The following is a 57,671-nucleotide window of genomic DNA, read 5'->3' as shown; positions in this document are numbered from 1 at the left end:
GTGCCGTACGTCCGTGCTCGACGCGGCCAGGCGCAGCTCCAGCTCGCCCGGTTCCACGATCCGGGTGCCCGTGCGGTCCGGGAAGGAGGAGAGGTCGGTGTGGAAGCGGAAGGTGAGGCGGCGGGCCTCGCCGGGGGCCAGCTCCACCCGCCGGTAGCCGATCAGGCGGACGTCCGGCCGGGTCACCGAGGCCACCGGGTCGTGCAGATACAGCTGGACCACCTCGGCGCCCGCGCGCTCGCCCGTGTTGCGGACGGTGAGCGAGAGGTCGTACCCGCCGTCCGTCGGGATCTCCGCCCCGCCCCCCTCGGCGTCCTCCCAGGCGAACGTGGTGTACGAGCCGCCGTGTCCGAACGGGTACAGCGGGGTCGGGTCCAGGCTGCTGACCTCGCCGGCCAGGCCGAGCGGGGGCTGGAGGTAGGTCCAGGGCTGGCCGCCGGGCCGCCGCGGCACGCTCACCGGCAGCCGCCCGCAGGGGTTCACCCGGCCGGACAGCACCCCGGCGAGCGCCGGACCGCCCTCCTCGCCCGGGAAGAACGCCTGGACGACCGCGGCGAGCCGGCCCCGCCAGCGGCCCAGCGCGTAGGGGCGGCCGGTCAGCAGCACCAGCACCACCGGGACGCCGGTCGCGACCAGCGCGTCCAGCAGCCCGGCCTGGGCGCCCGGCAGCCGCAGGTCCTCCGCGTCGCAGCCCTCGCCCGAGGTGCCGCGCCCGAACAGCCCGGCCCGGTCGCCGAGGACGGCCACGCACACCTCGGACGCGGCCGCCCGCGCCACCGCCTCGGCGAAACCGGAGGTGTCCGGGTCGCGGACCCCGCAACCGCGCGCGAACGCGACCTCGGCGCCCGGGAGTTCGGACCGCAGGGCGTCGAGGACGGTCGGGATGTCGATGCCCGGCGGCACCCCGGGGTGGTGGGTGAGCACATGGGACGGGAAGGAGTAGCAGCCCAGCATCGCCAGCGCGTCCGCCGCGCGCGGCCCGACGACCGCGATCCGCGCGTCCGGGGCCAGCGGCAGCGCCCCGCCCGAATTCTCCAGCAGCACCACGGACTTCTCGGCGAGCCGCCGGGCCAGCGCCCGGTTGCCGGCCGAGTCCAGGTCGATCTCCTCGCCGGTCTCCGGCGTCCAGCCGGGGTCCAGCAGGCCCAGCTCGCACTTCTGGAGCAGCACCCGGCGCGCGGCCCGGTCCACCAGCGCCTCGGGAATCCGCCCGTCGCGTACGGCCTCCACCAGCGGCTTTCCGTAGCAGCTCAGGGTGGGCAGCTCGACGTCGACGCCCGCCTCCAGCGCGGCGTGCGCGGCCCCGGCGGGGTCCGCGGCCACCCGGTGCAGCGACTGGAGGAAGCCGATGCCGAAGTAGTCGGCGACGACCGTGCCGGTGAACCCCCACTCCTCGCGCAGCACTCCGGTCAGCAGCCGGGGGTCGGCGGTGGCCGGGACGCCGTCCGTCTCGGTGTAGGCCGCCATCACCGAGCGGGCGCCGCCCTCGCGCAGTGCCATCTCGAACGGCGGCAGCGTCACCTCCGCCAGCTCCCGGCCGCCCGCGCGCACCGGGGCCAGATTGCGGGCCCCGGCCGAGGACGCGTACCCGGCGAAGTGCTTGAGCGTGGCGATGATCCCGGCCGACTCCAGACCCCGCACGTACGCCGTGCCGATGGTGCCGACGAGGTACGGGTCCTCGCCGATGGTCTCCTCCACCCGGCCCCAGCGCAGGTCCCGCACCACGTCCAGGACGGGCGCGAGGCCCTGGTGGACGCCGGCCGCGCGCAGATCGCGGCCGATGCGCCCGCCCAGCTCCTCGACGAGCGCCGGGTCGAAGGTCGCGCCCCAGGCCAGCGGCACCGGGTACGCGGTCGCCTGCCACGCGGTGAAGCCCGCCAGGCACTCCTCGTGGGCGACGGCCGGGATGCCGAAGCGGCCGGCCCCGGCGATCCGGCGCTGGGCGCGGGCCAGTGCCCGCGCGCCCAGCGCCGGGTCCACGGGGGCGGTGCCGAAGGAGCGGGTCAGCTGGCCGAGGCCGAGGGTGATCAGCTCGTCCCAGTCGTGGGCCGCGGTCATCTCGCGCTGGAGCGGGGCGACCCCGTCGCCGTCCGTGGCCGCGCCCACCCAGACGCCGTACAGCTGGGCGGTCTTCTCCTCCAGGGTCATCCGGGCCAGGAGGTCGCCGACGCGGACGGCGGCGGGCAGGGCGGGGTCGCGCCAGGGGGCGGCGGCGGGCGCGGTGCCGGCCGCGGTGCCGGGGGTGGTGCTCATGAAACTCCTGTCGGGAAGGGGGCGCGGGTGGCGGTCACTTGCCGCCCACGCCCATCAGGCCGCCCACCAGGGCGCGACGGGCCACCAGATACACGGCGAAGACCGGGATGCCGGAGAGGACGACCGAGGCGAGCAGGGCAGGGATGTCCACGCCGAACTGGCTCACGTAGGTGAAGAGTCCGAGGGTGAGCACGCGCGGCCCCTCGGACTGGGTGAAGATCAGCGGGAAGAGGAAGCCGTTCCACGCCTGGAGCGCCGAGTAGATCCCGACGGTGCTGATGCCGCCCTTGGCCATCGGGATGACCAGCTGGAACAGCATCCGCAGCGGTGAGGCGCCGTCCAGCGCCATCGCCTCGTACACCTCCTCGGAGATGTCCCTGAGCGAGCCGGTGAGCACCAGGATGGCCACCGGCATGGCGAACGCGGCCGTCGGCAGCACGATCGCGAGCAGGCTGTCGTAGAGGTTCAGCTTGGCGATCATCAGGTACAGCGGTACGACGACGGCCTGCGCCGGGATCGCCACGCCCAGCAGGAACAGCCGGAAGGCCGCCCCGGACCAGAAGCCCCGGGTGCGCACGGCCACATAGGCGAGCGGTACGCACAGCACCAGCACGAGTGCCACGACGGCCACCGCCGCCAGCACGGTGTTCCCCAGGTAGTGGAAGAACCCGCTGTGCAGGACGGTGCTGTAGTTGGCCAGCGTCGGATGGGCGGGCGGCTTCAGGGCGTTGTGGCCCAGCGCCTCGTCCCGCGGGGTGAGCGAGGCCGTGATCATCGCGTAGACGGGCACGAGGACGACGACCAGCCAGACGGCCGAGCCGAGGCCGGCCAGCGGGTTCGGCCGCCGGGTCCAGTGGCGGCGGCGCCCGTCCGGCCGGGCCGCGGGCGCGGCGCCGGTCTGCACGGAGTGGGGCAGCGTGTCGGGTGCCACCGCGTCACATTCCTTCCCGGGTACCGCGCATCGCGCCGAAGCCGGACAGCCGCACCAGCAGCAGCGACAGCGCGGTCGCGGCCACCACCAGGAAGGAGGCGACGGCGCTGGCGTAGCCGAAGTCGTAGCTCTTGAAGCCGGCCTCGTACATCAGGTACGGCAGGATCGCCGTGTCGGTGCCGGGGCCGCCCTGGGTGAGGATCAGGACGGTCTCGAAGTAGGTGAGCGAGCCGACGACCATCAGCACACCGGAGGTGGTCGCCGTGTTGCGCAGCTGGGGCAGGGTGATGGAGAAGAACCGGCGGTAGCGGCCCGCGCCGTCGATGGCGGCCGCCTGGTGGAGGACGTCGGGGATCTGCCGGGCCCCGCCCTGGTAGATCAGGGTGTGGAAGGGGATGAACTGCCAGCCGCCGACGAACACGATCGCGAGGAAGGCCCCGTCGGTGGAGCCGAGGGTGTCGCCGCGCACGATCCCGAAGTTGGGGTCGAGCAGGGCGTGGAACAGCAGTGAGATCGCCGTCGAGGACAGCAGGAACGGCACGAAGAAGATCGCCGACAGGATCGCGCGGTTGCGCCGGCGGCCCGCCGCCCACACGCCGAGCAGCAGCGAGACGACCGTCTGGAAGGCCCAGCTGACCGCGGTGAGCAGCACGGTGACCGTGAGGGACTGGGTGAGTTGGCCGTCGTCGAACAGCTTGCGCCAGTTGGCGAGTCCGGCGGGACGCGGGTCGCCGAGGCCGTTCCACTCGGTGAAGGACAGGCAGAAGGCCAGCACCATCGGGAGGGCGGCGAAGAACAGGAAGAACAGGACGCCGGGCAGCGCGAGGACGGCGTGCGGGCGGCCCGCGTCCGCCCCGGTGCCCCGGCGGGGGCGGTCCGCACCGGGGCGCGAGCCGCCCCTGGCCGTGCCGACGCTCACTTCAGCCCCTGGAGCGCCGAGACGAACCGGCTCGGCGAGGACTTGCCGACGAACAGCTTGTCGACCTCGGTGAGCATCGGCGTCGACACGTCCGGGTCCACGGCCTGGTCCCAGCTCAGCGTGAACGCCGGGGCGTCCCGCACCATCGTGTACTGGAACGTGGCGAACGCCGGGTTCGGCGAGGCGTCGAGCAGGCTCTCGGCGTTGGTCGTGGCCGGGACGTCGCCGCCTGCGATCAGCGCCTTGGCGTACGTCTCGGAGGCGCAGTCGCGCAGGAAGGCGAGCGCCGCGTCCCGGTCGGACGTACGGGCGTTGACCGACCAGTAGTTGGTGGGGTTGCCGACGACGTCGCGGATGTCGCCTGCGCCGCCCTCGACGGCCGGGAACGCGGTCCAGCCGAGGCTCTTGCGGGCGAAGTCCGGGAACTTGCCGAGCTGGGTGGAGTACTCCCACGAGCCCATCAGGTGCATCGCGGCCCTGCCCCTGGCGAACACGGCCGGGGCGCCGCCGTTGGTGTAGGCGACCGAGCTGAAGCCCTTGCCGAAGGCGCCGTCGTCGACGAGCTGCCTGACCGTCTGGGCGGCCTTGAGGACGGCGGGGTCGCCCCAGCCGGAGGCGTCGCCGTTCTTGATCCGGTCGAAGACCTGGGGGCCGCCGATCCGGTCGACCAGGTACTCCAGCCACATCAGCTCGGGCCAGATGTCCGCGCCGCCGAGCGCGAACGGGGTGATCCCGGCCTTCTTCAGCTTGGCGTTGATGTCCAGCAACTGGTCCCAGGTGGTGGGCGGCCGGAGCTTGTGCTCGGCGAAGAGGGACGTGTTGTAGAAGAGGATCACGGGCTGCATGCCGCGCATGGGGATGCCGTAATTGTGCCCGCCGATGCCGCCGGCCGTGATCACCGAGGGCAGGAAGCCGCTCTTGAGGACCGGGTCGGACGTGATGGTGTCGGTGAGGTCCACCAGCTGCCCGGCGTCGCGGTACGCCTTGATCGAGCCGCCGCCCCAGTTGAAGAAGATGTCGGGCGCGTTCGGGGAGCCCATCGCGGTGCGCAGCTTCGCCGGGTACGCGGAGCCGGGCACCTTCTCCAGCTTGATCCTGCCCTTGGCCTTCTTCGCGGCGGCCGAGGAGTTGAACCGGTCGATCGCCGCGACCTGGACCTCGGCCGCGTCGTCGCCGTACACGAACGCGGTGAGGGTGCCCCCGCCACCCGGCCCCCCGGAGGAGCCGCAGGCCGTGAGTCCGGCGGTGCCGGCGGCGGCGAGTGTGGTGGCACCGGCGCCGAGCACCCAGCGTCTGCTGAACGCGCGCCCGCCGTTGGACGTGGTGGACTCCATGACCCTGGCCCTCGCAATGTTTCGAGTGAGGTTCCGAATGTTCCGGGAAGGTATGGCGGAACAGGGGCGTCGTCAAGGGGTCGCGCAGGGATTACGATCGCGGCATGAAGCCTGGTAAGTCCGTGGAAACGCAGAGCGCGACGCTCGCGGAGATCGCCCGTGAGGCCGGGGTGTCCGCTCCGACTGTTTCGAAGGTCCTCAACGGCAGAGCCGATGTCGCGCCCTCGACGCGCACCCGCGTCGAGGAGCTGCTGCGCGCCCACGGCTACCGGCGCAGGCGCGCCGAGGCATCCCGCTCCCCGCTGATCGACCTGGTCTTCCACGAGCTGGACAGCGCCTGGGCGATGGAGGTCATCCGGGGCGTGGAGAACGTGGCGCAGTCGGCGGGGCTCAGCGTGGTGCTCTCCGAGTCCGCCGGGCGGCTCACCCCCGGCCGCTCCTGGGCCGACCAGGTGGCCGCCCGCCGCCCGCACGGCGTGGTCCTCGTCCTGTCCGAGCTGGACGGCGCCCAGCAGGCGCTGCTGACCAGCAGGTCCATCCCGTTCGTGGTGGTCGACCCGGCCGGCGACCCGGGCCCGGACGTGCCGTCCATCGGCGCCACCAACTGGCAGGGCGGGCTCGCGGCCACCCGGCACCTGGTCGAGCTGGGCCACACCAGGATCGGCGCGATCAGCGGCCCGTCCCGGATGATGTGCAGCCGCGCCCGCATCGACGGCTACCGCGCCGCCCTGGAGACGGCCGCCCTGCCCGTCGACCCCTCGCTGATCGTGGCCGGGGACTTCCACCACGACGCCGGCTACCGCCTGGGCATGGAGCTGCTGCGCCGCCCCGACCGGCCGACCGCCGTCTTCGCGGGCAACGACCTCCAGGCGGTGGGCCTGTACGAGGCCGCGCGCGAGCTGGGGCTGCGCATCCCGGAGGACCTCAGCGTGGTCGGCTTCGACGATCTCCCGGTGGCCCGCTGGGTGGGGCCGCCGCTGACGACCGTACGGCAGCCGCTGACCGAGATGGCCGAGGCCGCGGCCCGGCTGGTGCTCGAACTGGGCGGGGCGCACGAGGAGCGCGCGGCCACCCGGCTGGAGCTGGCGACCAGTCTGGTGGTGCGTTCCAGCACGGCGGAGCCGCCTCGGCCGTCCGAGTGATCGAAACTTTCGGAGAGGCCGGCCGCCCGCGGCCGATGAGAATCTCCGAAGAAAACCCCTCGGTGCGGCTTCCGCTAACAGTCCCCTAATAATTCGGACTTACGTTCCTGCCGTGACGCGACACGAGGAGCACGGCCGGCGTTCGAGAGTGCTGCGGATCGCCGGACTCACCCTGGCGGCGGCCCTGGTGCTGGGGGCGGCCACGGCTGGCTACGCCTACTGGCGGCTGGACCACAACATCAAGGGCGTCGACATCGACAGCGCGCTCGGCGACGACCGCCCCGCGCACGCGATGCTCGCGCCCTCCCCGAGCGCCTCCACGGCCGCGGCCGCCCCGCTGCCGGCCGGTTCGCTCAACATCCTGGTGCTGGGCTCGGACTCGCGCAGCGGCACGGCGGACAAGGAGCTGGGCGGCGGCGACAGTTCGGGCGCCCGCTCGGACACCGCGATGGTGGTGCACCTCGACGCGGGCCGCACCCGCGCCACCGTGGTCAGCATCCCGCGCGACACCCTCGTCACCCGCCCCTCCTGCCCGCTGCCCGGCGGGGGTTCGACGGCGGTGGCGTACGGTTCCATGTTCAACAGCGCCTTCTCGGTGGGCGGTCCGGTGTGCGCGGTCAAGACCGCCGAGTCGATCACCGGGGTGCGCATGGACCACTTCGTCGAGATCGACTTCTCCGGCTTCGCCCGGCTGGTCGACGCGCTCGGCGGGGTCGACGTCACCACGGCCCAGGACATCGACGACGACAAGAGCCACCTCCACCTGGCGGCCGGGCCCCATCACCTCGACGGCAAGCAGGCGCTGGCCCTGGCCCGCACCCGGCACGGCATCGGCGACGGCAGCGACCTCGGCCGCATAGGTCTGCAACAGCTGCTGGTCAAGGCCCTGTTGGAGCGGATGTCCGGCACGCACCTGCTCACCGACCCGGCCAGGCTGTACACGGTCGCCGACGCGGCCACCAAGAGCCTCACCACCGACACCGGGCTCGACTCCCTGACCGAGCTGACCGAACTGGGCAAGAGCCTGCGGGGGCTGGACGCGGACCGGGTGCGGACCGTGATGATGCCCGTCGTCACGGCGCCCTCGGACCCCAACCGGGTGATCGCGAAGGAGCCGGACGCCGGGAACCTGTGGGCGGCCCTGCGCTGACCGCTCAGGGGCCCTCGGGCGGCCGGGCGGGCCCGCCGACCAGCATCGTCGGCGCCCCCGCGACCCGGGTGAGGAAGACGGTCGCCGCGTTCGGACCCTGCGGCTTGACCTTGCGCCGCAACTCCTCCGGCTCGACCGCCGAACCGCGCTTCTTCACGGTCAGCGTCCCGACCTCCCGCTCGCGCAGCAGGGCCTTCAACTTCTTCAGATTGAAGGGGAGTTGGTCGGTGATCTCGTAGGGGGTGGCGTACGGGGTCGGGTGCAGCCCGTCGGCGGTGACGTACGCGATGGTCGCGTCGACGAGCCCGCCGCCGACCTCCTCGGCCACCTCGGCGACCAGGTGCGCGCGGATCACGGCACCGTCCGGCTCGTACAAGTACCGCCCCACCGGCCGCACGTCGGGATCCGGCAGGCCCCGTCCGAGCAGGGTGCGCGGGCCGGGCAGCAGGGTGGCCCGCACCGCGCCCGGCGCCCCGGTCCCGAACCAGAGCACCGCCTCCTTCACATCGCCGCCGTCCGAGATCCACTCCGCCTCGGCCTCCGGCGGCACCGCCTCGTGCGGGACGCCGGGCGCGATCTTCAGCGCGGCGTGCGGCGCCCGGCGGGCGGCCTCCACGGCCCAGGACAGCGGCGGCGAGTACGCCTCCGGGTCGAAGACGCGGCCCCGGCCTCCCCTGCGCGCGGGATCCACGAACACGGCGTCGTACCCGGCGGTGTCCACCTCCGTGACATCCGCCTCCCGCACCTCCATCAGGTCGGTGAGCCCCAGCGCCTGGGCGTTCGCCCGCGCCACGGCCGCCGTCAGCGGGTCCCGGTCCACCGCGAGCACCCGGATACCGGCCCGCGCCAGCGCGATGGCGTCGCCGCCGATCCCGCAGCACAGGTCCGCCACCGAGGTCACCCCGAGATCGGTCAGCCGCCGCGCCCGGTAGGCCGCCACGCTCGCCCGCGTCGACTGCTCGACCCCGTTCGGCGTGAAGAACATCCGCTCCGCGTCCGCCGCCGCGAACTTGGCCGCCGCGCGCTGCCGCAGCCGGGCCTGGCCGAGCGCGGCCGACACCAGGTCGGCGGGGTGGTCGCGGCGCAGCCGGGTGGCGACGGCGAGTTCATCGGCCGGGGCGGTGCCGCGGACCTCTTCGAGGAGGGCCCGGCCTTCGGGGGTGAGGAGAGGAGCGAGGTCGTTCACCGGGTCATTGTGGGCCAGTCGGTGGATGGTGCGCGTCCGGGCGGCGCTGTCGCCCGGGGAGCGGGGGCGGGGCCTGCGAAGATCCAGCACCATGCGACTAGTAGTACAAAATGACAAAAGTCGGGCACGCGTCGCCCTCGGCTGTGCCGCCGCCGTCCTCGCCTCGACCGCCCTCGTCACCGGCTGCTCCGGTTCCGGCTCCGGACCGGGCACCGCCCGCCCGGCGGCGGGGCAGGGCGCGACCGGGCACGCCGCCCCCGACCCCCGTGCCGTCCAGGCCGCGGAACGCGCCCGCATGGCCGCCGCCGCGAAACGCTGGGGCCTGGACGAGGTCCCGATCGCGCCCCCGCCGCCGCCCAGGGTGAAGCCGCACATCACCGCGCGGGCCGGCTTCGAGGTGGACCACCAGGAGGACTGGGCCCTGCCGCCGGTCTTCACCACGGTCCCGACCCGGAACAAGGTCGTCTTCCTCACCATCGACGACGGCTCGGAGAAGGACCCGCGGTTCCTCCAGATGATGCGGGACCTGAAGGTGCCGTACACCGCCTTCCTCAGCAACTACCTGGTCAAGGACGACTACGGCTACTTCCGCACGGCGCAGTCCTACGGCAACACCCTCAACAACCACACGCTCACCCACCCCTACCTGCCGGGGCTGTCCTACGAGCAGCAGAAGCACGAGATCTGCGACATGCAGGACATCATGCAGAAGCAGTTCGGCAAGCGCCCGACCGTGCTGCGCCCGCCCTACGGCAACTACAACCAGGACACCCTGGTCGCCGCCAAGTCCTGCGGCATCAAGTACGCCCCGATCTGGAACGAGGAGGTGTACGTCGACCACTGGGAGTTCCGCGAGGACGACCAGCAGCTGCGCCGGGGCGACATCGTCCTCACCCACTTCCGCGGCCGCAGCGACTGGGACGGCACCATGGTCGACGACATGCGGCGCTTCCTGAACAAGGTGACGCGCGAGGGGTACGCGGTGGCCCGGCTGGAGGACTACCTGTGAGTCGGCCGCACGGTCCGCGCCGGCCGCGCAGGGCGCGGTGAGGTGTCCGGCGGGGCGCGGGTGAGGGGCCCCGGCGGCGGGGCGCCGGGGCGGTGGTGTGCGCGGGGCACGGGCCTGCCGTCCGTCGCCGCCGGGGTCCTCGCCGCGGCACTGCTGCTCGCCGGGTGCGCCCAGCCCGTCGTCCCCATCGAACGGCTCGGCAGGAAGGCGGCGGAAGGGGTGCGGCCGCACGGCCGGCCGCTCGCGGCGCCGCCGTCCGGCCGGCCGCTGCCCCCGGTCGTGGACCACGTCCCCACCCGCGACCGGGTCGTCTTCCTCACCTACGACGCCACCGGCCGCGACCCCCGCGGCGCCGCCGCGCCCCGCGGACTCCGTGTCCCGGTGACCCGGTTCACCCCCGCACCGCGGCCCCTGGCGGGAACGCCGTACGCCACCCAGCGCGCCGCGCTCTGCGCCCGCCGCACCCGGCTCCTGCGCCCGCCCCGGGGCGCGTACGACGCCACGACCCTGCGCGCCGCCGCCGACTGCGGCATCACCGCCGTCGTCCTGTGGCGCGCCACCCTCACCCCGGCGGGCCTCGTCTACCCCCGGGGCCCGCGCCGCCTCCGCCAAGGTGACATCGTCCGCCTCCTGACGGGCGTCCCCACGGCCCGCCTCCTGGACGCCATGCGCAGACGAAACCTGACGGCGGCCCGGCTGGAGGACTACCTCCACTGATCAGCGCCGGGCCGGCACACCCGGCGCCGGCCGAGCGCCGATATGCGCTCCCGCACCCGCGATTTCGGCCGACGCGCCGCACGGCATTGGCACTCCGCTTGACCGAGTGCTAATCCCGGTCATAGTCTCGGCTCTGGCACTCCCCACTGGAGAGTGCCAACAACGCGACGGGCAGGTCCGGCACCCGCGACGACGGATCGACCTGGTCGCCACCTCAGACAGTTAACCCCGTGAGATCTCCGAAGGGGGAGGTCGGATCGTGACGACCGCCAGCACCAAGGTTGCCATCAAGCCGCTCGAGGACCGCATCGTGGTCCAGCCGCTCGACGCCGAGCAGACCACGGCCTCTGGCCTGGTCATCCCGGACACCGCGAAGGAGAAGCCCCAGGAGGGCGCCGTCCTCGCCGTCGGTCCGGGTCGCTTCGAGAACGGCGAGCGCCTGCCGCTCGACGTCAAGGTCGGCGACGTCGTCCTGTACAGCAAGTACGGCGGCACCGAGGTGAAGTACAACGGCGAGGAGTTCCTCGTCCTCTCGGCTCGCGACGTGCTCGCGATCATCGAGAAGTAATTCACCCCGAGCAAACCTTTGCTCTGAGCTGCGCCCCTGGCCCCCGCGACCGATAACGAAGCCGGGCGTCCGGGGCGCAGTTCGTCTTTTACCCACAAGATTTCGAGAGGGCTCCCGCTGTCATGGCGAAGATCCTGAAGTTCGACGAGGACGCCCGTCGCGCCCTCGAGCGCGGCGTCAACAAGCTGGCCGACACGGTGAAGGTGACGATCGGCCCCCGGGGTCGCAACGTCGTCATCGACAAGAAGTTCGGCGCCCCCACCATCACCAACGACGGTGTCACGATCGCCCGCGAGGTCGAGATCGAGGACCCGTACGAGAACCTCGGCGCGCAGCTGGTGAAGGAGGTGGCGACCAAGACCAACGACATCGCGGGTGACGGCACCACCACCGCCACCGTGCTCGCCCAGGCGCTGGTGCGCGAGGGCCTGAAGAACGTCGCCGCCGGCGCCTCCCCGGCCGCCCTGAAGAAGGGCATCGACGCCGCCGTCAAGGCCGTCTCCGAGGACCTGCTCGCCACGGCCCGCCCGATCGACGAGAAGTCCGACATCGCCGCCGTGGCCGCGCTGTCCGCCCAGGACCAGCAGGTCGGCGAGCTGATCGCCGAGGCCATGGACAAGGTCGGCAAGGACGGTGTCATCACCGTCGAGGAGTCCAACACCTTCGGTCTGGAGCTGGACTTCACCGAGGGCATGGCCTTCGACAAGGGCTACCTGTCCCCGTACTTCGTGACCGACCAGGAGCGTATGGAGGCCGTCCTCGACGACCCGTACATCCTGATCCACCAGGGCAAGATCTCCGCCATCGCGGACCTGCTGCCGCTCCTGGAGAAGGTCATCCAGTCCGGCTCCAAGCCGCTGCTGATCATCGCCGAGGACGTCGACGGCGAGGCCCTGTCGACCCTGGTCGTCAACAAGATCCGCGGCACCTTCAACGCCGTCGCGGTGAAGGCCCCCGGCTTCGGCGACCGCCGCAAGGCGATGCTCCAGGACATGGCCGTCCTCACCGGCGCCACCGTCATCTCCGAAGAGGTCGGCCTCAAGGTCGACCAGGTCGGCATCGACGTGCTCGGCTCCGCCCGCCGCGTCACCGTCACCAAGGACGACACCACGATCGTCGAGGGTGCGGGCAAGTCGGAGGACCTGAACGGCCGCGTCGCGCAGATCAAGGCCGAGATCGAGAACACCGACTCCGACTGGGACCGCGAGAAGCTCCAGGAGCGCCTCGCGAAGCTGGCCGGCGGCGTGTGCGTGATCAAGGTCGGCGCCGCCACCGAGGTGGAGCTGAAGGAGAAGAAGCACCGTCTGGAGGACGCCATCTCCGCGACCCGCGCCGCGGTCGAGGAGGGCATCGTCTCCGGTGGTGGCTCCGCCCTGGTGCACGCCTCCAAGGTCCTCGAGGGCAACCTCGACAAGACCGGCGACGAGGCCACCGGTGTCGCCGTGGTCCGCAACGCGGTCGTCGAGCCGCTGCGCTGGATCGGCGAGAACGCCGGCCAGGAGGGCTACGTCATCGTCTCCAAGGTCAAGGACCTGGAGAAGGGGCAGGGCTACAACGCCGCCACCGGTGAGTACGGCGACCTGGTCAAGGCCGGCGTCATCGACCCGGTCAAGGTGACCCGCTCCGCCCTGGAGAACGCCGCCTCCATCGCCTCCCTGCTGCTCACGACCGAGACCCTGGTCGTCGAGAAGAAGGAAGAGGAGCCGGAGGCCGCGGGTGGCCACGGCCACAGCCACGGCCACGCCCACTGAGCCCCACCGCTCCGTACGAAGGCCCGGTACCCCCTCGCGGGGTGCCGGGCCTTCGCGCTGCCGTACGCCGTCGGGGTTGTCGCATCAGGCCCAGGTGGTCGCGCTGCCACCAGGTCTCGGTGATCTCGCCGTCGGGGGCGGGTGCGCGGCGTCCGAGCGGTCCCGGCCGACCAGGGTGCGCGTCGCCGTCCCCCTGATCCGGCACCCGCCCGCGTCCGCGCCTACTGGGGCCCGTACTTGCGCCCGGTGCGGGAGGTGACCCCGCCGAGGAGGCCGCGCGGGGTGACCTTCACCAGGCCCATCAGCGCCTTGTAACGGGGGTCCGGGACCGACAGCGACTTGCCGCGCGCCAGGTCGGCGAGGGCCGCCGCGACCACCTTGTCGGCGTCCAGCCACATCCAGCCGGGGATGTTGTCCGTGCCCATCCCGGCCCGCTGGTGGAACTCGGTGCGCACGAATCCGGGGCACAGCACCATCAGCCGCACCCCGGTGCCGGCCAGGTCCCGCGCCGCGCCCTGGGTGAACTGCACGACCCACGCCTTGGACGCGCCGTAGGTGCCCCGGGGCACGAAGGCCGCCACCGAGGCGACATTGACCACCCCGCCCCGGCCGCGCTCGCGCATCGCCTCGGCCGCCGCCGAGGTCAGCCGCAGCACCGCCTCGCAGTGCACCTTGAGCATGGTCAGCTCGTCCGCCATGGAGACTTCCAGATAGCGGCCCTTGTTGCCGAAACCGGCGTTGTTGATCAGCAGGTCGACGGGGTTCTTGCGGTCGCCGAGCCGGTCGGCGACGGTCTCGACGCCCTTGTCCTCGGAGAGGTCGGCGGGCAGCACCTCCGCCTCGATGCCGTGCCGGTCGTGCAACTCGGTCGCCTGTTCGCGCAGCCGCTTGGCGTCCCGGGCCACCAGGACGAGGTCATGCCCGTCAGCCGCCAGCCGCCGCGCGAAGGCGGCGCCGATCCCCGCGGTCGATCCCGTAATCAGAGCCGTTGTCATGACCCAAGGTTAGTGAGCGCGGGCGATCCGGACACGCGGTGTCCGCCATGCGGTGACGGGCCCTCAGCGGGCCTGTCCGGCGACGTACTTGCGGGCCGCGGCCAGCGCCTCCGGGTGCAGGTCCTCGGCCGCGGCGAGCAGCCGGGGCAGCAGCTCCCGCTCGGTGGTTGTCGCGCGGAACTCCATCGCCGCCGTCACCCCGTGGCCGGGGCGGTGCAGGATCTCGACCGGATCGCCCGCGCGTATCTCACCGGGCTCGATCACCCGGAGGTAGGCACCCGTCGCCGCCTTCCGGGTGAACCTGCGGATCAATCCCGGCTCGCCCAGATGGCCCTGGAAGGTGCGGCACGGGACACGGCCCGAGGTCACCTGGAGCACCACCGCCGGACCGATCCGCCAGCACTCGCCGATCAGCGCCCCGGAGACGTCGAGCCCGCCGGTCGTGAGGTTCTCCCCGAAGCAGCCGTTGGCCAGGGTGCGGCCCAGCTCGCGCTCCCAGTCGTCCAGGTCCTCGCGGGCGAACGCGTACACCGCCTGGTCGTCGCCGCCGTGATGCCTCAGGTCGCACACCGCGTCCCCGGCCAGCCCGCTGCCCGCGGTCCCCTTCGGACCCGGCGCGGACACCCTCACGGGCCCCTCGACCGGCCTCTTGTCGATGCCCGTCAGGCCGTCCGCCTGGCTGGTGTACGGCACCGGGCCGGCCTGCCCGACATTGACGGAGAGAAGCTTCATGCCCGCACCGTACGGGATCGTTACTCAAAGCGTCGAGCGAATTTTGGACGCCGTCTCCAAGCTGGCCTTATGCTTGCGGGGTGATCGAGGCCCGTCATCTCCGTGTCCTGCGTGCCGTCGCCGCCACCGGCTCCTTCTCGGCTGCGGGGCGTGAACTGGGCTGCACCCAGCCCGCCGTCAGCCAGCAGATGAAGGCCCTGGAGACCTCCGTCGGCACCCCGCTGCTGATCCGCGCGGGCCGCGAGATGCGGCTGACCCAGGCGGGCGAGGCCCTGGTCCGGCACGCCTCCGGCATCCTCGCCGGGCTCACCGCCGCCGAGGAGGAGGTCGCCGCCATCGCGGGCCTGCGGGCCGGCCGGGTCCGCCTGGTCTCCTTCCCCAGCGGCAGCTCCACCCTGGTCCCCACCGCCCTGGCCGCCCTGCGCGCCGCCCATCCCGGCACCCGTGTCTCCCTGGAGGAGGCCGAACCGCCGCGCTCCGTCGAGCTGCTGCGCGAGGGCGACTGCGATCTCGCCCTGGCCTTCCGCTACGAGGGCGCGGCCGTCACCGAGGACTGGGACGACCTGGTCGTCCGCCCGCTGCTGAGCGACCGCCTGGTGGCCCTGGTGCCGGAGCGGCACCGGCTCGCGCGCGCCGAGAGCGTCGCCATCGGGGAGCTGGCCGAGGAGCCCTGGATCGCGGGCTGCCCGCGCTGCCGGGGCCAGCTGGTGGAGGTCTGCCAGGGCGCCGGGTTCGCGCCGCGCATCGACTTCGCCACCGACGACTATCCGGCGGTCGCCGGCCTGGTCGGCGCGGGTCTGGGCGTGGCCGTGCTGCCGCAGCTCGCGGTGGAGTCGGTCCGGCCGCGCGGGGTGCGCACGGTGCGTCTGGAGCCGGCGGTGCGACGGGAGATCGTCGCGCTCACCCTGCCCGATCTGGCCCAGGTGCCGGCGGTCGCGGCGACCCTGGAGCAGCTGGCGCGGGCGGCCGGCCGCGCGGTGTGACACCGCGCCGCGCAGAAGACCGGTGAGCGCGCGGGAGAACCGGTGAGACGCGCGCAAGCCGCTCGGCGCGCGGATCCGGTGAGCCGCGCAGCGGACCGGTGAAGGACTCCGGGCGGCGCCAAGGCGTGAAACCGCGCAGAGTCGCGGGCACGCGCGCGGCGTGCCCGAGGTGGGGGGATATCGGCCGCACCCGACGGGCCCTGGGTGCAGAAACGTTCCTTCAGTGACTATGGGCGGTGTCGCCGCTGGTGGTGGAGGCCGCCACCAGGCGGTTGCGTGCCCGCCCCATCAGCTCCTCGCGCTCGTCCTCGGTCAGGCCGCCCCAGACGCCGTACGGTTCGCGCACGGCAAGCGCGTGCGCCGCGCACTCCGCACGGACCGGGCACCTCATGCAGACCTCCTTGGCCGAGTTCTCGCGAGCGCTCCGAGCCGCCCCGCGCTCGCCCTCCGGGTGGAAGAAGAGCGAGCTGTCCACCCCGCGGCAAGCAGCCAGCAGCTGCCAGTCCCACAGGTCCGCGTTCGGTCCGGGAAGGCGGGAGAAATCTGCCATTACGTGACCCCTTGTAGCCGTTCTGGGCGGATACGGTGCCAACGACCGTACATCTCCGGTCTAAGGAGATGTAAATATGACTCATTGCGAATCTAGCCCCGAACACTACGAAACGGGAAGAAAAGCAGCTGAATGGGGCATAGGTTGTGATGAAAAGTTGAGGGTCCGTTGGGCATGTCTGCACCGTGTCGGTGCCCTCACGTAGAGTGCCGATGACGGTGTGCAGCCCCGTAACTCTTTCGAGTGACCGTCGTTGAGAGTGCGGAGGCGGTTGAAAACACAAGCGCTCGGGCAGGCGTCCGAGACGGTCGACCGCACAGGTGAGATTCCGTACCAGCCTGGAGGCTCAAGGTGACGCGCATCAGCTGCGGAGGGCGGTCATGACATCCGTCCTCGTCTGCGACGACTCCCCGCTTGCCCGAGAAGCGCTCCGCCGCGCGGTCGCGACCGTGCCCGGTGTCGAGCGTGTGACGACGGCGGCCAACGGCGAGGAAGTCCTCCGCCGCTGGGGCGCCGACCGCTCCGACCTCATCCTGATGGATGTCCGCATGCCCGGCCTGGGCGGCGTGGAGACGGTGCGCCGATTGCTGTCCGCCGATCCCGGCGCACGCATCATCATGCTGACCGTCGCCGAGGACCTGGACGGCGTGGCCCTCGCGGTCGCCGCCGGCGCCCGGGGCTATCTGCACAAGGACGCCTCGCGCGCCGAACTGCGGGCCACGGTGACACAGGCCCTCGCCGACCCGACCTGGCGGCTGGCCCCGCGCCGGCTGCGCTCGGCCGAGATGGGCGCCGCGCCCACGCTCACCGCGCGGGAGATCCAGGTCCTGGAGGGCATGAGCCACGGCCGCTCGAACGCCGAGATCGGCCGTGAGCTGTTCCTCTCCGAGGACACCGTCAAGACCCACGCCCGGCGCCTGTTCAAGAAGCTCGGCGCCTCGGACCGTGCCCACGCGGTGGCCCTCGGCTTCCGCTGGGGCCTGGTCAGGTAGCACCCGGCGGGCCCCGCGCGCCCGTCGCGCGGGGCCGGGCGGACCCCCGGCTCCCGGGGGCCGTCGTGACGCCGCCGCTGGTGCCCGGGCTCCCCGCCGTTGCGGCGAGCGGATTCCCGGCAGGCTCCCGAGCGGCGCCGCGCGCCCCGCTCCCGGCGGCGCCGTCCATGTCGTACGCCCCGGGCGGATTCCGCGCCCCGGCGTGTTCGTGCGCGCCGGCGTCCGCCGCGGCCGGCCGGAAGATACCGCATACGCTCCGCCAGGACGTGCCGTACGGCGGCATGCAAGGCGGCCCACCGGACGGGCGCTGCTCGTTTCGGCGCGGATGCCGCATCCTTGAGGGTGTGGAGTCTCTCGGGGACGAGTCGGTCGAGCGGAAGGGGAGGGCGCAGGGGATGAGTGCCGGCGCACCTGCTCATAACGCTTCGGTGCACAACCATCAGCACGATGCGACGGACCGGACGGCCGCAGGGCACCATGGACCGATGCGCGACGACGAGGCGGGCACGGCCCAGGGGCCGATCGGTGCTCTCGTGCTTCGTGCCGTCGACGGGGACGAACAGGCCACGCACGACCTGCTCGCCCATGTCCACCCGCTGGCGCTGCGCTACTGCCGCACCCGGCTGTCGCGGCTGCCCGGCGACGCGCGCCACTTCGTGGAGGACCTCGCCCAGGAGGTCTGTGTCGCCGTCCTGCTCGCGCTGCCCCGCTACCGGGACACCGGGCGCCCCTTCGAGGCATTCGTCTTCGCCATCGCCTCGCACAAGGTCGCCGACCTCCAGCGCGCCGCGATGCGCCACCCGGGTTCGACCGCCGTGCCCTCCGACGAGATGCCCGAGCGGCCCGACGACTCCCTCGGCCCCGAGGAGCGCGCCCTGCTCAGCAGCGACGCCGAGTGGGCCAAGAAGCTGCTGGCCAACCTCCCCGAGAACCAGCGCGAACTGCTGCTGCTGCGCATCGCGGTGGGCCTCACGGCGGAGGAAACCGGACAGATGTTGGGAATGTCACCCGGAGCGGTCCGAGTCGCCCAGCACCGGGCCCTGAGCCGGCTGCGGGCGCTCGCCGAGCAGTGACGGCCTCGGCCCCGGCGGCTTCGTGAACACCGTATGAACAACCGTATGAACATACGAAGCCGAAGGTGATCTTCCGCCGTGGAATTTGCTGGCCATGCCTGCCGTTAGCATGGACATCCGCACCGAGCAAGGCCATTTGGGGAAGGTGTCATGACTGCCAACGTCGACGGAGTGCCCGGAAAATTCGCGACACTCGGGCTGACCTACGACGACGTGCTGCTGCTGCCGGGCGCCTCCGAGGTGCTCCCGAACGCGGTCGACACCTCGTCCCGCATCTCCCGCAACGTCCGGGTGAACATCCCGATGCTCTCGGCCGCGATGGACAAGGTGACCGAGTCGCGCATGGCCATCGCCATGGCCCGCCTCGGCGGCGTCGGCGTCCTGCACCGCAACCTCTCCGTCGAGGACCAGGTCAACCAGGTCGACCTGGTGAAGCGGTCCGAGTCCGGCATGGTCACCGACCCGATCACGGTGCACCCGGAGGCCACGCTCGCCGAGGCCGACGCGCTGTGCGCCAAGTTCCGCATCAGCGGTGTCCCGGTCACCGACCCGGCCGGCAAGCTGCTCGGCATCGTCACCAACCGTGACATGGCCTTCGAGAGCGACCGCAGCCGCCGGGTGCACGAGGTCATGACCCCGATGCCGCTGGTCACCGGCAAGGTCGGCACCTCCGGCCCGGAGGCCATGGAGCTGCTGCGCAAGCACAAGATCGAGAAGCTGCCGCTGGTCGACGAGGCGGGCGTCCTCAAGGGCCTCATCACGGTCAAGGACTTCGTCAAGGCCGAGCAGTACCCGAACGCCGCCAAGGACGCGGAGGGCCGTCTGCTCGTCGGTGCCGCCGTCGGCGCGAGCCCCGAGGCGCTGGAGCGCGCCCAGGCGCTCGCCGAGGCCGGCGCGGACTTCCTGGTCGTCGACACCTCGCACGGCCACAACAGCAACGCCCTGAGCTGGATGGCGAAGATCAAGTCCAGCGTCGGCGTGGACGTGATCGGCGGCAATGTCGCCACCCGCGACGGCGCCCAGGCGCTCATCGACGCCGGTGTCGACGGCATCAAGGTGGGCGTCGGACCGGGCTCGATCTGCACCACCCGGGTGGTCGCCGGTATCGGCGTCCCGCAGGTCACGGCCATCTACGAGGCGTCCCGCGCCGCCCGCCAGGCGGGCATCCCGCTGATCGGCGACGGCGGCCTGCAGTACTCCGGCGACATCGGCAAGGCCCTCGCGGCCGGCGCCGACACCGTGATGCTGGGCAGCCTCCTGGCCGGCTGCGAGGAGTCGCCGGGCGAGCTGCTGTTCATCAACGGCAAGCAGTTCAAGTCGTACCGCGGCATGGGCTCGCTGGGTGCCATGCAGTCCCGCGGCCAGGCTCGGTCGTACTCCAAGGACCGCTACTTCCAGGCCGAGGTGGCCTCCGACGACAAGCTCGTGCCGGAGGGCGTCGAGGGCCAGGTGCCCTACCGCGGCCCGCTCGCCAACGTGCTGCACCAGCTGGTCGGCGGTCTGCGCCAGACCATGGGCTACGTGGGCGCGGCCACCATCGAGGAGATGGAGTCCAAGGGCCGCTTCGTGCGGATCACCTCGGCGGGCCTCAAGGAGAGCCACCCGCACGACATCCAGATGACGGTCGAGGCGCCGAACTACAGCGCCAAGTAGTCCCACAGCGCGCCGAGGGCGGCCCCGGGAGCATCCGGGGCCGCCTTTGCCGTGCCCGTCGGCGATACTGGAAGGCGCTGAAACGCAACAGGAAAGGCCACAGACGTGACTGAGATCGAGATCGGGCGCGGCAAGCGCGGCCGCCGGGCGTACGCCTTCGACGACATCGCCGTCGTCCCCAGCCGCCGTACGCGGGACCCGAAGGAGGTCTCGATCGCCTGGCAGATCGACGCCTACCGCTTCGAGCTGCCCTTCCTGGCGGCTCCCATGGACTCCGTGGTCTCCCCGGCCACCGCGATCCGCATCGGCGAGCTGGGCGGCCTCGGCGTGCTCAACCTCGAGGGCCTGTGGACGCGGCACGAGGACCCGCAGCCGCTGCTGGACGAGATCACCGAGCTGCCGGCCGAGCGCGCCACCCGCCGCCTCCAGGAGATCTACGCGGCGCCCATCAAGGAAGAGCTGATCGGCGCGCGCATCAAGGAGGTGCGCGACTCCGGTGTGGTCACGGCGGCCGCGCTCTCCCCGCAGCGCACCGCCCAGTTCTCCAAGGCGGTCGTGGACGCGGGCGTGGACATCTTCGTCATCCGCGGTACGACGGTCTCCGCCGAGCACGTGTCCTCCTCGCACGAGCCGCTGAACCTGAAGCAGTTCATCTACGAGCTGGACGTCCCGGTGATCGTCGGCGGCTGCGCCACCTACACCGCCGCCCTGCACCTGATGCGCACCGGCGCGGCCGGCGTCCTGGTCGGCTTCGGCGGCGGCGCCGCGCACACCACGCGCAATGTGCTGGGCATCCAGGTCCCGATGGCCACCGCCGTCGCCGACGTGGCCGCGGCCCGCCGCGACTACATGGACGAGTCCGGCGGCCGCTATGTGCACGTGATCGCGGACGGCGGCGTCGGCTGGTCCGGCGACCTGCCCAAGGCGATCGCCTGCGGCGCCGACGCGGTGATGATGGGCTCCCCGCTGGCCCGGGCCACGGACGCGCCCGGCAAGGGCCACCACTGGGGCATGGAGGCGGTCAACGAGGAGCTGCCGCGCGGCAAGAAGGTCGACCTCGGCACCGTCGGCACCCTCGAGGAGGTCCTCACCGGCCCGTCCCACACCCCGGACGGCTCGATGAACCTCTTCGGCGCCCTGCGCCGCGCCATGTCCACCACCGGCTACAGCGAGCTCAAGGAGTTCCAGCGGGTCGAGGTGACGGTCGCGGACAGCCAGCACAAGCGCTGACCCGGGACGTCGTACGACGCGCAGGGGCCCGGCCGCCGACACGGTGGCCGGGCCCCTGCGCTTCCGGCACGCGCCCTCGGCCGAGTGATCCCGCGGGGGCCCGCACCGGTTCACAGCCGGTGCGCGGCCCCCGTCGGGGTCGCGCCGCGGGTGTCCAGGAGGAGCTGGGCCTTCACCGACAGGCCCTGGAGGTCGTAGGTGCGGTGCTGCTGGAGCAGGATCGTCAGGTCGGCGGCCGCGGCGGCCTCGTAGAGGGAGTCGACGCGCGGGACCGGCCGGTCCAGGACGCTCCAGGCGGGCACGTAGGGGTCGTGGTAGCTCACGGACGCGCCCAGCTCCATCAGACGGCCGGCGATCTCCCGGGCCGGGGCGCCCTGCTGGTCGGGGAGGTCCGCCTTGTAGGTCACGCCGAGCAGCAGCACGCGCGCGCCCCGGGCGGACTTGCCGTGCTCGTTGAGCAGGGCCGCGGCGCGCTGGACGACGTACCCGGGCATCCGGTTGTTGACCTGCTGGGCCAGTTCCACCATGCGCAGGGAGCGGTTCGCGTGTCCGGTGAGGTCCTGCGGGAGGGCGTGGCCGCCGACGCCGGGGCCCGGCCGGAACGCCTGGAAGCCGAACGGCTTGGTCTCGGCGCAGCGGATGACGTCCCACAGGTCCACGCCGAGTTCGTGGCAGAGCACGGCCATCTCGTTGACCAGCGCGATGTTGACGTGCCGGAAGTTGGTCTCCAGGAGCTGCACCGCCTCCGCCTCGCGCAGCCCGCGCGCCCGGACCACCTTGTCGGTGAGCCGCCCGTAGAAGGCGGCGGCCGACTCGGTGCAGGCGGGGGTGAGACCGCCGATGACCTTGGGGGTGCCGGCCGGGACGTGCGCGCGGTTGCCGGGGTCCACCCGGCTGGGGGAGTAGGCGAGGTGGAAGTCGCGGCCCGCGCGCAGTCCGGAGCCCTCCTCCAGGAGGGGACACAGGAATTCCTCGGTCGTGCCCGGCAGGACCGGCGACTCCAGGATGACCGTGGTGTTCGGGCGCAGCCGCCCGGCCAGGGTGCGGGCGGCGGTCTCGATCTGGCCGAGGTCCAGGCCGCCGTCGGCGCCGCGCGGGGTGGGCGCGCAGATCACCGCGGTGCGCACCCGGCCCAGCTGGAGGGGGTCGGTGGCGCGCCGGAAGCCGGCCGCGTGCATCCGGCGCAGCTCGGCGGGGCTCAGCGGCCCCTCCTCGGGGCCGGTGGCATAGCCGAGCGTGGGGATGCCGGCGGCCACCGCGGCCTGGGCGAGCGGCAAACCGTAGGGGCCGAGTCCGATGACGGCGAGGTCTGCGGGCATTGGCGTGGGCCGTCCTTCCCAGTAACCGAAGTGGAACGGATGCGCAACCGCTGTGGACAGGATGAACGAGCGCACTGTCACACTAGGAGTAAATATGACCGTTATGTGGGATTCTGTTCGTGTGTCTCCCGGGGGATGTGCGCTGGTTGTCCACAGGCCGCGGGCGCGTGGTGGCTGAAGTCGGCCATGCCGGTCAGAATTTGGGCATGAGGTGGTGGTGAACCGGGCCTCGCCCTCCGGGTGCGGCCGACGCGAGCGAGTCAGCGACAGCGGGAGGCAGCGGTGAGGACAGCGACCCTGGGACCGGTGCAGCGAGCCGAGGCACTGGCGGCGATGGCCGAGCACGAGCTGGACGTACTGGTGATCGGCGGCGGGGTGGTCGGCGCGGGCACCGCGCTGGACGCCGTCACCCGCGGACTGTCCACCGGCCTGGTCGAGGCCCGGGACTGGGCCTCCGGCACCTCCAGCCGCTCCAGCAAGCTCATCCACGGCGGACTGCGCTATCTGGAGATGCTCGACTTCGCGCTGGTCCGCGAGGCGTTGAAGGAGCGCGGCCTGCTCCTGGAGCGGCTCGCCCCGCACCTGGTCAAACCGGTGCCGTTCCTCTACCCCTTGCAGCACCGCGGCTGGGAGCGGCTGTACGCGGGTTCGGGCGTGGCGCTCTACGACGCGATGTCCATGGCCCGCGGCCACGGCCGGGGCCTGCCGGTGCACCGCCACCTGAGCCGCGGTCAGGCCCTGCGCGTGGCCCCCTGCCTGCGCAAGGACGCCCTGGTCGGCGCCCTCCAGTACTACGACGCCCAGGTGGACGACGCCCGCCTCGTGGCCACCCTGGTGCGCACCGCGGCGTCGTACGGCGCGCGGGTCGCCAACCGGGCGCGCGTCACCGGGTTCCTACGCGAGGGCGAGCGGGTCGTCGGCGCCCGGGTGCAGGACGTCGAGGGCGGCGGGGAGTACGAGGTGCGCGCCCAGCAGGTCGTCAACGCCACCGGGGTGTGGACCGACGACACCCAGGCCATGGTGGGCGAGCGCGGCCAGTTCCACGTCCGCGCCTCCAAGGGCATCCACCTCGTCGTGCCCAAGGACCGCATCCACTCCACCAGCGGGCTGATCCTGCGCACCGAGAAGTCCGTCCTCTTCGTCATCCCCTGGGGCCGGCACTGGATCGTCGGCACCACCGACACCGGCTGGGACCTCGACAAGGCCCATCCGGCCGCCTCCAGCGCCGACATCGACTACCTGCTGGAACACGTCAACTCGGTGCTGGCGGTGCCGCTGCGCCGCGACGACGTGCAGGGGGTGTACGCGGGGCTGCGGCCGCTGCTGGCCGGCGAGTCCGACGCCACCAGCAAGCTCTCCCGCGAGCACACGGTCGCCCATCCCGCGCCGGGCCTGGTGGTCGTGGCGGGCGGCAAGTACACCACCTACCGGGTGATGGCGAAGGACGCCGTCGACGAGGCGGTGCACGGCCTGGACCGGCGCGTCGCGGACTGCGTCACCGAGGAGACCCCGCTGCTCGGCGCGGAGGGCTACCAGGCGCTGTGGAACGCGCGGGCCCGCATAGCCGCCCGCACCGGACTGCACACGGTCCGGGTGGAACACCTGCTGAACCGGTACGGCTCGATGGCCGAGGAGATCTTCGACCTCATCGAGGCGGACCCCGCGCTCGGCGAACCGCTGCGCGCCGCCGACGACTATCTGCGCGCCGAGGTCGTCTACGCCGCCTCGCACGAGGGCGCCCGCCACCTGGACGACGTCCTCACCCGGCGCACCCGCATCTCCATCGAGACCTTCGACCGCGGCACCCGCAGCGCCCGCGAGGCCGCCGAGCTGATGGCACCGGTCCTCGGCTGGGACAAGGACCAGATCGAACGCGAGGTCGCCCACTACGAGAAGCGGGTCGAGGCCGAACGCGAGTCCCAGCTACAGCCCGACGACCTGACGGCGGACGCGGCACGGCTGGGCGCGCCCGACATCGTGCCGCTCGGCTGAGGGGCGCCGCAGGGGCTCGGCGCAGGGGGTTTGACCGGGTGTGACCGAAGGGTCGGCACCGCGGGTCGCCGGGGTCTCACGGGCCGTCATGCCGTCACGGCGAAGGGGGCCTTCGGGGAGCTTCGCGGCGGGCCGGGGAGGGGCCCCAGGGCGTGGAGCACTTGCCGGGTGAGAGACAATGGAGGCTCTGTCAGGGCGGGTTGCATGAGGGGACGCATGTCGGACGCGGAGCGGGCGGGGACATCTCGTCAGGAGACTCGGCAGGGCAAGAGCGGACGGCGTCTCCTCGCCGGGCGGTACCGGCTGGGAGACGTGCTGGGCCGCGGCGGCATGGGCACGGTCTGGCGCGCCGAGGACGAGACCCTCGGCCGTACCGTCGCCGTCAAGGAGCTGCGGTTCCCGACGAACATCGACGAGGAGGAGAAGCGGCGCCTGATCACGCGCACCCTGCGTGAGGCCAAGGCGATCGCGCGCATCCGCAACAACAGCGCGGTGACGGTCTTCGACGTGGTCGACGAGGACGACCGGCCCTGGATCGTCATGGAGCTGGTGGAGGGCAAGTCCCTCGCCGAGGTCATCCGCGAGGACGGCGTGCTGGAGCCCAGGCGCGCCGCCGAGGTGGGCCTCGACGTCCTCGACGTGCTGCGCTCCGCCCACCGCGAGGGCATCCTGCACCGGGACGTCAAGCCGTCCAACGTGCTCATCGCCGACGACGGCCGGGTCGTCCTCACCGACTTCGGCATCGCACAGGTCGAGGGCGACCCGTCCATCACCTCGACCGGCATGCTGGTCGGCGCCCCCTCCTACATCTCCCCGGAGCGCGCCCGCGGCCACAAGCCGGGGCCCGCGGCCGACCTGTGGTCGCTCGGCGGGCTGCTGTACGCGGCGGTCGAGGGCGTGCCGCCGTACGACAAGGGCTCGGCGATCGCCACGCTCACCGCGGTGATGACCGAGCAGCTGGACGAGCCCAAGAACGCGGGCCCGCTGCGGGACGTCATCTACGGCCTGCTCACCAAGGACCCGGACGAGCGGCTCGACGACGCCGGGGCGCGCGCCCTGCTGAACAAGGTCATCCACGCGCGCGAGCCGGAACCGCTGGACGCCACCCGGGTCGTACCGCTGCCGGCGCAGCCCGGCGGCGAGGGCAAGCGCGGCGAGGAGGCCGCGGAGAAGCTGCGCGGCGCGCTGCGTTCGGTGCGCAAGGCGGCGGCGGGGGCCGCGGCCGGTGCCGCGGCGGACGCGGCCCGGACGAAGAACGGCGATTCCGCGCCGGCTCCCGGTGGTGCCGGGGGCTCCGGCAAGGGCCCGGGGGCGGCCGCCGCGTCGGACTCCGCCAGGAACCCGGCCGGGAACCGGACGGGCAACGCCGCGTCGGCGAAGCCCAGTTCCGGCTGGCCCGTGATGCCGCCGCCGGACCTGGACCGGCCGGCCAGGCCCGCGCCGCGGGCCTCGCTCACGGACGTGGTGCCCAGGCGCACGCTGGTGATCGTGGCCGTGGTGGTGGCCCTCGCGGTGATCGGCACCGTGCTGGCCGTCGCCCTCAGCGGCGGTGACGACAAGGACGACAAGGGCGCCGCCCGGACCACGCCCGGCACCAGCGCGTCCGCCGGGGCGGGGCGGAGCAAGGGCCCGGCGGCCGGCACCCGTACGGACGGCGGGAGTTCGGCGCCCACCGCCACGGGGTCCGGCACCGGCAAGGACGCCGGCGCGAGCGCGTCCGCCGCCGGGAGCGCGCCCGCCGTCTCCACCCGCGAGGGCGACCAGGGCTACTCGATCGGGCTGCCCAAGGGATGGTCGTACCAGTCGCACGGATCGGCCGGCGACCGCTACACCGGCCCCGACGGGCAGAAGCTGCTCGTGGCCTGGACCGGCACGCCCAAGGGCGACCCGGTGGCGGACTGGAAGAGCCAGGAGCACTACATGGTGCGCTCCCAGTACCACCGGATCCGGATCGAGAAGGCGGACTACCGGAACTGGAACACGGCCGACTGGGAGTTCACCTACTCCGACGGCGGCACCGGCTACCGCACCATCGACCGCGGCTTCGTGGTGAACGACCACCTCGGGTACGCGCTGATGTACACCGCGAAGGCCGGCGACTGGGACGGCGACCTGCGCAAGGACACCTGGAAGACGCTGACCGCGTCCTTCAAGCCCAAGTCCTAGGATCCCCGGGGCGGTTCGTGGCGCCGGAATCGGGCAACCGCGCGGTGCGGGTTGCCTCCGGCACGTATCGTGAATGGTTGAGGACCGTACGGAGCCGGATGCGGGTGCGAAACGGGCCACGAGACGAACGGATGTGACCAAACCGGGCGGCCCGGGGAGGGGGAGGCGCGATGGACGACTACGCGGGCCGGGTGCTGGCCGACCGCTACCGCCTGCCGCTGCCGCCGTCCGACGCCTACGAACCGGCCGTCACCCGCGCCTTCGACACCTACAGCGGCCAGGAGGTGCTGGTCCGTCAGGTGCCGCTGCCCGAGGTCGTCGAGGCCGAGGTGCTCGACGCGGACGGGCTGCCCGACGGGTTCACCGCGCGCGGGCGCGGGGAGCGTTCCGAACCGGCCGCACGGGCGGCGACCCGCCGGCCCGCCGAGCCCGCGGTGCGGCGCGCCGTGGAGGCCGCGCAGGCCGCGGCCCGCATCCCCGACCACCCGCGCCTCGACCAGGTCTTCGACGTCTTCGCCGAGGGCGGGTCGCTGTGGATCGTCAGCGAGTGGGTCGCCGCCCGCCCGCTGTCCGCGCTCCTCGCCGAGCGCCCGCTCACGCCCTACCGCGCCGCCGAGGTCGCCTCCGACGTCCTCATGGCCCTGCGCGTCCTGCACGCCCACGGCTGGGTCCACCGCAATGTCACCGCCCGCACGGTCCTCGTCTGCGACGACGGCCGCGTCCTGCTGACCGGCCTGGCCGCCGGTGCCGCGGAGGAGGCGCTGTGCGGGTACGACCCGGTGCCGGGGGCGGAGGAGGACGGCGGCGAGGTCCAGCCGGGTGCCGCGCGGCCCGATGACATCGTTGTGCCGGACGCCGTGGACCCCGAGGCCGCGCGGCGCGCCGCCATCCAGGCACGGGCGGCCGGCGCACCCGGAGTGCCGGGGGTTCCAGGAGTGTCCGGTGCGCCCGGCGGGCCCGAGCTGCCCGGCGGTCCCCAGGCAGCCGGTACGGCGGGGCAGCGGGCGCTGGAGAGCGGCGCCGACATCCGTGCCGCGCGGGCCGGTGCCATCGCCGCGTACCGGGCGGGCGCCCGCGCCGCGGCCCGGGTGCAGGAGGCCCAGCAGGACGAACGCGCCGCACTGCCCGGCGCCCGGCGGCCCGCCGAGGACGACACGGCCGCCGGCCGGGCCGCCGGGAGCGGGAACGAGGGTACGGCCCGGCCGGCGCCGTACCCGCACGGGGCGCCGCATCCCCAGCGGCCCCTGGGGGTGCCGCACCCCGAGGTGCCGCCGTACCCCGCCGCGCCGGCGTCCCGTCGCCCCCCGGCGGACTCGCCGTACCCCGCCGTACCCGCCCCCCGCCCCGATGTCCCCCCGCCCGCGCGGACCGCCGGCCCCTACGGGGCGCCGGATTCCGGGGCGCGCGGTCTCGAACCCGCGCGGCACGACACCCCGGCCGCCGCCGTACCGCCGCGCGGGCAGGCCCGTTGGGACGAGGCGGCGCCCGCCACCGGCGCGCGGCAGCCCGCCGGGGCGCTCGCGGCCGAGCGGGCGCGGCAGGCGCGGATGGCCGTGGTGGGGCCGGTGACCGAGCGGTGGGCGCCGGAGCAGGCCGGGCCCGTGCACGAGAACTGGCAGCTGGCGGCCCCGGTCGGGCCCGCCACCGATCTGTGGGCGCTGGGCGCGCTGTTGTTCCGCGCGGTGCAGGGGCACGCCCCCTACCCCGAGGAATCCACCGCCGAACTGGTGCAGTTGGTGTGCGCGGAGCCGCCCGCGTACGCCGAGGAGTGCGGACCGCTGCGGCCGGTGGTGGAGTCCCTGCTGCGTCAGGACCCCACCGAGCGGCCCGGCTTCGAGGAACTCGGCGGCTGGCTGCGCTCGCTGGTGCGGTCCGCGCCCGAGCCGGAGGCCGGTACCCGGGTGGTGCCGGTGCCGCCCGACCCCCGGCGGCTGCCGATCGTCCGGCGCCGGGGCGAACTGGTGCGGCGGCGCCGCGCCGGGCTGCCCGACGCGCACGCCCGGCACAGGCGGGACCGCGAGGAGGGGAGCACACCGAGCCGGCTCGGCCGGACGCTGCTCGTGCTGATCCTCCTGCTGCTGGCCGGCGCGGTCGCGTACGCGATGCTGTTCATGCCGAAACAGCACGCGGGGCACGGGCCGAGCGGGACCGGCACCACCCCCTCGGCCGGCCGGTCGGCCCCCGCGTCCTCCGGCTCCCCGCAGGACCCCTCCGCCTCCGACACCACGGCGGGCGGCACCTCCTCCGTGCCGGCCGGTTTCACCCTGCGCAAGGACCCCGAGGGCTTCGACATCGCCGTCGCCAAGGGCTGGACGCGCACCCCGAAGAACGGCAGCGGCGAAGTCGTCTACGCACACGGCGACTTCGAGCTGATGGTCGTACCCGGACGGGACGGCTCCGCGGCGTACGGCAGCGATCCGATGGCCTATCAGCGGGACAAGGAGCGCGAGCTCCAGCCCTACCGGGACTCCAGCTGGGCCACCGCCACCGGGCTGCGCACCATCGAGGTGGGCGGACGGACCATGGCCGAGGGGCAGTTCACCTGGACCGACGGGCAGGGCCGCGATCTTTACGTACGCAACATGGCGATCCTGCTGAACGGTCGGTACCACATCCTCCAGGTCCGCGGCCCGGACGCCGACCGGGACGAGGTGAGCAGACTGTACGAGGAAGCTACCGCGACGTACCGCTACACCGGTTGAGCGTGGCGTACGCAACGGCCCCGGCCCGGCGCGCCGGTTCCCGTTCCCACGCGGAAATGACCATCGTCACAGTGAGGTTTCCTTGGGACCCCGCTTGTTCCCTGCGAACGGGCCGGTCCTTAGTCTGACCCCTGACAAGAGCATTGCGGGGCAACGTGAATCAGATGCAGGGCCTGCTCATAGCGGGCCGCTACCGGCTTGCCGAATCCATCGGCAGCGGCGGCATGGGCCGGGTGTGGCGCGCGCACGACGAAGTGCTGCACCGCACTGTCGCCGTCAAGGAGTTGACCGCCGCGCTCTACGTCTCCGACGGCGACCGGGTCGTCCTGCTGGCCCGTACCCGGGCCGAGGCGCGGGCCGCGGCGCGCATCAACCACTCCGCGGTCGTCACCGTGCACGACGTCCTCGACCACGACGGCCGCCCCTGGATCGTGATGGAGCTGGTCGAGGGCAACTCGCTGGCGGACGCGGTCAAGGAGCAGGGGAGCATCGAGCCCCGGGAGGCCGCGCGGATCGGACTGTGGGTGCTGCGGGCGCTGCGCGCCGCGCACTCCGCCGGGGTGCTGCACCGCGATGTGAAGCCTGGCAACGTTCTCCTCGGCAGCGACGGGCGGGTGCTGCTCACCGACTTCGGCATCGCCCAGATCGAGGGCGACTCCACCATCACCCGTACCGGAGAGGTCGTCGGCTCGGTCGACTACCTCGCGCCGGAGCGGGTGCGCGGCCACGACCCCGGCCCCTCCTCCGACCTGTGGGCGCTGGGCGCGACGCTGTACACGGCGGTGGAGGGGCGTTCGCCGTTCCGCCGCACCTCGCCGCTGGGCACCATGCAGGCGGTCGTCGAGGAGGAGGCCGCACAGCCGGTCAACGCCGGGGCGCTCGGTCCGGTCATCTCCGCGCTGCTGCGCAAGGAGCCGGAGCGGCGGCCGGGCGCGGAGGAGGCCGAGCAGATGCTCGCCGAGGCCGCGGAGGGCCGGCGGCCGAACGCCGCGCAGGCGTACGTGCCGACCCAGACCTCCAGCGTGCGCGGCCCGGGGGACACCGGCGGCTACGGCACCCTGGGCGCGGCGGACCGGTCCGCGACCGGCGCGGCCGCGGCGGCTCCGGCGGGACCCGGCACGGTTCCGGGTCCTCCGGCCACCGGGCCCACCGCCGTGGGTCCGGTGGCGGGCGGTCCCGGCGGCGGGCGGGCGGGCAGGCCCCGGCGCAAGCTGCGCACGCTCGCGCTGGTCGTCGCCGCCGCGGCGGTGCTCGGCGGCGGTGCCGCGGTGGGCTTCCAGCAGTGGAACGACGCGCGGCACGACACCGCGGCGCACGACGGCACGAAGCCCGGCCCCGCCTCCTCGGCGAGCCCCGGCGGCGACCAGGACACGGACACCGGCACGGTCCCGGACAGCTGGGAGACCCACCACGACCCGCTGGGCTTCAGCATCTCCCTGCCCAAGGGCTGGACGCGGCAGATCTACGGCATCAACGGCCCCCTGAAGCAGATCGACTACACCCCCGACGGCGGCAAGCACCTCGTCCGGATATCCATCGACACCTCGCCGGACTTCGCCGACGCCTACGCACACCAGAAGGACCTGGAGCAGCAGCTCCAACGGCTGGTCGACTACCGGCGGGTGACTCTCAAGCCGAACGTCTACCGCGACCGGACGGGCTCGCTGTGGGAGTACACCTGGACCGCGCTGGCCAAGGACCCGCCGTACGTGGCCGGACCGCGGCACGCCGTCGAGGAGACGTACTTCTCGCGCGACGGCGTCGAGTACGCCGTCTACATGTCCGGGCCCGCCGCCGACTGGCCGAAGACCGGCAAGCAGTTCAAGTGGCTGCTCCAGAGCTGGCAGCAGCCGGGTCGGACGAGATGACCGGCGCAGAGCCGAACGGGTGCTCTTTGCGACTGAAACGGCTGAAAACGAGTCACTGAACGGTGCGGCTTGGCCGATCGGAGCCCCGGAGCGGATGGGTCCGTTGCGGCATGATGGGCCCATGGGGACCGAGGGCGCCGACTTCCGGGTGATCGCCGGCCGTTACCGCCTCCAGGCGCGTATCGGGCGCGGCGGCATGGGCGTCGTCTGGCGGGCGAGCGACGAGCTGCTGGGCCGGCTCGTCGCGGTCAAGGAGATCCTCGCGGACGACGCGCTCCCGGAGGACGACGCGCGCCGCCGCCGCGACCGTACGTTCCGGGAGGCGCGCGCGGTCGCGCAGCTGCGGCACCCGCACATCATCGTCGTGCACGACGTGGTCGAGCAGGACGAACGGCCCTACCTGGTCATGGAGCTGATCGACGGCTGCTCGCTGGCCGACCGGATCGCCCGGCACGGCCCGGTGACCCCGGCCGAGGCCGCGCGGATCGGCGTCGCCCTGCTCAGCGCGCTGGACACCGCGCACGGGGCCGGGGTGCTGCACCGGGACATCAAGCCCGCGAACGTCCTGATCGAGTCCGGCACCGAACGGGTCGTGCTCACCGACTTCGGCATCGCGCAGGTCGCCGGCGCCACCACGCTCACCGAGACCGGGTCCTTCGTCGGCTCGCCCGAGTACACCGCGCCCGAGCGGATGTCGGGGGTGCGCACCGGACCGGAGTCCGACCTGTGGTCGCTGGGCGCGCTGCTGTGCACGGCGCTCAGCGGCGAGTCGCCGTTCCGGCGCGACTCGCTCGGCGGCATCCTGCACGCCGTGGTCACGGCCGAGATCCGCCCGCCCGTCGAGGCCGAGCCGCTGGGGCCCGTCGTACGGGGGCTGCTGGAGCGCGACCCGGACCGGCGGCTCGACGCGGCACAGGCCGAGCGGATGCTGCGCGTCTATCTGCGGACCGGGCGCACCCCCGAGACGCCGGACGCGCCGGGCACCTCGCGCGGGCACCGGCTCGGGGTGGGGCGCCCGCCGCGGACCGTACTGCTGCCGCCCGTACCGCCGGGCGCGCCGGGCCTGCCGGAGCCCCTGTCCACCGCGCCCGCGCTCACGACGGAGGCGCCGCCCGGCCGCTCCTCGACGCGCTCGGTGCTGGTGGCGGCCCTGCTGATCGCGGCGCTCGCGGCGGCGGCCGGGTCGGCCGCGACCCTGCTGTTCAGCCGGGACCACGGCGGGGGCGGCCCGAACCCGGGAGGCACGGCGACGACACCGGCGACCGGGGGCACCGGCGGTACACGGCAGGGCCCGTCGCCGTCGGCCACGACCCCGGCCCCGTCCCGGCCTGGCTCCCCGCCCGCGGGCCCCGGCACCGCGCCCTCCGGCTACCGCACCGTCCACGACCCGGCCGGGTTCTCGCTCGCGGTGCCCGACGACTTCACCCGCAGCCCGCAGGGAGAGCGGGTGTTCTACCTCTCGCCGGAGGGGACGTACCGCCTCGGCGTCAGGACCGGCGCCGCCCAGCCCGGCGGCCCGCAGGCCGTGATGAAGGGGCAGGCGGCCAACGGGGCGGTGTCGAACCCCGGTTACCACGACGGCCGGGTCACCCGCACCACGCACGCCGGACACCCCGCCGCGCTCTGGGAGTTCACCTGGAACGGCTACAGCGCGGCGCAGGGCGCGCGCCACACGTACGACCTGTGCTGGGAGGAGTCTGGGCGGCTGTACGACGTGTGGGTGTCGGCGCCGGTCGGCAAGGTGCGGGAGGCACGGGAGTACTTCGACGTCGCGCTGGACACGTTCTCGGCGCCGGCGTCCTGACCGTGTCCCGCAGGTGCGCCGCGTCACGGGTTCGTGACCGGTACCGCTTCCGAGTGGATCGGGCCCGCGATGGCGCGATATGGATGGTGCATGAGCAGTGACGGGGGAGCGGGCCGGGCGGCCGACGACACGACGAGCTTCGTCCTTCGGCCGCCGCGGCCGCGCACACGGCGGGACCCGCTCGCGGTCTCCGGTCCGGCCACCGGCGACGAGCCCCTGATAGCGGGCCGTTACCGGCTGACGGCCAGGCTGGGCCGGGGCGGCATGGGCACGGTGTGGCGGGCCCGGGACGAGACGGTGGACCGCGAGGTCGCCGTCAAGGAGCCCCGGATACCGGACCACCTTCCCGAACGGGAACGCGCCAACGCCTTCGAGCGCATGCGCCGCGAGGCCCGCGCCGCGGCCCGCCTCGACCATCCGGCCGTGGTCAACGTGTACGACGTCGCGGTGGTCGACGGCCGCCCCTGGCTGGTGATGGAGCTGGTGCACGGCCGCACGCTGGGCGAGGTGCTCGACGAGGGCACCCTGGACCCGCGTGAGGCCGCCCGGATCGGCCTGGAGGTGCTCGGCGCGCTGGAGGCGGCGCACGCGGCGGGCGTCCTGCACCGGGACGTGAAGCCGGACAACGTGCTGCTGGGCCGGCACGACCGGGTCGTCCTCACCGACTTCGGCATCGCGCGGATCGAGGGCGACACCCGGCTCACGGACACCGGCGGCTTCGTCGGCTCACCCGAATACGTCGCGCCGGAACGGGTGCTGGGGCAGCGCCCCGGACCCGCGAGCGACCTGTGGTCCCTCGGCGTACTGCTGTACACCGCGACCGAGGGCGTCTCCCCGTTCCGGCGCAGCAACACCCCGGCGACCCTCCAGTCCGTGCTCAACGCGACCCCGGCCCCGCCCGCGGCGGCCGGGCGCCCGCTGGCCGAGGCCATCGACGGGCTGCTGCGCAAGGACCCGGCGCGGCGGCCGTCCGCGCGGCGGGTGCGCGAGCTGCTGACGGAGGCGGCCGAGCCGCCGGCGCCCCAGCCGCCGGTCACCCAGCCTTCGGCCATCCAGCCGTCGGTCACCCAGCCGTCGGTCACCCAGCCCTCGGCCGTCCAGTCCTCGGCCACCCAGTCACCGGCACCGGCCCCCTCCCCGGTTCCCTCGGCGCGGTCCGCCGCGGCTCCCGCGCGCCGCCGGCGTCCCGGTCGTACCGCCTGGCTGGGGGCGGGCGCGGCGGTGGTGGCGCTCGCGGCGGGGGCGTACCTCGTGCTGGCCGATCCCTTCGCGGGCCCGCTGCCCGACGGGTGGGCGATGCGGCCCGAGGGCAGGCTGGGCGCGAACCTCGCCGTGCCCGCCGGGTACCAGGTGTCCCGGCCGGAATCGGACGACCCCGACAAGAACTGGGTGGCGTACACCGACTGGAGCGGCGCCGTCTCGATCACGCTCGACCTGTCCAGGAAGTCGGAGGACGACTCCGGGGAGATCAAGAACTCGGCGCGGTCCCAGATGTACGCGGACGACGAGGAGTTCCGCGCCGAGGGCGAGTACTCCCTCGACATGCCCAAGGGCGCGAAGACGCGTCCGGACGACACCGCGACGTACCGGGGCCGGGAGGCCGCGCGCAACACGGCCGTCTACACGACCGACGACAGCGAGGACCCCCGCCCCCGCGAAGTCCAGGTCTTCTACTACCGCACCCGCTCCGGCGATATGTACAAGCTGTTCGTCGAGTACCCGGGCAAGGGCGACTTCACGGAACGCGGCCGGCAGGTGGCGAAGGCGGCGATCGCGAACCTGGCGGTCCAGAAGCTCTGACCTGCCCGGCAACGCTCCGGGGGCGGCGCGCGGGTGGACGACCGGCTGCTGTACGAGGACAGCGTCGCGCCCTTGCACCGGGCCGGACAGGCCGTCGTATGGGGGGACGGGTACCGCGTCGACGAGCACCTCAGCCTGGAGCCGGCGCCCGGGCACACCCCGGGCTCCTCCGTGCTGCGGGTCTCCTCGCGGGGCGAACACGCCCTGTTCGTCGGCGATGTGCTGCACAGCCCGGTGCAGATCCTGCGGCCCGAGTGCAACAGCTGCTTCTGCCTCGATCCGTGGCAGGCGGCCGCGAGCAGACGGCGGCTGCTCCAACTGGCTGTAGAGGAGTGCGCGTTGGCGATCCCGGCGCATTTCCCGGGGACCGGTGTCGTCGAAGTGCGGTCGGAGAACGGCCGGTTCGGGCTGCGCCGGCGGGACGCCTGAACCGGCCGCTTCGACAACGGCGCGGTGTGCGCGGTACTGATGGGGCATGGCTGACGACGGCGAACACCCGCTCGGTGCACCCGCGGACGGCGCGCGGCTGATCGGCGGGCGCTACCGGCTGGCCGAGCGCCTCGGCACCGGTCCCACCGGAACCGTCTGGCGCGCCGAGGACGAGGGTGGCGCGGGGCGGGCCCGGGTCGCCGTCAAGGAGCCCTCGCTGCCCGGCGATCCGGCCGCGGACGAGGAGAGCGGGCGGCTCGCCCACCGGCTCTACCGGGAGGCCCGCGCCGCGACCCGGGTGCGGCATCCGTCCGCCGTCACGGTGTACGACGTCGTCACCGAGGCGGGCGTCCCCTGGATCGTGATGGAGCTGGTGGAGGGCGAGTCCCTGGCCGGGGCGCTGCGCCGCGGCCCCCTGCCGCCCGCCGAGGCCGCGCGCATCGGGCTCGCCGTGCTCGGCGCCCTGCGCGCCGCGCACGCCGTCGGCATCGTGCACCGCGACCTCAAACCGGCCAACGTGCTGCTGGAATCGGGTACGGGACGGGTCGTCCTCACCGACTTCGGGATCGGGGACGGCGGCGGCGCGGGCAGCGGGGCCGGGGGTGCCGGTGGCGCCGGGAGCGGCGGGGGCCGGCTCGGCGGGGGTGATCCCTTCGTCGCTCCCGAGCGTGCGGCCGGGCCCGGAGCCGGGCCCGCCTCCGATCTCTGGTCCCTGGGCGCCCTGCTGCGCGCCGCCCTCGGCGACAAGGACCCCGGCCCGCTCGGCCCCCTCCTGGACCGGCTGCACGCGGCGCGGCCCGAGGCCCGGCCGGACGCGGAGCGGGTGGCGGCGGAGCTGCGCGCGTACCTGGGCGTGGCGGACGTACCGGAACCGGCCGGCGAACCCTCCGGCGGACCAGGCGGGGAACCGGCCGGCGAACCCGCCGGTGACCCGGCCCGCGTACGGGGCGGGCGGGACCCCGGTGCCGCACCGGACAGGCGGGACCCCGGTGCCGTACCGGACGCGCGGCCGGACGTGTCGCCGCAGGCCGACCCCCGGCGGCCGGACCCCGCGTCGCGGCCCGGAACCGCGCCCCCTCGCCGCACCCCCTTCACCACGCTCGCCCTCTTCCTGGCGAAAAAACCCGCGGGCGACTGAACGGACGAGTGTTCGAACCGGCAACGCGCTGATCAGGCCGTTCATTGCCAGTGATCGCTGGCAGGGTGTGAGCGGTCGGTGAATCCCCGTTACCGACGGGTACACAAAGCGTTCGCCGCGGCATACCCTGCGCCTCATGACGGACACGCAGGCCCCGGACACTCGGGCGTCGGACATCGCCGGTACCAACCCCCTCGCGGCCTGCCCCGAGGGCGTCCGCACCGCCGCCGACGTGGTCACCCCGGAACTGGTGGCCCGGCTGACCAAGGGCGTCACCGGCTCCGGCCGGACCGCCAACCACACGCCGTTCACCGGCGAGAAGCTGGCCGATCTGCCCGAGTCCACCCCCGAGGACGTGCTCAGGGCCTTCGAGGCGGCGCGCGCCGCGCAGGCCGTCTGGGAGCGCACCCCGGTACGGCAGCGGGCCGCCGTCCTGCTCCGCTTCCACGACCTGATCCTCGAACGCCAGGCCGAGGTCCTCGACCTGGTGCAGCTGGAGACCGGCAAGGCCCGGCTGCACGCGCACGAGGAGGTGCTCGCCGTCGCCATCGCGGCCCGGCACTACGGCCGCAAGGCCCCGTCCTATCTGCGCGCGAAGCGGCACACCGGCGCCGTGCCGACCCTGACGAAGGTCACCGAACTGCGCCATCCGCGCGGGGTGGTGGGCCAGATCGCGCCCTGGAACTACCCCCTGGAGCTGTCCGTCGGCGACGCGCTGCCCGCCTTCGTCGCGGGCAACGCGGTCGTGATGAAGCCGGACACCGAGACCTGCCTCACCGCGCTGTGGGCCCGCGACCTGCTGATCGAGGCCGGGCTGCCCGAGGGCGTCTTCCAGGTCGTCCTCGGCGAAGGCCCTCTCGTGGGGCCCGAGTTGGTCAAGCACGCCGACTACGTCTCCTTCACCGGCTCCACCCGCACCGGCCGCGAGGTCGCCCAGGGCGCCGCCGCCCGGCTGATCGGCGTCTCCCTCGAACTCGGCGGCAAGAACGCCATGCTGGTGCTGGACGACGCCGACATCGAGAAGGCCGCGGCCGGCGCCGTACGCGCCTGCTTCTCCTCGGCCGGCCAGCTCTGCATCTCCATCGAGCGGTTGTACGTCCACGAGTCGGTCGCCGACGCCTTCCTCGACCGGTTCGCCGCCCGCACCCGGGCCATGCGGCTCGGCAGCTCCCTTGCCTACGGCGCCGACATGGGCTCCCTGGTCGGCGAGCGCCAGCTGGAGACCGTCGAACGGCATGTGCGCGAGGCCGTCGACAAGGGCGCCACGGTGCTCGCGGGCGGCGTGGCCCGGCCCGACATCGGCCCCTACTTCTTCGAGCCCACCATCCTCGACGGCGTCGAGGGCTCCATGGCGGTCTGCGAGGAGGAGACCTTCGGCCCGGTGGTCTCCGTCTACCGCTTCTCGTCCGACGACGACGCGGTCGCGCGCGCCAACGCCACGCCGTACGGCCTCAACGCCTCGGTATGGACGACCAGTTCGAGCCGCGGCCGGGACATCGCCGCCCGGCTGCGCACCGGCACGGTCAACGTCAACGAGGGCTACGCCCCGGCCTACGGCAGCGTCCAGTCCCCGATGGGCGGCATGAAGGACTCCGGCCTCGGCCGCCGCCACGGCTCCGAGGGCATCCTCAAGTACACCGAGGCCCAGACGGTCGCCCAGCAGCGGCTGCTGCCGATGGCGCCCTCGCTGGGCATGTCGGACGAGGGCTACGCCCGCTTCATGACCACGAGCCTGCGCGTGCTGAAGGCGCTCCGGTTCACGTAAGCCGCTTGGGGGCGCGGGGAACCGCGCGAGAGACCGCGGACGGCCCGCACCCGAAACACTCTGAGGAGAGACCCGTGCCCCAGGACTCCTACGACTACGACGTCCTCGTGGTCGGCTCCGGCTTCGGCGGCTCCGTCTCCGCCCTGCGCCTGACCGAGAAGGGTTACCGGGTCGGCGTCCTGGAGGCCGGGCGCCGCTTCACCAGGACGTCCCTGCCGAAGAACTCCTGGGACCTGAAGAACTACCTCTGGGCCCCCAAACTCGGCATGTACGGCATTCAGCGCATCCATCTGCTGGGCAATGTGATGGTGCTGGCCGGCGCGGGCGTCGGCGGCGGCTCGCTCAACTACGCCAACACCCTCTACGTACCGCCGAAGGCGTTCTTCGAGGACCCCCAGTGGAAGGACATCACCGACTGGCAGGAGGAGCTGAAGCCGTACTACGACCAGGCCACCCGGATGCTCGGCGTACGGCTCAACCCGACGATGACCCCCTCGGACGTCCACCTCAAGGCGGCCGCCGAGCGGATGGGTGTCGGCGACACCTTCCACTTCGCGCCGGTCGGCGTCTTCTTCGGCGACGGCAAGGACGCGGACGGCACGGCGAAGGCGTCCCCCGGGCGGCCGGTGCCCGACCCGTACTTCGGCGGGGCCGGTCCCGAGCGCAACGCCTGCACCGAGTGCGGCGAGTGCATGACCGGTTGCCGGCACGGCGCCAAGAACACGCTGAACGAGAACTACCTCCACCTCGCCGAGAAGGCGGGCGCGGTGGTCCACCCCATGACCACGGTGGTGTCCGTCACCGACGACTCACGCGGCGGGTACGCGGTGGCCACCCTGCCGACGGATCGTCAGAAGAAGGGCGCGGGACGGCTGTTCACCGCGCGCCGGGTCGTGATCGCCGCCGGTACGTACGGCACCCAGACCCTGCTGCACCGCATGAAGGCCAACGGCCAACTTCCCTACCTCTCGCCCCGGTTGGGTGTGCTGACCCGCACCAACTCGGAGGCGCTGGTCGGCGCGCAGACCGACAACCACCGCTACCGCAAGGCGCACGGCACCCCGCGGGCCGACTTCACCCGGGGCGTCGCGATCACCTCCTCGATCCACCCGGACGAGAACACCCATATCGAGCCGGTCCGCTACGGCAAGGGCTCCAACGCGATGGGCGGCCTGTCCATCCTCCAGGTGCCGTACACCGAGGGCTCCTCGCGGGCGCTGGCCTGGCTGGCGAACGCGGCCAGGCACCCCACCCTGGTGCTGCGCTCCCTGTCCAACCGCCGCTGGTCCGAGCGGAGCATCATCGGCCTGGTCATGCAGTCCCTGGACAACTCGCTGACGACGTACCTGAAGCCGGGCGGCGTCGGCAAGGGCCTGCTCACCGCGCGGCAGGGGCACGGCGCGCCCAACCCCAAGCAGATCAGGGCCGCCTCCGAGGCCGCCGCCGCGCTCGCCGCCGAGATCAACGGCTTCCCGGGCAGCAACGTCGGCGAGCTGATGGGCACCCCGCTCACCGCGCACTTCCTCGGCGGCTGCCCCATCGGCGACTCGGCCGACACCGGGGTGATCGATCCGTACCACCGGCTGTACGGGCACCCCGGCATCTCGGTCGTGGACGGCGCCGCGGTCTCGGCGAACCTGGGCGTCAACCCGTCGCTGACGATCACCGCGCAGGCCGAGCGGGCCATGTCGTTCTGGCCGAACAAGGGCGAGGAGGATCCGCGGCCGGCGCCGGGGGCGTCGTACGAGCGGCTGAAGCCGGTGGAGCCGCTCTCGCCCGCGGTTCCGGCGGAGGCGTTCGGCGCGCTGCGGCTGCCGTTCCTGGGGATGCCGACGGTGCCGCCGAAGGCCGTGTAGTCCGCCGGGGGGCGCGGCTCGGGTGGTGTGACCCGGATCACTGGTCAATCCCGGGCCCCGGCACAACCCTCCCGTGCCGTCGCCGATCAAACCTGCTACCGGATCAAGAAGACGGTGGTGAGGGACCTGCCTTCGGAGGGGGATGCAGGTCCCTCTTCTCATGCGCGAGGGCGCCGTGGCCTGTCGTGTTCCGCCATGGCCTGCCGTGTTCTGCGCGGGGACGGGGACCGGTGTTCCGCCGGCCGGCCCCGGGCGTCCCCGGAGCCGGCCGTTCTCTTGGTGACCGGGCTGCTGTCCCCTGCCGTCCGGTCACTTCCCTGGAGCGAGGTCCCACGGCGTACGGCACGACCCGTACGCCTCATCGCCCCAGCGAGCCACGCGTGGTTCTGTCGGGCCCGCCCCTGGCTGGCACGGACAACCCGCTAACGAAGGTGCCCGCGAGGCGGTCACGCGCCGTACGGGTGAGACGGGGGCCGAACTCACGTCGGATAATCAGCTGGCGCGCTCAGATGCGGCCCCGGCACAGCTCCAGCAGCGTCATGGCGAGCGAGGTGCCGGGCTTGCCCAGCGCCTCGCGGTAGTGACCGAGGACCTCCATCTCGCGGGAGAGGCTGACCCGCCGGCCGCCGGAGGAGATACGGGTCTGCTGGACCACGGCGGAGACGGCCGTCCGCTCCTGGATGAGGCCGATGATCCGGTCGTCGATCGTGTCGATGCGCTCCCGCGCGGCGGCGATGGCCGCCTCCGGCGCCGTGGCGGTCGCTTCGGTCTCTTCGGTCTCTTCGGTCTCTTCGGGGGTGGTGGTGCTCATGCTCATGTCGGGGCTCCTGATCGTTTCGCGCGGGTGCGGTGGGGGCGGATGCGGAGGCCCTGGAACGGCGTGACCCGGAAAAACGACAGGCGCCCCGGGCCTTGTCGGCCCGGGGCGCCTGGGGTGTCGCTTAAGCGTTCGGCTAAGCAGCACGACCATGGCAGCCGGCGGGCCGGGTGCCATAGGTAAAGACGAAGGTCGTGTGCTGAAGCATGGGGCCAGTATGCCACGGCACCGGTACGGCGGCCCCTCCGTCAGGTACCGCGGGCCCGTCCCGGCGGGCCTCCGGCTCGGCGGGGGGCTCGGCGCCCGCACCGTTAGACTCGTAGTACAGACCCCCGCCCGGACCACCAGAAGGCACCCCGTGTCATCAGCGACTCCCACTGCCCCCGACACCGTCCTGGTCGTCGACTTCGGTGCGCAGTACGCCCAGCTCATCGCCCGACGCGTCCGCGAGGCGCGGGTCTACAGCGAGATCGTGCCGAGCACCATGCCGGTCAAGGAGATGCTCGCCAAGAAGCCCGCGGCGATCATCCTCTCCGGCGGCCCCTCGTCGGTGTACGAGGAGGGCGCGCCCCGCCTCGACCGCGAGCTCTTCGAGGCCGGTGTCCCCGTCTTCGGCATGTGCTACGGCTTCCAGCTGATGGCGCTCACCCTCGGCGGCTCCGTCGACAACAACGGCGCCCGCGAGTACGGCCGCACCGACCTGCACGTCTCCAAGTCCTCCTCCACCCTCTTCGAGGGCACCCCGGACGAGCAGCAGGTCTGGATGTCGCACGGCGACGCCTGCTCCGCCGCCCCCGAGGGCTTCGCCGTCACCGCGTCCACCGACCTGGTCCCGGTCGCCGCGTTCGAGAACGACGAGAAGAAGCTCTACGGCGTCCAGCACCACCCCGAGGTCATGCACTCCACGCACGGCCAGCAGGTCCTGGAGCACTTCCTGTACCGCGGCGCGGGCCTGGAGCCGACCTGGACCACGGGCAATGTGATCGAGGAGCAGGTCGAGGCCATCCGCGAGCAGGTCGGCGACAAGCGCGCGATCTGCGGCCTGTCCGGCGGCGTGGACTCCGCGGTGGCCGCCGCCCTGGTGCAGAAGGCCATCGGCTCGCAGCTGACCTGCGTCTACGTCGACCACGGTCTGATGCGCAAGGGCGAGACCGAGCAGGTCGAGAAGGACTTCGTCGCGGCCACCGGCGTCCAGCTGAAGGTCGTCGACGCCGAGGAGCGCTTCCTGAACGCCCTCGCCGGGGTCAGCGACCCCGAGGAGAAGCGCAAGATCATCGGCCGGGAGTTCATCCGCGTCTTCGAGCAGGCGCAGGCCGAGATCATCGCCGACGCGGGCCCGGCCGTGGAGTTCCTGGTCCAGGGCACCCTCTACCCGGACGTGGTCGAGTCCGGCGGCGGCACCGGCACCGCCAACATCAAGTCGCACCACAACGTCGGCGGCCTGCCCGAGGACCTCGAGTTCCAGCTGATCGAGCCGCTGCGCAAGCTGTTCAAGGACGAGGTCCGGATGGTCGGCCAGGAGCTGGGCCTGCCGGACGAGATCGTCCAGCGCCAGCCGTTCCCGGGCCCGGGCCTCGGCATCCGCATCGTCGGCGAGGTCACCAAGGAGCGCCTGGACCTGCTGCGCGACGCCGACGCCATCGCCCGCGAGGAGCTGACCGCGGCCGGCCTCGACCGCGAGATCTGGCAGTGCCCGGTGGTCCTGCTCGCCGACGTCCGCAGCGTGGGCGTCCAGGGCGACGGCCGCACCTACGGTCACCCGATCGTGCTGCGCCCGGTCTCCTCCGAGGACGCCATGACCGCCGACTGGTCCCGGCTGCCCTACGACGTCCTCGCCCGCATCTCGACCCGCATCACCAACGAGGTCCGGGACGTCAACCGCGTCGTCGTCGACGTGACCTCGAAGCCGCCGGGCACCATCGAGTGGGAGTAAGCCTCCCCGGCCTTTCCTGAGGCTCAGGTCCGCCTGAGAGTCCGCACCGGCTCTCCCGGCTTCCAGACCTGGACGACCAGATGACGGTCGTCCTCCACAGAGGTCCGCACGACCTCTGTCAACTCGGTGCGGAAGAGGTGGAACGGCTCCGGCGGTTCCACCTCTTCCACATACCCGGCCTTCGCCGCCCCGTCCCCGACCTCGTGGGCCCGCCCGCCGATCCGCACGTCCCCGCCGGCCATCGTGGTGCCCTCGCCCGGATTGGCCTGGAGCGCGAACCGCGGGTCGCGCAGCAGATCGCGGGCCTTCAGCGAGCCCGGCATCATGCCGAGCCACAGCTCGCCGCCGTGGAAGCGCACCTCCAGCCCCGAGGGCCGGGGCGAGCCGTCCCGGCGCAGGGTGACGAGGACGTGGTGCCGGAAGGCGCCGAAGCGCCGCTCGACGGCCGCCGCGAAGTCCGGTTCGGCCGTGGTGAAGTCTGCCCAGTTCATACCGGTCGAGTGTGCTTGCCTGACCCGACATCTCCTGTCGCCTTTCCCATCTGCGCGCCATCTTTACGGAACAGCCCTGCCTTTTTGGGCTGACCGGCGGTAACTTCCGGCCCGTACCGCCCTACCAGCGCTGGAGGACCTATGTCCGGGCCCACCCCGCCGCTGCCGCTGTCCACCGACCAGCTGCAGTTCGCCATGCCGCCGATGCACGACTCGGTCGAGGACGAACGCCGGCACCGCAAGGAACGGCTCGCCGGAGCCCTGCGGATCTTCGGGCGGAACGGCTTCGAGGACGGCGTCTCCGGCCACATCACCGCCCGGGACCCGGAGTTCAGCGACTGCTTCTGGGTCAACCCCTTCGGCATGCCCTTCCGGCACGTCACCGTGGGCGACCTCGTCCTCGTCAACCAGGACGGACAGGTCATCGAGGGCCGCTACCACGTCAACCAGGCCGCCTTCACCGTGCACGCCCAGGTCCACGCCGCCCGCCCGGACGTCGTCGCCGTCGCCCACTGCCACTCCGTGCACGGCCGCGCCCTCGCCGCCCTCGGCGACCTCGTCGACCCCCTCACCCAGGAGAGCTGCGCCTTCTACGAGGACGCCGCCCTCTACGACGCCTACACCGGCGTCACCGTCGACGCCGAGGAGGGCCGCCGCATCGCCTCGGCGCTCGGCTCCCGCAAGGCGCTGGTGCTGCGCAACCACGGGCTGCTCACCGTCGGCGGCTCCGTGGACGCCGCCGCCTGGTGGTTCCTGTCCATGGACCGCTCCTGCCGGGTGCAGCTGCTGGCCCGCGCGGCCGGCCGCCCGGTCCTGATCGAGCACAAGCTCGCCGTCGCCACCCGCGAACAACTCGGCGGCGACCTCGTGGCCTGGATCAACTACCAGCCCCTCTGGCAGGAGATCACCCGCAGCGAACCCGACCTGCTCGGCTGAGCCCGGCAGCGATCGGGAGTGGTCGGGAGTGGTTGGGAGCGGTCGTCAGCGGTAGGGGGGCAGTTGGAGGTGACGGGGGCAGTTGGAGGTGACGGGGGCGGTTGGGGGTGGCGGGGGTGACCGGGGTGCTAGGCAGTGTCTTCAAATGATCACTGCTGAGGGATCATGGTGTGGTGATACGTCGTCATGAACTGTCTGATGCCGAGTGGGAGTTCGTCCGGCCGTTGTTGCCCGAGTCGTTGCGGGGGCGGAAGCGGCTGGACGACCGCAGGGTCCTGAACGGGATCGTGTGGAAGTTCCGGACCGGAACGGCCTGGCGGGATGTGCCCGAGCGCTATGGTCCGTGGGCCACGCTGCACACACGGTTTCGCAGGTGGGCGGCGGACGGGACGTTCGACCGGATGCTGCAGGCCGCACAGGCGAAGGCGGACGCGGCGGGAGACATCGAGTGGCTGGTGTCGGTCGATTCCACCATCGTCCGCGCTCACCAGCATGCGGCCGGAGCCCGAAAAGGGGGCTCCGCGACCCAGCCCTCGGCCGGTCCAGAGGCGGCCTGACCAGCAAGATCCACCTGGCCTGCGACGGCAGAGGCCGCCCGCTCGCCTTCGTCCTCACGGGCGGCAACACCAACGACTGCACCCGGTTCATCACCGTGATGGAAGCGATCCGGGTGCCCCGCCCGGGACCGGGGCGACCCCGCGTCCGGCCTGATCATGTCCTGGGCGACAAGGGCTACAGCTCAAGAGCCATCCGCAGCTGGCTCCGCCGCCACGGCATCCCGCACACGATCCCCGAGCGGGCCGACCAGGTCGGCAACCGGGCCCGGCGCGGCAGCCGCGGAGGCCGCCCGCCGGCCTTCGACCGCGAGGTCTACAAGCACCGCAACGTCGTGGAGCGGTGCTTCAACCGCCTCAAGCAGTGGCGAGGCATCGCCACCCGCTACGACAAGACCGCCCAGTCCTATCAAGCGGCCGTCACCCTCGCATCACTCCTGATGTGGGCGTGACATTTGACGACAGAACCTAGGGCGACCGGGGGGGGCTAGTTGGGCTGGGTGGTCTGGGTGGTCGCGTCAATACGCAGCCCGGCGATTCACTCTTCAGGATCATGTCGGCGGCCTCAGGCCGGTCCAGGTAGGGCACAATTCGCAGTTGACGTACGGGAGTTGCACGGCAGCGGGACGGCTCACCGAGGGGCCGGCGGCCGTGCCGCGAGGTCGCGGGGAAGGCGGGCGTCGGACGTGGCGGTGCAGGAGGCGAGAGAGGACGCGGACGCCGAGGGCGTCCACCAGGGCGGCTGCGGCTGCGGGGACTGTCCGCACGGCGCCCGCGAGGGACACCGGCGGGCCGTCGCCGCGTTCCTGCGCCGCCGCGACGAGTTCGCCGCCGGCCAGGGCCTGCCCGCCGCCGTGGCCTACTCTCCCTCGGCCTCCCGCCAGTGGGTCTCCGAGGAACTGACCCAGCGCGCGGAGGCCGTCGCCGAACGCGGCCGCGCCGAGGGCGAGATGTGGCTCACCCGCCTGTGGCTGCGCACCCTGTGCACGGTGTGGGGCGCGGTCGTCGCCCTGCTGCTCGGCGAGGCGCTGACCGCGATCGGCGCCGGCTGGACCACCGCCCGCACCGCCGCCCTGCTCGCCGCCCTCGTCGTGGCCGGGGCGCTGTCCGCCGCCTGCTGGTTCCACCGGGCGCGCGGCGGCGCTCTCGCCCCGGTGATCGGCGAGGACCATCGCATGTCCACCTCCCGTTCCGTCGCCGTCTGCTGGGTCCTGTTCATCGGCTACGCCGTCCTGCTGCTCGCCGCCCGCCTGGCCGCCGCCTCCGACCACGCCGAACGCGACGCGCTCATCGCGGGCCTCGACCTCGCCCGGGGCGCCGGCGTGGTGACCGTCCTCGCCGTGGTCTGCGGCATCGCCGTCCTGGTCCGCCGGGTGGTGGGGCTGCGCATCCTCGCCCAGCGGCTCCAGAAGGTCCCGGCCCACCGCCCGCGCGCCGCCGACCTGCTCACCGACGACTCCGGCCGGGGCGCCTTCACCGACATCCAGTACGTGGCCATCAGCGCCGTCGCCCTGGTCTTCGCCGCCGTCCGCCTCGCCCGCCGCCCCGACCAGCTGCCCGACCTGCCCTGGGGTCTCGCGGTCGTCGTCCTGATCTCGGCCGCCACCTATCTGGCGGGCAAGTACGCGGAGGGCGGCCGCGCGGTCGTCCTCTCCGTGGTCCGCGCCCGTGAACCCGGCGACCTGGACGGCCCGATCCGCACCGGCGACGACATCGAGATCCGCGGCACCGGCTTCGTCCCGCCCGGCGCCCAGACCGCCGAACGGCTCTCCCGCATGGTCGTCCGCATCGGCGCCGTCGACGTCCACGTCCCGCTGGTCCCGGTCACCGGCGGCTTCCGCAACCCCTCGGACACCGTCCTGACCGTCCCCGTCCCGGCCGACGTCGAGCCGGGCTCGGTGGAGGTCCAGGTGGTGACCGCGGCCGGAGTGCCGACCAACCGCTACACGGTCCAGATCACCGAGTGAGCGTCCGCCACTCGCGATCCTCCTCTCATACGAACGCCTGAAATCCGGAAAAACCCCTGGGCGATGATTGAGCGTCCCCTCCTTGTCATACATATGGTCGGGAGAACGGGCGGGTACGGCAGGGACAGCGGGCGAGAGGCGGCAGGCAGCATGACCGGTATTCGAATGGACACGCGCACCACCCGGCTGAACAGCCGCAACGGCTGGCGGGACACCGCCGCCCACTACGCCCTGCTGCCCCTGCGCGTCTTCCTCGGCGCCACCTTCCTCTACGCGGGCCTGGACAAGCTCACCGACAGCACCTTCATGAGGGCCGCCGGCGCCGGTTCGATCGGCGACACCATGCACGCGGCCCGCGGCACCGCCGCCCTCCCCGCCCTGGTCGACCTCGCTCTGAAGAGTCCGGTCGGCTTCGGCTACGCCATCGCCCTCGGCGAACTGGCCGTCGGCATCGCCACCCTCCTCGGACTGCTCGGCCGCCTCGCCGCACTGGGCGGCGCGCTGATCTCCCTCAGCCTGTGGCTGACCATGAGCTGGGCCACGACCCCGTACTACTACGGCAACGACCTCGCCTACCTGATGGCCTGGCTGCCCCTGATCCTCGCCGGTGCGCCGTACCTCTCCCTGGACGCCGCATGGCGCGCCCGGGGCCGGCAGCGGTCGCTCGGATATCTGTAGGTCGGTCGAGGAGGGCGCGGTCGGTCGAGGAGGGCGCGGTCGGTCGAGGAGGGGCTAGGGCGGTCGAGGGGGGCTAGGCAGGTCGGGGGGTGGGCAGGTGGGGCCGGGACCGGGGCCGTGGGGTCGATTGCGGAGCCGGGGCTCCAGATCCGGGGCTCCAGATGCGGGGGTGCAGACCCGAGGTGCCGACCCGAGGTGCAGATCCGAGGCGCGGGGTTGGCTCGCGGGCCGGCTGCCCGCGGGACACTTCCCGGCCTCTCTGGGGGCTCTCTCGGGCACCCGGGACCCGGGGACCCGGGACCTCGGGCCGACCGGCTGGGCGCCGCCGTGTCGTGCCGCCGTCGCCCCGTCGCCGTGCCGGAAGCCGTCGGAGCCGCCGGAGTCGTAGAACCGTCGCGGTCGCCGGCGGTCCCCGAAACCGTCGCGGTCGCCGGAACCGTCGGGCACCGCAGCGGCGCGCCGTCGCGTGGCCTCGGCCCGTCGGTGACTCCGGAGACCGTCGAGCCGGCAAGATCCAAACGAGAGGCCCTAGCCCCGCTCGGTCCCGCCCCGCCCCCGTATCACCCGGTTGAGCGTCGCCGTGGCCCCGGCCAGGCACAGGCCGCCCACCACCAGTGGGACGATCGCGAACCACGGGGTCTTCCACAGGCCGCCCGCGTCCCCGGCGTACACCACCCCGGTGGCGATCAGGAACAACCCGGCGACCAGCTTCCCCGGCCGGAACTCATGGCGCAGCACGGTCCACCTCCACCTCTCCGGCCCCGACCCCGAGGGTGAGGTCCAGGGTGCCGCTGTCCTTGCCGCCCTCGGCCGGCGGCAGGGTCACATCCCGGTGCCGTTGCGGCAGCACGTCCACGTCCTTTCCGTTCTTCTCTCCCGGCAACTTGATGTCGCCCACGCCCACATCGATGTTCATCCGCACGGTCGCGTCGGCCGGCACGATCACCTTCAGCCGGCCCGCCCCGACGTGCGCGTCGGTGCTGACGGTCTGCCCCTTGGCCGGACGTATCCGGGTCAGGTCGAGGGTGCCCCGGCCCGTGCCCAGTTCGTACGCCGGCCGGACCTGCGCCGTGGCGCCGGGTATCCAGGACGTCTCCCGCCAGTGCGTGGTGATGTCCCGGGGCATCGCCGCCGCCCCGCCGAGCAGAGCCGCCGTGACGATCGCCAGGAACACCGTCCCGGCGCCGGTGCGGCCGAGGAACGAGCTGACCGCGAGGCCCAGGCCGAAGACGGCCAGCGCACAGGCCAGTCCGGTCTGCAGGCTGGCGCCCAGCGGGTGGGTGTGCCACGTCAGCCCGGAGCCCAGGCCGCCCGCCAGCAGCGCCAGCAGGAACACCGGGCCGCCTATCCAGCGCGGCCCGCGCGGCGTCGGGGGCGCGGGGCTCGGCGGCTGCTTCGCGGCGCCGGGGTGGGTCCAGGGGGTGGCGAGGCGGACGTCGACGACCGAGAGCAGGTCTCCGTCCCTGATCCGCGCGTCGCCCGGCCCCCACAGATAGCCGGTGCCGCCGACATGGGTGCCGTCCTTGACGATCGGGTCCCGCCACCACGAGGGGTAGCTGAGGGCGACCGGCGGCGCCTGTGCCTCCGGCGGTGCGTCGGCGGCGGCCTGCGCGGCCAGCGGGTCGGGGTCCGGGGCGTCGCGGCGCCGCGACCAGTACCCGGCGCCCGCGAGCATCAGCGAGAGCACCGCGGAGAAGGCCAGCGCCCCGCCGTTCCGCAGCATGGTCAGGAAGGTCCCGCAGCCGACCAGGGCGAACAGCACGGCGGCCAGCGCCTGGCCGTCGACCCGGCCGGTCAGCAGCTTGCGCAGCTCGTTCTCCTCCTCGTCCTCGTACGGCACCAGCAGCCACACGAAGCCGTAGAAGATGAGACCGATGCCGCCGGTCGCGGACAGGACGGCCAGGGTGATCCGGAATATCACCGGGTCCATGTCGGCCTGCCGGCCGAGCCCCGCGCACACGCCCGCGATCATCTTGTACCGGCGCCCGCGCCGGAACCGGTCGGGCGCGTCCTCGGCGGGACCCGGCTGCCGCGTGGGCCCGTGCCGCTGTCCCTCCTGCCGTGTCTGGCCCTCTCCCTGTTCAGGCCCGGGCTCCTGCCGCTGTTCCTGCTCCTCTTCCTGTCGCAGCCCCTTCTCCTGCTCCGGTGCGGCGGTGTGGGGGCGGGAGCCCGCGCCTGTGTTGTCGGCCGTCTCCGCGTCGCCCGTCTTCTCTGTGTCTTCCGCGCGAGGGGCGGAGCCGTCGGCGGCCGCGCCCGTCCCTCCCGTCGCGGCGGGCGCGGCATCCGTCGGCCCGGTGCCCGGGGCCGGGCGCGGGCCGCCGGGTCCCGGACCCGTCGCGGCGTGCTCGTGATCCGTCATGAGTCCATGGTGACGGCCGGGGCCGTGCGGCGGCAGTCGGGACAACCCTGGGCGAACCCTGAGATCGGCCCTGACGTGGGCCGGGGGAAGCGTTCGAGTGGTGCGGACCGGCCGGAACCGGCGCGGGAGCGAGGCCCCCCGAGCCCGTCCCGGGGAAGATCAGGGACGTCTCGGGGACCGACCCTGATGCCCCGCCCCGGCCGCCCGTGTGACCATCGATGCCATGCCGGAAGCCGCAAGCCTGCCCCTCGACGACCCGCGGCCACCGCGCAAGCTCTACCGCAGCGGCGACGGACGCTGGCTCGGCGGAGTGGCGCGGGGCCTCGCCGGGCATCTCGGGCTGCCCGTCGTCTGGGTCCGGCTCGCGTTCGCCGGCCTGTTCATGGCCAACGGCCTGGGCGCGCTGCTGTACGCGGCGTTCTGGTTCTTCGTCCCGCTCGGTGTCGGTGGCGTCGGCGGACAGAAGACGTCGCCGGTCACCGCCGAGACCACGCCCGGCGGCCGCAGAAGACTCGTGGCCCGCAAGCCGGACCGCGGTCAGATGGTCGCGCTGCTCCTCATGGTCATCGTGTCCATGGTCTTCGTGGGCAGCGTCAATCTGACCGGCGCCGCCAAGGCGTATCTGGTGCCCGCCGTGCTCGTCGCGGCCGGTGTCGCCCTCGTCTGGCGCCAGGCGGACAACGCCCGGCGGGCCCGCTGGGCCGAGGTCGGCCGGCACCGCCGCACCCTCACCCTGGTGCGCGCGGCCGCCGGTGTCCTGCTGGTCACGGCCGGCGTCTCGGCGATCTTCGTCCTCCAGGGTTCGGCCGCCCACCTCGGCGCCGTCCTCCAGGCCGCGCTCGCCGTCCTCGTGGGGATCACCCTGCTCGCCGGTCCGTACCTGGTCCGGATGACCCAGGACCTCTCCGAGGAGCGGCTGATGCGCATCCGCGCCCAGGAGCGTGCCGAGGTCGCCGCGCACGTCCACGACTCCGTGCTGCACACCCTCACCCTGATCCAGCGCAACGCGGACAACGCGGGGGAGGTCCGCCGCCTCGCCCGCGCCCAGGAGCGTGACCTGCGCACCTGGCTCTACAAGCCGGAGGGCACCGGCAAGGACGAGGCCGACGAGCCGGACACGGTCGCCGAGGCGGTGCGGCGCAACGCGGCCGAGGTCGAGGACAAGCACGGGGTGCCCATAGAGGTGGTCGTCGTCGGCGACTGCCCGTTGGACGAACGGATCGGTGCGCAGATGCAGGCCGCGCGCGAGGCGATGGTGAACGCGGCAAAGTACGGTGGCGACGGCGGCGCCGTGCAGGTCTACGCCGAGGTCGAGGGCAGCACGGTGTTCGTGTCCGTGCGCGACCGCGGCCCGGGCTTCGATGTCGACGCGATACCCGCCGACCGCATGGGCGTCAGGGAATCGATCATCGGACGCATGGAGCGCCACGGCGGCACGGCCCGGCTACGGGCGGTGCCGGGGGGCGGCACGGAGGTCGAGCTGGAGATGGAGAGGGCGGAGAAGACGGCATGAGCGACGCGACCGAGGCGAACGGCGTGGCGGAGACCGCGGAGGCGGCCGCGACCGGCGGGCTCGCCGGCGGCGGGGCGGGCGGGCGGCACGTACGGGTGGTGCTGGTGGACGACCACCGGATGTTCCGCACCGGCGTACAGGCGGAGATCGGTCAGACCGCCACGACCGGTGTCGAGGTGGTGGGCGAGGCCGCGGACGTCGACCAGGCGGTCACCGTCATCACCGCGACCCGGCCCGAGGTGGTCCTCCTCGACGTCCACCTGCCGGGCGGCGGCGGTGTCGAGGTGCTGCGCCGGTGCGCGGCGCTGACGGCGGACGCCGAGCAGCCGGTCCGCTTCCTCGCCCTGTCCGTGTCGGACGCGGCGGAGGACGTGATCGGGGTGATCCGGGGCGGCGCCCGCGGCTATGTCACCAAGACCATCACCGGCACCGACCTGGTGGACTCGATCTTCCGGGTCCAGGAAGGGGACGCGGTCTTCTCCCCGCGCCTGGCCGGGTTCGTCCTGGACGCCTTCGCCTCCACCGACGCCCCGCCCGTGGACGAGGACCTGGACCGGCTCACCCAGCGCGAGCGGGAGGTGCTGCGCCTGATCGCCCGGGGCTACGCCTACAAGGAGATCGCCAAGCAGCTCTTCATCTCGGTGAAGACGGTCGAGTCCCATGTCTCGGCGGTCCTGCGCAAGCTCCAGCTGTCCAACCGGCATGAGCTGACGCGGTGGGCGACGGCGCGGCGGCTGGTCTGACCCCGGCGGAGCGGATCCCCGCGGCGGTCCGGGTCCGGGTCCGGATGCGGGCCCCTCACACCACCCTCGTCGCCCCCGCGAACGGCATCTGGTCGATCGGGGCCACCCGGACCGGGGCGGAGGGGTTGGGGGCGTGGATCATGCGGCCGTCGCCGATGTAGAGGCCGACGTGACTGATGCCCGAGTAGAAGAACACCAGGTCGCCGGGGCGCAGTTCGGAGCGGGGGACCCGGTGGCCCGCGTCGATCTGGGCGTAGGTGGTGCGGGGGAGGGACACTCCGGCGGAGCGGTAGGCGGCCTGGACCAGGCCCGAGCAGTCGAAGGAGTGGGGGCCGGTCGCGCCCCACACGTAGGGGCTGCCGAGTTTGGCGAAGGCGTAGGCGACGGCCGCCGCGGCGCGGGAGTCGGGGGCGGCGACGGCGCCGGCCTGTGCCAGCACCTGCCGGGCGCCGTCGGCCGACCGGGAGGCGTGTCCCGGGGTGGTGCCGTCGGTGTCGCCGCCGGCGGTCACCTGGTCGCGCTGTGACGGACTCAGCTCGGCCAGCAGCCGCCGGGCCTCGGCCAGTTTGCCGGTGACGGCGGTCTTCTGCCGCCGTAGCTCGTCCTGGTGGGACGTCAGGGACCTCAGCTCGACGCGGGCGGCGCCGCGCAACCGCTCGATCTCCTGGAGCTGCCTGCGCACCTGGGACACGGCGGCGGTCTGGCGGTCGCCGGCGCGTTCGGCGAGTGCGGCGTCGTCCAGGTAGCGGTCCGGGTCGCTGGACAGGGCGAGTTGCCAGGCGGGGGCGATGTCACCGGAGCGGTACTGCGCGGCGGCGATGGTACCGAGTGCGTCCCGGGCGGAGTTGAGCTTCCGCGTCTTGCGGGCGGCCTCGTCGCGCAGCGCGTTCAGCCGGCGTTCGCCCGCGTCCACCTGCTCCTTGGCGCCGTCGTACTTCTGCGTGGCGGTCTCGGCCTCCTGGTACAGGGTGTCCACCTCGGCCTTCACCTGCGTGGGTGTCAGCCGGGGCTCGGCCTGTCCGGTGCCGTCAAAACCCGTCGCGGTGGCCGCCCCCGCCATGGCGAGGATGGCCGCCGTCCGGGCCGTACGGCCCTTGAACGGGTGCTGCCGTGGCCTGCGATGCGCTGCCACCTGTGCCGTCACGTCCTTTCGTACGACTGAATACCGGTCGAGGCGTCCGAAGCGTTCCGATGCGTCCGGTGCATTCGTTGCGATCGGCGCACTGGATGCGACCGAAGCGACCGACGCGACCGACGCGACCGATGCGGACCCGGCGGTCGGGGCCGGGTGCCTGGGGGAGGACGCTAAGCCGGACGGTGACGAGTTGGTAACGCGGTGTGCGGAAATGGCTTCGATGGGGCGGCACTTGTCCGCATGTGACCGATGCGGAAGGTTCGGGGTGTCGTCTTCGCGCAGCGTGGTGACCGAAGGGCGAGAAGTGGTGAAAGGGGGAGCAGTGGGGTGCTATGCGGCGTGACGGTGCGGAGGCGGAGCTCGGGTGTCCCGGCTCCCGCGACGCGCACCTGGCCGTTGCCGACCGCGTGGGCGAGGGCGACGGCCAAGGCGGCGCTCGTGCCGGCCGAGGGGGACAGCGATGCGAGGAAGGCGGGCGGGTCGCGCCGCCGGATCCATCCGGAGATCGGCTCGCTCAGGCGGCCCCCGGCCCTGTGGGCGCCCCGGTTCCGGCAAGGCGTGGCGGCCCGCACCGCTCCATGACGCGGGAACGGCACCCTGCCGTCCTGGGCCCGGATACCGACGAATTAGGCTCCCGCTCCATGGACGTACTCATCCACCTCTTCGTCGGCCTGCACATCATCGGCATCGCCGCGTTGCTCGGTGGTTTCCTTACCCAGATGAAGGCGATGGGCCAGGGCACGGCGCGGTTCGTACCCGGGATGCTGCACGGGGCGCTGACCATGCTGGTCACCGGTGTGGCCCTGGTCGGGCTCAATCAGGCGCAGGGTGCCCAGATCAACACCATCAAGATCGGCATCAAGCTGGCCCTGCTGATCGTGATTCTCGGCCTCGTCTACGTCAAGCGCGACGAGGAGCGGATCGACAAGGCGCAGTTCGGGCTGGTCGGCGCGCTGACCGCGACGAACATCTTCATCGCGGTGCTCTGGACCTGACCTCGCCGGACCCGGCGCGGGCCGTGCGCACCGCGTCGGTGACCGTGCCGGCGGCCACCCAGAGCCAGCCCGCCACCGCCACCCAGACCAGCACCTGCCCCGGCACCCCGAGCCAGGGCACGCCCACCGCGGTCCCGACGGAGAGCGTCGCCGCGGCCGTCATCCCCAGCGGGAAGACCGTCGCCCACCGGTTCCGGTCGTAGCGGAGCCGGGGGCGGACCGACTCCGCGACCAGCAGGACGACGCAGGCCGCCAGGCACAGGGCGAGCAGCAGGACGGTCGTCGTGCGCAGGGTGTCGCGGTCGTCGTCGTTCCACAGGTACAGGCCGCCCGTGTCCCCGGCGGTGAGCAGGCCCGCCCCGGCCAGCGCCGAGATGGCGAGCGCCCCGCCCGCGACCCAGTGGTCCCCCGGCCCCTCCAGCACCTGCCGCACATCGAAGTGCGGCAGGGCGACGGCGTAGAGCACCAGGCCGAGCCAGAACAGCACCAGCGCGGTGTGCGCGAGCCAGGCCCGGTGCCCGGCCGCCGCCAGCGCCGCCGCGGACACGGCCAGCCCCTGGGTGGCCACGCAGCACAGGAACACCGCGCCCGGCATACGGGACTGCCAGTGCCGTACGACGACCGGGAGCAGCGCCGCCCAGAGCACCGCGGCGAGGGCCAGCAGCGCTTCGGCCGGCGGGTGAGGGCCCAGGGTCGCGAGGCGGGCGGCGAGTACGGAGGTCGCGGCGGCCGCGGTGAGCGCCGCGGGGCTGCGTGCCTCGGCCGCCCAGCGTCCCCGGTCGAGGGCCAGCCGCCCGACGAAACCGATGCCCAGCAGCACCCAGGCGGCGCCCGCCAGCGCCAGCGCCGCCAGGGAGAGTGTCTCGGCGCCGATCAGGTGCAGCCCCGTGGACACGATGCCGGTCGCCATCACGGCGGACCCGGCGGCCGGTGACCGGCCCGCCCACCACGTACGCAGACCGGACATGCGCCCGATGCTAGGCAGGGTCCCGAGCCGGGTGCCGCGGGCACGCGCGCGGGGGCACCAAAACCCCCCGAGGGGCCGGAGGGGCGTCGGCAGGGCGGACAGGAGGGTGACCCCGGGCGGAGCCCGTCCGGCCGCCCGCTCCCCGCTTCCCCGGGCTGCTCCCCGCTTCCCCTCCGCCCCCCCGCTTCCCCTGCCCGCTCCCCGCTTCCCCCGGCCCGCCCCCGCTCTCCTCGGGCAGCCCGCCGATCCCCCGTATCCCCGACCTTCCCCGTCCCCCCGACCCCTCCGCCTCCCGTTTCCCCGGGACTCCCAAGGGTTTCCCCCTCCGCGATTCCCCGGCTTTACCCTCAGGTTTCCGGGAGCGGGACCGGTTGTCGGCGGGGCACCCTAGACTCGGAAGGCGATGAGCAGCCTCTTTGACGACAGCTTCCTGGCGGATCTCCAGGCCCCGCGTGGGCACGAGGAGGAACATGCGCCGCCCCCCGAGGACGATCATGCTCCGGAGCCGATCCCGGAGGATCTGTTCGGGGGGAAGTTCGACGTGCCGCCGGACCGGGACACCCACTACCGCGACGGCGCCCCGCGCCCCCCGCTGGACGCGGCAGCCCTGCTGGAGGGGCTGAACGAGAACCAGCGCGCCGCGGTCACGCACGCCGGCTCCCCGCTGCTCATCGTGGCCGGCGCCGGCTCCGGCAAGACCCGTGTGCTCACCCACCGGATCGCCCACCTGCTCGCCGAGCGCGAGGTGCACCCCGGCCAGATCCTCGCGATCACCTTCACCAACAAGGCCGCGGGCGAGATGAAGGAGCGCGTCGAGCAGCTCGTCGGCCCGCGGGCCAACGCCATGTGGGTGATGACCTTCCACAGCGCGTGCGTGCGCATCCTGCGCCGGGAGAGCAAGAGGCTCGGCTTCACCTCGTCGTTCTCGATCTACGACGCCGCCGACAGCAAGCGCCTGATGGCCCTGGTCTGCCGCGACCTGGACCTCGACCCCAAGCGCTTCCCGCCCAAGTCCTTCAGCGCCAAGATCAGCAATCTGAAGAACGAGCTGATCGACGAGGAGGACTTCGCCGCCCAGGCCGCCGACGGCTTCGAGAAGACCCTCGCCCAGGCGTACGCGCTGTACCAGTCGCGGCTGCGCGAGGCCAACGCGCTCGACTTCGACGACCTGATCATGACGACGGTCAATCTGCTGCGCGCCTTCCCGGACGTCGCCGAGCACTACCGCCGCCGCTTCCGGCACGTCCTGGTGGACGAGTACCAGGACACCAACCACGCCCAGTACGCACTGGTGCGCGAGCTGGTCGGCACCGGCGCGCACGACACGGACGTACCGCCCGGCGCGTACGACATCCCGCCCGCCGAACTGTGCGTCGTGGGTGACGCGGACCAGTCGATCTACGCCTTCCGCGGCGCGACCATCCGCAACATCCTCCAGTTCGAGGAGGACTACCCGAACGCGACGACGATCCTGCTGGAGCAGAACTACCGCTCCACGCAGACCATCCTGTCCGCCGCCAACGCGGTCATCGAGCGCAACGAGTCCCGCCGCCCGAAGAACCTGTGGACCAACGCCGGACAGGGCGCGCGGATCACCGGCTATGTCGCCGACACCGAGCACGACGAGGCCCAGTTCGTCGCCGAGGAGATAGACCGCCTCACGGACGCGGGCGAGGCGCGCGCCGGTGACGTCGCCGTCTTCTACCGGACCAACGCCCAGTCCCGCGTCTTCGAAGAGATCTTCATCCGCGTCGGCCTGCCCTACAAGGTCGTCGGCGGGGTCCGCTTCTACGAGCGCAAGGAGGTCCGGGACGTCCTCGCCTACCTGCGGGTGCTCGCCAACCCGGAGGACTCCGTGCCGTTGCGCCGCATCCTCAACGTGCCCAAGCGGGGCATCGGCGAGCGCGCCGAGGCGATGATCGACGCCCTCGCCCAGCGCGAGAAGATCAGCTTCCCGCAGGCGCTCAAGCGGGTGGACGAGGCGTACGGCATGGCCGCGCGCTCCACCAACGCGGTCAAGCGCTTCAACACGCTGATGGAGGACCTGCGCACCGTCGTGGAGTCCGGCGCCGGACCGGCCACGGTCCTGGAGGCCATACTCGAACGCACCGGCTATCTCGCCGAGTTGCAGAACTCCACCGACCCGCAGGACGAGACCCGCATCGAGAACCTCCAGGAACTCGCCGCCGTCGCCCTGGAGTTCGAGCAGGAGCGCGGTGAGCGCGGTGAGGGCGAAGCGGCACCGGACGCCCCCGCCGCGGGCGGCACGCTGTCCGACTTCCTGGAGCAGGTCGCCCTGGTCGCCGACTCCGACCAGATCCCCGACGAGGAGGGCGGCGACGGCGTCATCACCCTGATGACCCTGCACACCGCCAAGGGCCTGGAGTTCCCGGTCGTCTTCCTGACCGGCATGGAGGACGGCGTCTTCCCGCACATGCGCGCCCTCGGGCAGGTCAAGGAGCTGGAGGAGGAGCGGCGCCTGGCGTACGTGGGCATCACCCGTGCGCGGGAGCGGCTGTACCTCACGCGGGCCGCGATGCGCAGCGCCTGGGGGCAGCCGTCGTACAACCCGCCCT

The 57,671-nt window shown here is 73.1% G+C and carries 44 protein-coding genes and 1 pseudogene (2 of these 45 running past the window's edge); 30 read left to right on the top strand and 15 right to left on the bottom strand.

Going from position 1 to position 57,671, the window contains the following annotated elements; all coding sequences use genetic code 11:
* The 4 genes from GHR20_RS14750 to GHR20_RS14735 form a co-directional block, all read right to left on the bottom strand.
* Positions 1-2,253, bottom strand: the 5' portion of a protein-coding gene (locus tag GHR20_RS14750; RefSeq protein ID WP_153813436.1) for a glycoside hydrolase family 3 N-terminal domain-containing protein. 141 nt of this gene lie to the left of the window's left edge; 2,253 of the gene's 2,394 nt are visible here — the first part of the coding sequence; the start codon lies at positions 2,251-2,253; its stop codon lies beyond the left edge, outside the window.
* A 34-nt stretch (positions 2,254-2,287) separates the two neighbouring features.
* Positions 2,288-3,157, bottom strand: coding sequence for a carbohydrate ABC transporter permease (locus GHR20_RS14745; protein WP_243878352.1), 870 nt, complete (start codon positions 3,155-3,157; stop codon positions 2,288-2,290).
* A 31-nt stretch (positions 3,158-3,188) separates the two neighbouring features.
* Positions 3,189-4,004, bottom strand: coding sequence for a sugar ABC transporter permease (locus GHR20_RS14740; protein WP_194859121.1), 816 nt, complete (start codon positions 4,002-4,004; stop codon positions 3,189-3,191).
* A 95-nt stretch (positions 4,005-4,099) separates the two neighbouring features.
* Complete coding sequence (locus tag GHR20_RS14735; protein ID WP_153813433.1) at positions 4,100-5,437, bottom strand: extracellular solute-binding protein; 1,338 nt, start codon at positions 5,435-5,437, stop codon at positions 4,100-4,102.
* Positions 5,438-5,541: 104 nt separating this feature from the next.
* Between GHR20_RS14735 and GHR20_RS14730 the strand changes: the two genes are divergently transcribed.
* Positions 5,542-6,579: a LacI family DNA-binding transcriptional regulator gene (locus GHR20_RS14730; RefSeq protein ID WP_111586107.1), complete on the top strand. Its 1,038-nt coding sequence runs from the start codon at positions 5,542-5,544 to the stop codon at positions 6,577-6,579.
* A 148-nt stretch (positions 6,580-6,727) separates the two neighbouring features.
* Positions 6,728-7,729, top strand: coding sequence for an LCP family protein (locus tag GHR20_RS14725; protein WP_194859120.1), 1,002 nt, complete (start codon positions 6,728-6,730; stop codon positions 7,727-7,729).
* 4 nt (positions 7,730-7,733) lie between these two features.
* On the opposite strand, the gene GHR20_RS14720 is transcribed toward GHR20_RS14725, so the two are convergent.
* Positions 7,734-8,915 carry a methyltransferase domain-containing protein gene (locus tag GHR20_RS14720; protein WP_153813432.1) on the bottom strand — a complete coding sequence of 394 codons (1,182 nt, stop codon included), beginning with the start codon at positions 8,913-8,915 and terminating at the stop codon, positions 7,734-7,736.
* A 91-nt stretch (positions 8,916-9,006) separates the two neighbouring features.
* On the opposite strand from GHR20_RS14720, the gene GHR20_RS14715 reads away from it, so the two are divergent.
* From GHR20_RS14715 to groL, 4 genes are all read left to right on the top strand, one after another.
* Positions 9,007-9,924, top strand: a complete 918-nt coding sequence (locus GHR20_RS14715) for a polysaccharide deacetylase family protein (RefSeq protein WP_153813431.1) — start codon at positions 9,007-9,009, stop codon at positions 9,922-9,924.
* A gap of 60 nt (positions 9,925-9,984) precedes the next feature.
* Complete coding sequence (locus GHR20_RS14710; protein ID WP_343336006.1) at positions 9,985-10,641, top strand: hypothetical protein; 657 nt, start codon at positions 9,985-9,987, stop codon at positions 10,639-10,641.
* Positions 10,642-10,900: 259 nt separating this feature from the next.
* Positions 10,901-11,209 carry a co-chaperone GroES gene (gene groES, locus GHR20_RS14705; RefSeq protein ID WP_037657627.1) on the top strand — a complete coding sequence of 103 codons (309 nt, stop codon included), beginning with the start codon at positions 10,901-10,903 and terminating at the stop codon, positions 11,207-11,209.
* Positions 11,210-11,331: 122 nt separating this feature from the next.
* Positions 11,332-12,960, top strand: coding sequence for a chaperonin GroEL (groL, locus tag GHR20_RS14700; protein WP_111586111.1), 1,629 nt, complete (start codon positions 11,332-11,334; stop codon positions 12,958-12,960).
* 221 nt (positions 12,961-13,181) lie between these two features.
* Here groL and GHR20_RS14695 read toward each other — a convergent pair whose 3' ends face one another.
* The gene (locus GHR20_RS14695; RefSeq protein WP_153813430.1) at positions 13,182-13,955 is read right to left on the bottom strand and encodes an SDR family oxidoreductase; all 774 of its coding nucleotides are present in this window, start codon (positions 13,953-13,955) and stop codon (positions 13,182-13,184) included.
* Positions 13,956-14,018: 63 nt separating this feature from the next.
* A complete protein-coding gene (locus GHR20_RS14690) occupies positions 14,019-14,687 on the bottom strand; it encodes an MOSC domain-containing protein (RefSeq protein WP_148026555.1) in 669 nt (222 codons plus the stop codon).
* An 80-nt stretch (positions 14,688-14,767) separates the two neighbouring features.
* Between GHR20_RS14690 and GHR20_RS14685 the strand changes: the two genes are divergently transcribed.
* On the top strand, positions 14,768-15,670 hold the full coding sequence (locus GHR20_RS14685) for a LysR family transcriptional regulator (RefSeq protein WP_111586114.1): 903 nt from the start codon (positions 14,768-14,770) through the stop codon (positions 15,668-15,670).
* Positions 15,671-15,890: 220 nt separating this feature from the next.
* On the opposite strand, the gene GHR20_RS14680 is transcribed toward GHR20_RS14685, so the two are convergent.
* Positions 15,891-16,220 (bottom strand): WhiB family transcriptional regulator, encoded by a 330-nt coding sequence (locus GHR20_RS14680; protein WP_111586115.1) that lies wholly within the window; start codon positions 16,218-16,220, stop codon positions 15,891-15,893.
* Positions 16,221-16,600: 380 nt separating this feature from the next.
* Between GHR20_RS14680 and GHR20_RS14675 the strand changes: the two genes are divergently transcribed.
* From GHR20_RS14675 to GHR20_RS14660, 4 genes are all read left to right on the top strand, one after another.
* On the top strand, positions 16,601-17,212 hold the full coding sequence (locus GHR20_RS14675; RefSeq protein ID WP_003948568.1) for a response regulator transcription factor: 612 nt from the start codon (positions 16,601-16,603) through the stop codon (positions 17,210-17,212).
* A 485-nt stretch (positions 17,213-17,697) separates the two neighbouring features.
* Positions 17,698-18,285: a sigma-70 family RNA polymerase sigma factor gene (locus GHR20_RS14670; protein ID WP_111586116.1), complete on the top strand. Its 588-nt coding sequence runs from the start codon at positions 17,698-17,700 to the stop codon at positions 18,283-18,285.
* A gap of 150 nt (positions 18,286-18,435) precedes the next feature.
* Positions 18,436-19,938 carry an IMP dehydrogenase gene (gene guaB, locus GHR20_RS14665; RefSeq protein ID WP_111586117.1) on the top strand — a complete coding sequence of 501 codons (1,503 nt, stop codon included), beginning with the start codon at positions 18,436-18,438 and terminating at the stop codon, positions 19,936-19,938.
* Between the two features lie 105 nt (positions 19,939-20,043).
* Positions 20,044-21,168 (top strand): GuaB3 family IMP dehydrogenase-related protein, encoded by a 1,125-nt coding sequence (locus GHR20_RS14660; protein WP_111586118.1) that lies wholly within the window; start codon positions 20,044-20,046, stop codon positions 21,166-21,168.
* Between the two features lie 110 nt (positions 21,169-21,278).
* Here the strand turns inward: GHR20_RS14660 and GHR20_RS14655 are convergent, their stop codons facing one another.
* Positions 21,279-22,487: a nucleotide sugar dehydrogenase gene (locus GHR20_RS14655; protein WP_111586119.1), complete on the bottom strand. Its 1,209-nt coding sequence runs from the start codon at positions 22,485-22,487 to the stop codon at positions 21,279-21,281.
* 282 nt (positions 22,488-22,769) lie between these two features.
* On the opposite strand from GHR20_RS14655, the gene GHR20_RS14650 reads away from it, so the two are divergent.
* The 10 genes and pseudogenes from GHR20_RS14650 (at position 22,770) to GHR20_RS14605 (ending at position 40,007) form a co-directional block, all read left to right on the top strand.
* Positions 22,770-24,479 (top strand): glycerol-3-phosphate dehydrogenase/oxidase, encoded by a 1,710-nt coding sequence (locus GHR20_RS14650; protein WP_153813429.1) that lies wholly within the window; start codon positions 22,770-22,772, stop codon positions 24,477-24,479.
* A 216-nt stretch (positions 24,480-24,695) separates the two neighbouring features.
* Entirely contained in the window at positions 24,696-26,645 is a 1,950-nt protein-coding gene (locus tag GHR20_RS14645) for a serine/threonine-protein kinase (protein WP_153813428.1), read from the top strand.
* A 170-nt stretch (positions 26,646-26,815) separates the two neighbouring features.
* On the top strand, positions 26,816-29,347 hold the full coding sequence (locus tag GHR20_RS14640; RefSeq protein WP_153813427.1) for a protein kinase: 2,532 nt from the start codon (positions 26,816-26,818) through the stop codon (positions 29,345-29,347).
* Positions 29,348-29,511: 164 nt separating this feature from the next.
* Positions 29,512-31,215, top strand: a complete 1,704-nt coding sequence (locus GHR20_RS14635; protein ID WP_153813426.1) for a serine/threonine-protein kinase — start codon at positions 29,512-29,514, stop codon at positions 31,213-31,215.
* A 121-nt stretch (positions 31,216-31,336) separates the two neighbouring features.
* Positions 31,337-33,019: a serine/threonine-protein kinase gene (locus GHR20_RS14630; protein WP_153813425.1), complete on the top strand. Its 1,683-nt coding sequence runs from the start codon at positions 31,337-31,339 to the stop codon at positions 33,017-33,019.
* Positions 33,020-33,109: 90 nt separating this feature from the next.
* Positions 33,110-34,819: a serine/threonine-protein kinase gene (locus GHR20_RS14625; RefSeq protein WP_153813424.1), complete on the top strand. Its 1,710-nt coding sequence runs from the start codon at positions 33,110-33,112 to the stop codon at positions 34,817-34,819.
* Between the two features lie 18 nt (positions 34,820-34,837).
* Positions 34,838-35,248 (top strand): annotated as a pseudogene (locus tag GHR20_RS14620) (MBL fold metallo-hydrolase); the annotation flags it as partial.
* Positions 35,249-35,294: 46 nt separating this feature from the next.
* On the top strand, positions 35,295-36,386 hold the full coding sequence (locus GHR20_RS38135; RefSeq protein ID WP_153813422.1) for a serine/threonine-protein kinase: 1,092 nt from the start codon (positions 35,295-35,297) through the stop codon (positions 36,384-36,386).
* 136 nt (positions 36,387-36,522) lie between these two features.
* On the top strand, positions 36,523-38,151 hold the full coding sequence (locus GHR20_RS14610; RefSeq protein ID WP_153813421.1) for a succinic semialdehyde dehydrogenase: 1,629 nt from the start codon (positions 36,523-36,525) through the stop codon (positions 38,149-38,151).
* A gap of 74 nt (positions 38,152-38,225) precedes the next feature.
* A complete protein-coding gene (locus GHR20_RS14605; RefSeq protein WP_153813420.1) occupies positions 38,226-40,007 on the top strand; it encodes a GMC family oxidoreductase in 1,782 nt (593 codons plus the stop codon).
* Between the two features lie 505 nt (positions 40,008-40,512).
* Here the strand turns inward: GHR20_RS14605 and GHR20_RS14600 are convergent.
* Positions 40,513-40,818, bottom strand: coding sequence for a chorismate mutase (locus GHR20_RS14600; RefSeq protein ID WP_153815983.1), 306 nt, complete (start codon positions 40,816-40,818; stop codon positions 40,513-40,515).
* Positions 40,819-41,182: 364 nt separating this feature from the next.
* Here GHR20_RS14600 and guaA point away from each other — a divergent pair, with 364 nt between their 5' ends.
* Entirely contained in the window at positions 41,183-42,757 is a 1,575-nt protein-coding gene (gene guaA / locus GHR20_RS14595; RefSeq protein WP_111586130.1) for a glutamine-hydrolyzing GMP synthase, read from the top strand.
* A gap of 23 nt (positions 42,758-42,780) precedes the next feature.
* Here the strand turns inward: guaA and GHR20_RS14590 are convergent, their stop codons facing one another.
* A complete protein-coding gene (locus GHR20_RS14590) occupies positions 42,781-43,248 on the bottom strand; it encodes a pyridoxamine 5'-phosphate oxidase family protein (protein ID WP_111586131.1) in 468 nt (155 codons plus the stop codon).
* Between the two features lie 141 nt (positions 43,249-43,389).
* Between GHR20_RS14590 and GHR20_RS14585 the strand changes: the two genes are divergently transcribed.
* From GHR20_RS14585 to GHR20_RS14570, 4 genes are all read left to right on the top strand, one after another.
* Positions 43,390-44,184, top strand: coding sequence for a class II aldolase/adducin family protein (locus tag GHR20_RS14585; RefSeq protein ID WP_153813419.1), 795 nt, complete (start codon positions 43,390-43,392; stop codon positions 44,182-44,184).
* Between the two features lie 176 nt (positions 44,185-44,360).
* Positions 44,361-45,190, top strand: a protein-coding gene (locus tag GHR20_RS14580; protein ID WP_243878351.1) for an IS5 family transposase whose coding sequence is annotated in 2 segments (ribosomal slippage) — positions 44,361-44,702 and positions 44,705-45,190 — 828 coding nt in all. Because the reading frame shifts where the segments join, the coding sequence is not laid out codon by codon here.
* A gap of 234 nt (positions 45,191-45,424) precedes the next feature.
* Positions 45,425-46,705, top strand: coding sequence for a hypothetical protein (locus tag GHR20_RS14575; RefSeq protein WP_153813418.1), 1,281 nt, complete (start codon positions 45,425-45,427; stop codon positions 46,703-46,705).
* 150 nt (positions 46,706-46,855) lie between these two features.
* Positions 46,856-47,383: a DoxX family membrane protein gene (locus GHR20_RS14570; RefSeq protein ID WP_243878025.1), complete on the top strand. Its 528-nt coding sequence runs from the start codon at positions 46,856-46,858 to the stop codon at positions 47,381-47,383.
* Positions 47,384-47,911: 528 nt separating this feature from the next.
* Here the strand turns inward: GHR20_RS14570 and GHR20_RS14565 are convergent.
* Positions 47,912-48,121: a hypothetical protein gene (locus GHR20_RS14565; protein ID WP_111586135.1), complete on the bottom strand. Its 210-nt coding sequence runs from the start codon at positions 48,119-48,121 to the stop codon at positions 47,912-47,914.
* The gene (locus GHR20_RS14560; RefSeq protein WP_194858883.1) at positions 48,108-49,742 is read right to left on the bottom strand and encodes a PspC domain-containing protein; all 1,635 of its coding nucleotides are present in this window, start codon (positions 49,740-49,742) and stop codon (positions 48,108-48,110) included. Before GHR20_RS14560 ends, GHR20_RS14565 begins: the two co-directional genes overlap by 14 nt.
* A 223-nt stretch (positions 49,743-49,965) precedes the next feature.
* Between GHR20_RS14560 and GHR20_RS14555 the strand changes: the two genes are divergently transcribed.
* Positions 49,966-51,255: an ATP-binding protein gene (locus tag GHR20_RS14555; RefSeq protein ID WP_148026571.1), complete on the top strand. Its 1,290-nt coding sequence runs from the start codon at positions 49,966-49,968 to the stop codon at positions 51,253-51,255.
* Entirely contained in the window at positions 51,252-51,998 is a 747-nt protein-coding gene (locus GHR20_RS14550) for a response regulator transcription factor (RefSeq protein ID WP_153813417.1), read from the top strand. Before GHR20_RS14555 ends, GHR20_RS14550 begins: the two co-directional genes overlap by 4 nt.
* 55 nt (positions 51,999-52,053) lie before the next feature.
* Here GHR20_RS14550 and GHR20_RS14545 read toward each other — a convergent pair whose 3' ends face one another.
* Positions 52,054-53,130 (bottom strand): C40 family peptidase, encoded by a 1,077-nt coding sequence (locus GHR20_RS14545; protein ID WP_153813416.1) that lies wholly within the window; start codon positions 53,128-53,130, stop codon positions 52,054-52,056.
* 644 nt (positions 53,131-53,774) lie between these two features.
* On the opposite strand from GHR20_RS14545, the gene GHR20_RS14540 reads away from it, so the two are divergent.
* Positions 53,775-54,128 (top strand): hypothetical protein, encoded by a 354-nt coding sequence (locus GHR20_RS14540; protein ID WP_037655947.1) that lies wholly within the window; start codon positions 53,775-53,777, stop codon positions 54,126-54,128.
* On the opposite strand, the gene GHR20_RS14535 is transcribed toward GHR20_RS14540, so the two are convergent.
* Positions 54,106-55,095, bottom strand: a complete 990-nt coding sequence (locus GHR20_RS14535; protein ID WP_153813415.1) for a tellurite resistance/C4-dicarboxylate transporter family protein — start codon at positions 55,093-55,095, stop codon at positions 54,106-54,108. The two genes, GHR20_RS14540 and GHR20_RS14535, sit on opposite strands and share 23 nt — an antisense overlap.
* Positions 55,096-55,498: 403 nt before the next feature.
* On the opposite strand from GHR20_RS14535, the gene pcrA reads away from it, so the two are divergent.
* Positions 55,499-57,671 carry the 5' portion of a DNA helicase PcrA gene (gene pcrA / locus GHR20_RS14530; protein ID WP_153813414.1) on the top strand. Its footprint extends 338 nt past the window's final position, so 2,173 of the gene's 2,511 nt are visible here — the first part of the coding sequence; the start codon lies at positions 55,499-55,501; its stop codon lies off the right edge, out of view.

Source organism: Streptomyces sp. SUK 48 (assembly GCF_009650765.1).
Classification (GTDB): Bacteria; Actinomycetota; Actinomycetes; order Streptomycetales; family Streptomycetaceae; genus Streptomyces.
This window is presented reverse-complemented; position numbering and strand designations above follow the sequence as displayed.

What these genes read in the sequence shown, in the direction of transcription:
- GHR20_RS14735 (WP_153813433.1), bottom strand. Translation starts at nt 5,437, where the DNA reads ATGGAGTCCACCACGTCCAACGGCGGGCGCGCGTTCAGCAGACGCTGG.
- GHR20_RS14730 (WP_111586107.1), top strand. Translation starts at nt 5,542, where the DNA reads ATGAAGCCTGGTAAGTCCGTGGAAACGCAGAGCGCGACGCTCGCGGAG.
- GHR20_RS14715 (WP_153813431.1), top strand. Translation starts at nt 9,007, where the DNA reads ATGCGACTAGTAGTACAAAATGACAAAAGTCGGGCACGCGTCGCCCTC.
- groL (WP_111586111.1), top strand. Translation starts at nt 11,332, where the DNA reads ATGGCGAAGATCCTGAAGTTCGACGAGGACGCCCGTCGCGCCCTCGAG.
- GHR20_RS14695 (WP_153813430.1), bottom strand. Translation starts at nt 13,955, where the DNA reads ATGACAACGGCTCTGATTACGGGATCGACCGCGGGGATCGGCGCCGCC.
- GHR20_RS14690 (WP_148026555.1), bottom strand. Translation starts at nt 14,687, where the DNA reads ATGAAGCTTCTCTCCGTCAATGTCGGGCAGGCCGGCCCGGTGCCGTAC.
- GHR20_RS14680 (WP_111586115.1), bottom strand. Translation starts at nt 16,220, where the DNA reads ATGGCAGATTTCTCCCGCCTTCCCGGACCGAACGCGGACCTGTGGGAC.
- GHR20_RS14675 (WP_003948568.1), top strand. Translation starts at nt 16,601, where the DNA reads ATGACATCCGTCCTCGTCTGCGACGACTCCCCGCTTGCCCGAGAAGCG.
- GHR20_RS14670 (WP_111586116.1), top strand. Translation starts at nt 17,698, where the DNA reads ATGCGCGACGACGAGGCGGGCACGGCCCAGGGGCCGATCGGTGCTCTC.
- guaB (WP_111586117.1), top strand. Translation starts at nt 18,436, where the DNA reads ATGACTGCCAACGTCGACGGAGTGCCCGGAAAATTCGCGACACTCGGG.
- GHR20_RS14655 (WP_111586119.1), bottom strand. Translation starts at nt 22,487, where the DNA reads ATGCCCGCAGACCTCGCCGTCATCGGACTCGGCCCCTACGGTTTGCCG.
- GHR20_RS14645 (WP_153813428.1), top strand. Translation starts at nt 24,696, where the DNA reads ATGTCGGACGCGGAGCGGGCGGGGACATCTCGTCAGGAGACTCGGCAG.
- GHR20_RS14640 (WP_153813427.1), top strand. Translation starts at nt 26,816, where the DNA reads ATGGACGACTACGCGGGCCGGGTGCTGGCCGACCGCTACCGCCTGCCG.
- GHR20_RS14635 (WP_153813426.1), top strand. Translation starts at nt 29,512, where the DNA reads ATGCAGGGCCTGCTCATAGCGGGCCGCTACCGGCTTGCCGAATCCATC.
- GHR20_RS14630 (WP_153813425.1), top strand. Translation starts at nt 31,337, where the DNA reads ATGGGGACCGAGGGCGCCGACTTCCGGGTGATCGCCGGCCGTTACCGC.
- GHR20_RS14625 (WP_153813424.1), top strand. Translation starts at nt 33,110, where the DNA reads ATGAGCAGTGACGGGGGAGCGGGCCGGGCGGCCGACGACACGACGAGC.
- GHR20_RS38135 (WP_153813422.1), top strand. Translation starts at nt 35,295, where the DNA reads ATGGCTGACGACGGCGAACACCCGCTCGGTGCACCCGCGGACGGCGCG.
- GHR20_RS14610 (WP_153813421.1), top strand. Translation starts at nt 36,523, where the DNA reads ATGACGGACACGCAGGCCCCGGACACTCGGGCGTCGGACATCGCCGGT.
- GHR20_RS14600 (WP_153815983.1), bottom strand. Translation starts at nt 40,818, where the DNA reads ATGAGCACCACCACCCCCGAAGAGACCGAAGAGACCGAAGAGACCGAA.
- GHR20_RS14590 (WP_111586131.1), bottom strand. Translation starts at nt 43,248, where the DNA reads ATGAACTGGGCAGACTTCACCACGGCCGAACCGGACTTCGCGGCGGCC.
- GHR20_RS14585 (WP_153813419.1), top strand. Translation starts at nt 43,390, where the DNA reads ATGTCCGGGCCCACCCCGCCGCTGCCGCTGTCCACCGACCAGCTGCAG.
- GHR20_RS14570 (WP_243878025.1), top strand. Translation starts at nt 46,856, where the DNA reads ATGACCGGTATTCGAATGGACACGCGCACCACCCGGCTGAACAGCCGC.
- GHR20_RS14560 (WP_194858883.1), bottom strand. Translation starts at nt 49,742, where the DNA reads ATGACGGATCACGAGCACGCCGCGACGGGTCCGGGACCCGGCGGCCCG.
- GHR20_RS14555 (WP_148026571.1), top strand. Translation starts at nt 49,966, where the DNA reads ATGCCGGAAGCCGCAAGCCTGCCCCTCGACGACCCGCGGCCACCGCGC.
- GHR20_RS14550 (WP_153813417.1), top strand. Translation starts at nt 51,252, where the DNA reads ATGAGCGACGCGACCGAGGCGAACGGCGTGGCGGAGACCGCGGAGGCG.
- GHR20_RS14540 (WP_037655947.1), top strand. Translation starts at nt 53,775, where the DNA reads ATGGACGTACTCATCCACCTCTTCGTCGGCCTGCACATCATCGGCATC.
- GHR20_RS14535 (WP_153813415.1), bottom strand. Translation starts at nt 55,095, where the DNA reads ATGTCCGGTCTGCGTACGTGGTGGGCGGGCCGGTCACCGGCCGCCGGG.